The sequence below is a fragment of the Paraconexibacter sp. AEG42_29 genome, from assembly GCF_040581415.1.
GTDB lineage: Bacteria > Actinomycetota > Thermoleophilia > Solirubrobacterales > Solirubrobacteraceae > Paraconexibacter.
Window position 1 is genome coordinate 1 of sequence record NZ_CP114014.1, and the last position, 56,912, is coordinate 56,912.

The following is a 56,912-nucleotide window of genomic DNA, read 5'->3' on the forward strand; positions in this document are numbered from 1 at the left end:
GTGAGCCTGGACCTCTCGCATATCTGGCTCGAGATCCAGGCGGAACTGCAGTCCACCGTCGGCCTCTCCACCTACGAGATCTGGCTCGCGCCGATCCAGCCCGTCGACCTGCTCGGCGAGGTGCTGCACGTCCGCGTCCCGGCGGAGCTCAGCGCCTGGGTCGCCGACCGGTTCAGCGGCGTGCTGGACAGCGCCGCGACGACCGTCCTCGCGCGCCCGGTCCGGGTCCAGCTCGACGCCGACGCGGAACCCATCGCGGCGGCCCGCGACGCGCGGCGCACACCCTCGCGCCGCCCGGCGGAGCCCTCCCAGGAACCCGCGGGCGACGAGCGCGAGGTCCCGCTCAACCCCAAGTTCTGCTTCGACCAGTTCGTCATCGGCGACACGAACCGCTTCGCCCATGCGTCGGCCCTCGCGGTCGCCGAGCTCCCCGGCCAGGCGTACAACCCGCTCTTCATCTACGGCCCCCCCGGCGTCGGTAAGACCCACCTGCTCCACGCCATCGGCAACTACGTCGAGCGCTACGGTGGCGGGCTCACCGTCCGCTACACGACCGTCGAGCGGTTCACGAACGAGTTCGTCTTCTCCCTCAAGAAGGGCGGCTCGGCGATGGATCGCTTCAAGGGCCGCTACCGCCACGCCGACGTCCTCCTCATCGACGACATCCAGTTCCTGCAGTCCAAGGTCAGGACGGAGGAGGAGTTCTTCCACACCTTCAACGCGCTCCACGAGGCCGGCAGCCAGCTCGTGATGACCTCCGACCGCCTCCCCGGCGACCTCGACGACCTCGAGGACCGGATGCGCGCGCGCTTCGCCTCCGGCCTCGTGGCGGACATCGGCGCGCCCGACCTCGCCACCCGGCTGACCGTCCTGCGCAAGCGCGTCCACCACGACGGCATCCGCATCGACGACCCGGGCGTCCTCCCCCTCGTCGCCGACACCGTCACCGAGTCGATCCGCGCGCTCGAGGGCGCGCTCATCCGCGTGGTCGCCTTCGCCTCGCTGACCGGCCGCGCGCTCGACTGCGACCTCGCCGACGAGGTCCTGCGCGGGCTCTACCGCCGCGAGGCCACCGGCAGCGACACCCCCGGGGCGTCCCGGCGGGGCCGCCCGCCGAGCCCTGCCGTGACCGTCGGCGCGATCCAGGACCTCGTCTGCCAGACGTTCTCCCTCACCCGCACCGAGCTCCTGTCGCCCGGCCGCAGCGCCCGTCTGGCGTGGCCCCGGCAGGTCGCCATGTACCTCGCGCGGGAGCACACGGCCGAGACCCTGCCGGCCATCGGCAAGCAGTTCGGCGGCCGTGGGCACACCACCGTGATGCACGCGGTGAAGGCCACGACGAAGCGCATCGCGACCGACCGCGAGGCCTACGACGCTGTGCACACCCTCAGTGCACAACTCCGGGCCGCCCATCCCGACCGGCAGGACTGACAGACTCATGCACCGCTCCCATGCTGGCGGTGTGCGCCCTTTTCCCGGTCGCAGCAGCGGTTTGACGGATCTGTGCACATCTACACACCACCTATGACGTCTAATCCTGATCAGAGGTTCTTTTCGTGAAGCTCTCCACCACGAGCCAGCAGCTGCTCGGACAGCTGCAGACCGCCTCTCGTGTCGCCTCGACCCGCAGCGCCGTCCAGGCCCTCTCCGGCGTCCAGCTCGACGCCGCCGGCACCACCGTCGAGCTCCGTGCCACCGACATGGAGCTCGCGCTCCGCGTGCCGCTCGAGGCGACCGTCGAACGTGAGGGCACCGTCGTCCTTCCCGCGCGGCTGCTGCTCGACGTCGCCCGCCAGCTCCCGACCGGCCCCGTCTCCCTGGAGCTCCGCGCTGCCGAGCAGGACGTCGAGATCATCGCCGGGCCCGCGCGGTTCCACCTGCGGACGCTCCGCGCCGAGGACTTCCCGCCGCTGCCGACGCCCGGCGGCGACAGCGTCGTCCAGGTCCCCGCTTTGCCGCTGGACGCCACCATCGACCGGGTCGAGCGTTCTGCCTCGAAGGACGAGACGCGCCCGATCCTCACCGGTGTCCTGGTCTCCGCCTCCGGGACACAGCTGCGGATGGTCGCGACCGACTCCTACCGCCTGAGCGTCAAGGAGACGGTGCTCGAGGCGCCGCTGGTCGGCGAGCTCGAGGCCAACGTCCCCGTCCGTGCGCTCCAGGAGCTCCGCCGGCTGATCGCCGGCTCGGACGATCCGGACGTCCGCATCACGGTCCGCGAGAACCAGATCATCTTCGAGCACGGCGCCGCCACGCTCTCCTCACGGCTGATCGACGGCCAGTTCCCCAACTACCGCCAGCTGCTCCCCGACACCTACGAGCACGAGCTGCACGTGCCGGGCGACGAGCTCGCGGGCGTCGTGAAGCGCATCAGCCTGATGGCGCAGAAGAACGCGCCGCTGCGGCTGTCGTTCACCGAGGGGCAGCTCACCGTCTCGGCCCGGACACCGGACGTCGGCGAGGCCAGCGAGCCGCTGCCGATCCCGTTCACCGGCGAGGCGTTCGAGATCGGGTTCAACCCGGAGTACCTCAAGGACGGCCTGGACAGCGTCGGCTCGGACGACGTCGTCCTGAAGCTCATCAGCCCCCTGCGCCCGGGCCTGATCGAGTCCGGGGACGGCAGCGGGTTCCTCTACCTGATCATGCCGATCCGGCTGAACGTCTAACCGATTTTCCCCACCCACCCCCAACGTCCCGCGTGATCGTCACCCGCCTCAGCCTGCGGGACTTCCGGACGTACGACCGGGTCCAGGTCCCGCTCGGTCCGGGGCTGACGGTCGTGCACGGGCGCAACGGCGCGGGGAAGACCAACCTGCTGGAGGGCCTGTACTTCGGCTGCACCGCCCGCTCGTGCCGGACGTCGAACGAGCGCGAGGTGCTGCGCTTCGATCAGACCGCGGCGCGGGTCGAGGTGGACGGCGAGGACCGCGACGGCCGGCACACCCTGGCCGTCGGGTTCCAGCCCGGCGAGGACAAGCGGATCAAGGTCGACGGCGTTCCGGTGGCCCGGTTGCTCGACGCGCCCGTCCGGCCCCTCGTCAGCGTCTTCCTCCCCGACCGCCTGGAGCTGGTCAAGGGCCCACCGGCGCTGCGCCGGTCGCACCTGGACGCGGTCATCACCGCCCTGTGGCCCGGCCGGACGTCGCATCGGACGGCGTACCGGCAGGCGCTCGCCCAGCGCAACGCGCTGCTCGGTCGGCTGCGGCACGGGCGCGGTGGCCGCGATCAGCTCGGCGCCTGGGACCTGGAGCTGGGCCGGCACGCGATCACGCTGCGCGAGGACCGGGCCAAGGCGATCGACCTGCTGCAGCAGCCGTTCGCCGAGGTGGCTGCGGAGCTGGGCCTCGCCGGCGTCCCCGAGCTGCGCTACCGGCCGCGCTCGAAGGCCGCGACGGCGGTGGAGTTCGCCGCCGAGCTCGCCGAGCGGATCGACAGCGACCTGGACCGCGGCTTCACGGGCCACGGCCCGCATCGCGACGACCTGGCGCTGCTGCGGGACGGCCGGGAGCTGCGGACCTACGGCTCCCAGGGCGAGCAACGGCTCGGCCTGCTGGCCCTGCTGCTCGCCGAGCGCGACGTCCTCACCGCCGAGCGCGGCGCGCCGCCCCTGCTGCTGCTGGACGACGTGATGAGCGAGCTCGACGCCGACCGCCGCGGCCTGCTGGTCGAGCGCATCACACGCGCGGGGCAGTCGCTGATCACGACCACGGACCTGGCCCACGTCCCGGGCGCGGACGCGGCCGGCGTGGTCCGGCTCGCCGTGACGCCGGGATCCGTCGAGGTCGACGCGCTCGCCGGCGTCCCGCGGGAGGAAGCGGCATGAGACAGCGGAGGCCGAGTCGTGCGTCATAGGCCCGGGCCCCGGTCGATGACGTCGGCGCTGGACGGCGTCCTCGCCCGCGTGGAGCCCAAGACGCCGCTGGCCCGCCTGCAGCGGGTGTGGCCCGGGGTGGTCGGGCCCGTCCTGACCCCCCACGCCACACCGACCGCGATGAGCGGGGACGGCGTGGTGACGGTGACCTGTGACGCAGCGGTCTGGGCCCAGGAGATGGACCTCCTGGCCTACGAGCTCATCGACCGCCTGAACGCGGAACTGGGCCCGGGGACGGTCCGTGAACTGCGCTGCCGGGCCACCGACTCGGCCGCTTGGGCGCGCCAGCGCCGCCCGCGGCGGAAGACGGAACGCAAATAACGCTGATTTGCAGGGCTTTCTGCAGAGTTATGCACACTGGAGAGCGGGTCCTGTGTGCTATAGTTCTGACCGAGTGCAACACCTGCCCCGGCCCAGCGTCATCCGACGCGCCGCCGGGGCTTTTCACGTCTAACGGAGGACTGCGTGGCTCGCGACGCTGACAACGACAAGCCCTCGAGTTCGGGGAGCTACGACGCACAGGACATCACCGTCCTCGAAGGCCTCGAAGCCGTGCGCAAGCGCCCCGGCATGTACATCGGCTCGACCGGTGTACGAGGCCTGCATCACCTGGTCTACGAGATCGTCGACAACTCTGTCGACGAGGCGCTGGCGGGCAACTGCTCGCAGGTCGACGTCACGATCCACCCGGACAACTCGATCACGGTGGCCGACGACGGCCGTGGCATCCCGGTGTCGAACATGGCCAAGGAGGGTCGGCCGGCGGTCGAGGTCATCCTCACCGTGCTGCACGCAGGCGGCAAGTTCGGCGACGGCGGCGGCTACAAGGTGTCTGGCGGCCTGCACGGCGTCGGCGCATCCGTCGTCAACGCGCTCTCCGAGCGGCTGACGATCGACGTGCGCCGCGACGGCTTCCGCTTCTCGCAGGAGTACGCCCGTGGCACGCCGCAGCACGACCTGCGTCAGAACGAAGCGACGAAGGAGACCGGGACGTCGATGACGTTCCTCCCCGACTCGACGATCTTCGAGACCACCGAGTACGACTGGCAGACGCTCGAGACGCGCCTGCGCGAGACGTCGTTCCTGACCCGCGGCCTGCGGATCACGCTGACCGACGAGCGTGGCGAGGGCAAGCGCGTCGAGTTCCACGCCGAGGGCGGCATCCGCGACTTCGTCAGCCACCTGAACGAGGGCAAGGAGCTCGTCGGCAAGAAGGTCATCTACTTCGAAGGCGACTCCGAGAAGGACGGCTACGCCGAGGTCGCCATGCAGTGGAACGGCTCCTACCAAGAGTCGGTCTTCTCGTTCGCGAACAACATCAACACGCACGAGGGCGGCTCGCACATGTCGGGCTTCCGCTCGGCGCTGACCCGCACGATGAACGCGTACGCGCGGGAGAAGAACCTCCTGAAGGAGAAGGAGGTCAACCTCACCGGCGAGGACTACCGCGAGGGCCTGACCGCCGTCATCTCCGTCAAGCTCGCCGACCCGCAGTTCGAGGGCCAGACGAAGACGAAGCTCGGCAACCCCGGCATGGAGGGCTTCGTCGCCTCCGTCGTCAACGCGAAGCTCGCCGAGTTCCTGGAGGAGAACCCGCAGGAGGCGAAGGCCGCGATCATGAAGGCCGTCCAGGCCTCGCAGGCACGGTCCGCCGCCCGCAAGGCCCGCGACCTGACCCGGCGCAAGAGCGCGCTCGAGAACTCGCGCCTGCCCGGCAAGCTCGCCGACTGCTCGGTCAAGGACCCGTCCCTGGCCGAGATCTTCATCGTCGAGGGTGACTCCGCCGGCGGCTCCGCGAAGCAGGGCCGCGACCGTCACACGCAGGCGGTGCTGCCGCTGCGCGGCAAGATCCTCAACGTCGAGCGCGCCCGCATCGACAAGGTCCTCGGCAACAACGAGGTCCAGGCGCTCATCACCGCGATCGGCACCGGCGTCCGCGACGAGTTCGACATCGCCAACGCCCGGTACCACAAGATCATCCTGATGACGGACGCCGACGTCGACGGCGCCCACATCCGCACGCTCATCCTGACGCTGCTGTTCCGCGAGATGCCCGAGCTCTTCGAGGCCGGGTTCATCTACATCGCGAAGCCGCCGCTGTACAAGCTGAAGCTGCGCGGCGGCAAGGAGCGGTACATCGAGAAGGAGTCCGAGCTCGAGGAGGTGCTCCTGGCGGAGCGCTTCGAGCAGTACGAGATCACGGACAGCAAGGGTGGCTCGTTCAAGCTCACCGACGCGCGCTGGCAGCGGTACAACCGCCTGCTCAAGCAGTTCGAGGGCTGGGGATCCACGCTCCGCGCCGCCCACGGACAGGACGTCGTCCGCTTCCTCACCGAGAGCGGGCTGCTCGCCGAGCAGGCGGCCGACCTGGCCGCAGCGCGGGCGATCTTCGTCCGCGAAGCAGCGGCCGGGGCGATCATCGCCACGCAACTGCTCGAGGAGTCCGAGGAGCTGATCCTGGTCAAGGGCGTCGAGGTCAAGACCGGCCTTGCGTCCACCCACCGGATCCGGCGGTCCCTGTTCGACTCCGCCGAGTACCGGCAGTACGTGAAGATCCACGCGCAGCTCGTCGAGCTGGCCGGCACCCCCGCGTTCAGCGTGACCCTGGCCGACCGCACCGAGGACGCCACCACGTTCGAGGAGCTGCGCCGCTCGGTCATGTCCGTCGCGCAGCGCGGCATCACGCTCAACCGCTTCAAGGGCCTCGGCGAGATGAACGCCGAGCAGCTCGCCACGACGACGATGAACCCCGAGAGCCGCACGCTCGCGCAGGTGTCGATCGAGGACGCCGCCGAAGCCGATCAGATCTTCTCCAAGCTGATGGGCGACGTCGTCGAGTTCCGCAAGCAGTTCATCGAGGACAACGCGCTCGCCGCGACGATCGACGTCTGATCGTGACCCCGATCCCCGGCCGCCGGCCGCACCGCAGGACCCGCAAAGCGACGAAGAAGCAGGTGACCCACGATGGCGATTGACACCCTTGACGGCGGCAACATCGAGCCGCGCGCGCTCGAGGACGAGATGCGCAGCGCGTACCTCGACTACGCGATGTCCGTCATCGTCGGCCGCGCGCTGCCGGACGTGCGCGACGGGCTGAAGCCCGTCCACCGCCGGGTCCTCTTCGGGATGAACGACCTCGGTCTGCAGCCGAACCGGCCGTACTCCAAGTGCGCGAAGATCGTCGGGGAGGTCATGGGCAACTACCACCCCCATGGCGACTCGGCGATCTACGACGCCCTGGTCCGCATGGCCCAGGACTTCTCGATGCGCTACCCGCTCGTCGATGGACAGGGCAACTTCGGCTCGGTCGACGACGACCCGGCCGCCGCCATGCGGTACACCGAGGCGCGCCTGACCCGGATGGCCACGGAGATGCTCCGCGACCTGGACATGGACACGGTCGACTTCGGGCCGAACTACGACGGCTCCCGCCGCGAGCCGCTGGTCCTCCCCGCCCGCTTCCCGAACCTGCTCGTCAACGGCTCATCCGGCATCGCCGTCGGCATGGCGACGAACATCCCGCCGCACAACCTGCGCGAGGTCATCGACGCGACGGTCGCCTTCATCGACGACCCCGAGATCTCCCTCGACGGCCTGATGGAGCACATCAAGGGCCCCGACTTCCCCACCGGCGGCGTGATCCTCGGCTACGGCGGGATCCGCGACGCCTACGAGACCGGCCGCGGCCGGGTCCGGGTCCGCGCCCGCGTCGGCGTGGAGGACATCGGCAAGGGCAAGGAGGCGCTGATCGTCACCGAGCTGCCCTACCAGGTGAAGAAGGGCGGCGAGAGCGGGCTGATCGTGAAGATCGCCGACCTCGTCCACGACAAGAAGATCTCCGAGATCTCCGACATCCAGGACGAGTCCGACCGCAACGGCATGCGCCTGGTGATCACGCTCAAGCGCGACGTGATCCCCAAGGTCGCGCTGAACAAGCTCTTCAAGCACACCGCGATGCAGTCGACGTTCGGTGTGAACACGGTCGCCCTGGTCGACGGCGTCCCGAAGACGCTGCCGCTGAAGGACCTGCTGCACGCCTACATCGTGCACCAGCGCGAGGTCGTCGTCCGCCGCGCGAAGTACGAGCTCGCGCAGAAGGAGGCCCGGGCCCACGTGCTCGAGGGCCTGCTCATCGCGCTCGACAACCTCGACGCGATCATCAACCTGATCCGCGCGTCGAAGGACCGCGACACCGCCCGCTCGCAGCTCATCGAGCGGTTCGGCCTCTCGACGATCCAGGCCGAGGCGATCCTCGCCCTGCGCCTGTCGCAGCTGACCGCGCTCGAGAGCGACGCGATCAAGAAGGAGCACGCCGACGTCACCGAGCGCATCGCGGAGCTCCGCGCGCTGCTGGGCGACGAGAGCGCCGTCCTGGCCCTCATCAAGGAGGAGCTCGGCGAGATCCGCGAGGCGTACGGCGACGAGCGCCGCACGCTCATCTCCCCCACCGAGGACGACCTCGACATCGAGGACCTGATCGCCGACCAGCAGATGGTCATCACGATCACGAAGACCGGCTACATCAAGTCGCTCCCGCTGACGACCTACCGTCAGCAGCAGCGCGGCGGCCGCGGCGTGACCGGGATGGACATGAAGGACGGCGACTACATCGAGCACCTCTTCGTGTGCTCGTCGCACGACTTCCTCTTGTTCTTCTCCAACCGCGGCAAGGTCTACCGGTCCAAGGTCTACGAGCTGCCGGAGGCGCAGCGCACGGCGAAGGGCCGCGCGCTCGTCAACATCCTGCCGCTGCGCGAGGGCGAGCGGATCCAGTCGGTGCTCTCCACGCGCAAGTTCGAGGAGACCGCCTACCTGATCTTCGCGACGAAGTCGGGCACCGTGAAGAAGACCGAGCTGCAGGCGTACAACACGCCGATCAAGGCCGACGGCATCATCGCCATCAAGATCCGCGACGACGACGAGCTGGTCGCCGTCCGCAACGTCGACGAGGGCGACGAGGTCATCATGGCGTCCCGCGCCGGCCTCACCGTGCGCTTCGCGGAGGACGACGCCCGCGCCATGGGCCGCGACACCTCCGGCGTGCGCGGGATGGACGTCGGGCCCAAGGGCGAGGTCATCGCCATGGACGTCGCCCGCGACGACCAGGACCTGCTCGTCATCACCGAGAACGGCTACGGCAAGCGCACGAAGATCGAGCAGTACCGCAAGACCTCGCGCGGCGCGAAGGGCGTCAAGACGATCGGGCTCACCGAGGCGAAGGGGCGCGTCGCGGGCGCGCTCGTGGTCAAGGCGCACCACGAGCTCGTGTTCATCTCCGAGGGCGGCATGGTCCAGCGGACCGCCGTGCGCGGCATCTCGCAGCAGGGTCGTTCGGCGACCGGCGTGCGCGTGATGAACGTCAAGGACGATGACCGCGTGTCGGCCGTCGCCCTGGTGGTCGAGTCCGACAGCTCCGCGGTGGAGACCCCGGACGAGCTCGCGCCCGACGGGATCGAGGTCATCGCCGATCCGTCGGTCGAGGGGCTCGAACCGACGGCACCCGCCGTCGACGCGGAGGCTGCGGACGCGCCTGACGAGGAGTAGGCGTTCGAGTTCCGTCCGGACCATTGGTATCTTTTCCGCACCAGAGAAAGGAGGTGGTCCAAATCTGTAGTCACAGTTTTTGCGGGACCCTGGAGGTGACCGGCCGCTAAGCCGGAATGGCTGGAGCCGCTTTGCGGAATCCAACCGGGCCACCCCTTGATCGGCTGCCGGACCTGGTCCTACCGGCGAGTACTCAGCTGATCGAGGTTTTTCCAGTCAGTGCTGAACGCGAAGGGCCCCGTGTCGACGGGGCCCTTCGTCGTTCTACGATGCTGACGATGCCCGCTTCTCTCGCTGCCCCCGCCGTCGCCGCCGTCGTGTCGAACGGGACGGCGCTCGCCATCGTCCTGGCCGTGGGCGTGCTGATCGCGGTCGCGGTCCTCGTCCGTCACCGCCGGCCCCTCACGCCAGCGGACGCGCCCGTCCGCCTGGCCGGTCCAGCGGCTGCGGCACCGTCGGCGCCGACCCGCCCGCCCGCCGCGCCGGCTGCGGCACCGGAGCCTGCGGCGGTGCCCGGCCCGCCACAGCCGGGTCAGGAGACGGCGCAGGCGCTGGTCGGCGCCGAGCGCCGGATCGCCCGGCCGGACGCGGCTGCGACCCCCGACCTCTACGCGGGCGGCGCGCAGCCGGCGCCGGCGGTCCCGTCCCCCGCGTCGCGTCCGCCGGTGTCGTCGTCGCCCGGACTCGTGCGGACCCGGCCCGCCGGGCCGCCGCGGGACCGTCCGTAGGTCAGGCCGCGTCGGCCGTCAGCGGCTGCGGCGCGAGGTCCGGGAGCCACTGCTGCCAGGCCGCCGGGATCCGCGGGCTGGCGACCTGGATGAAGACGTTCGGGCTCGGCGGTCCGGGCACGCAGGCAGGATGCATGTTGGCCTGCGCGGGGAGGCGGTCGCCCTTGCGGCGGTTGCACGGCGCGCAGCAGGCCACGATGTTGTTCCAGTCGGACGAGCCGCCCTTGGACCTGGGGATGACGTGATCGACGGTCAGGCCGCTGCGCGACCCGCAGTACTGGCACGTCCAGTCGTCCCGGGCGAAGACGGCGCGCCGGGTGATCTTGCGACGGTGCCGGTCACGCGGGAGCTTCACGAACGACAGCAACCGGATCACCAGCGGCCTGACGATCGAGGTGCGCTCGGAGTGCAGCTCGCCGGTACCGCCCTCGATGACCTCGGCCTTGTCCTTCAACAGCAGGACGGCGGCGCGACGGACCGTGCAGACGTTGATCGGTTCGTACGTCGCGTTGAGCACCAGCACACGGCCACCATCACGTCCACGTCGCCGGTGCTCATCGGGCGACGTGAACCTCAATGGGTCAGGTGGTGTGGTCGCCCCCATGGCCAGCGCGGATAGTAGCGCCCGCGGCGGCATACGTGCCGAGGATCCGCACCGTTTCACAATGTGTCGACAACGCGCTGAGCGCGGCGGCGACCTGCGGATCGTCCGCGCGACCGTCCAGATCGACGTGGAAGAGGTAGTGCCCGAGCGCCGACCGAAGCGGGCGCGACTGGATCTTCGTCAGGTTCACGCCGCGCGACGCCAGCTCCGACAGGCACCGCACGAGCCAGCCGGACGTCGTGTCCCCGTCGCCATGGAAGACGACCGAGGTCCGGGCGGGCGCCGCCGGATCGTGGGGCGGGACGGCGTCGGCGTCGCCCGCACGGGCGAGCCAGACGAACCGCGTCGCGTTGCCGGGCTCGTCCTCCAGCCCCTCGGCGAGGATGTGCGCGCCGTACACGCGGGCGGCGGCAGCGGTGCCGATCGCCGCGCGCGGGCCGCCCTCGGCCACGACGTCCTGCACTGCCTGCGCTGTCGACGACGCCACCACGGGCGTGGCGCGGGGGGCCAGGGCGCGGAGCGAGGCGGCGCACTGCGCCAGCGGCTGCGGGTGCGACACCACGACCTCGAGCCCATCGATCGGCGTCGGCCCGGCGGCGAGCAGCAGGTGGTGGACGGCGAGGACGAGCTCGCCGGTCAGGACGACGTCGGGCGCGTCGAACGTCAGCGCGTCGAGGGTCGGGTTGACGGCGCCCTCGAGTGCGTTCTCGATCGGGACGATGGCGCGCCGGACCCGCCCGTCCTGCACCGCGACGACGACGTCGTGCACGCTGCTGAGCGCCACCGCGTCGACGTCCTGCAGGCCCGCGGCCAGGAGCGCCTCGTGGGAGAAGGTGCCTTCGGGACCGAGGTAGCCGGTCCTCACGCCTCGTCCTCGTCGAAGTGGACGGTCACGGGCCGGTCGGTCGACAGCGCGAGGCGGATAGCCTCGTCCTCCTCGGGTGAGAGCACCAACTCCCCGCGCCCGTCGATCACCCGCTTGACGTACATCCGCGCCGTGTCGCGGTGGTGGATCGTCGAGATGACGATGCCGCTCTTGCGCGCGTCGAGCAGCGCGAGCGTCGTCGACTGCCGGCCGGACATCTCGTTGTAGGCGTCGTACCGGACCAGGCTCGTGTGGGCGATCGCGCCGTCGAGGCGGTCCTCCACCACGTCCAGCCGCCCCGTGAGGTGCGCGGCCATGTCCTCCACGTAGCCGTGCAGGGCGCGGAACTCGCGGCCCAGCCCGGCGGCGTGGCCGACCAGGTCCTCGGCGCCGCTCTCGCCGAGGACGAGCGACTGGTCCGCGCGCAGGCGCCGCAGCCGGACAAGCGCGACGACGCCCACGATCAGGGCGGCGAGGGCGAGAACCGCCGCCGCGAGGGCGACGGCACCGGTGGTGGAGGTCAGGTCGTCCACGGAGCCGAAGGATAGGGGCGACGGGGCCAGACCCCGGTCCGCGCCGGGCGGCGGGCGCGAGCGACTGCCCGCCGCGCGCTCACCTGCTGAACAGGACGGTGTACGTCTGCTTGTTGTTGTCGGGGTCCAGCGTCTTCTCGCCGGGGACCTTGACGACCTCGGCGGTCAGGATCGCCGGGTTGCCGGTCGGCGGGTTCGCGACCGTGACCGGGACGACGGTCTCCGTCTTGGACTTCGTCGATGCGACCGTCCGCGTGCCGACGACCGCCTTCGCCGCGCCGGCCTTGATCGAGACCCGGACGATGACGTCCGTCTCGTCGTTGTCGCCCTGGTTGGCGATCTTCACGTTGAACGTCGCGGACGCGCCGACGGCCGGCCTATTGGTCGCCGGCGACGGGGCGAGCACGGTGTCGCCGACCGCGACCGAGATCAGGCCGTGCCCGTGCAGACCGGGCTTCGGCTCGGGGTTCGCGCCGGTGCCGCCCTCGGCGCGCTGGGCGTTCAGGACGCCGGCGATGTTGTCCTCGTCGAGCCAGCCGATGTCCGGCAGGAACTGCGCGGCTGGCAGATCGGGCCCGCTGACCCCGGCCGCCTTGAGCGCATCGAGGATGTAGGGCCGCACCCGCTGCGTGTAGATGACGTCCGACGCGTCGAACGCCCGCATCTGGCCGGCGATCTGCTTCAGCGCGGACTCGACGGCGGCAGCGTTGTCGCGGCCCTTCGCCTGGGCATCCGCGATCTTGTCCGCGATCTTCGAGATCGCCGTCGCGCGCAGGTGCAGCACGAGCATCAGCGAGTTCTGGGCGCGGACCATGTCGTCGGGGACATCGAAGCCGTTGGCCTGCTTGACCGCCTCGTTCGCCGCCAGCGCGTACTGGCGGACCGACGCGGTCAGGTCGCTGGGATTGTCGGCCCCCACGTTGAGCAGCTGGAAGAACGGCAGCGCGACGTCGGTCTGACTGGTGGACAGGACGGTCGCGACGTTGCGCGTGTAGTCCTTGAGCGCCCGGTCCTTGCGGCTGTTCAGGCAGCCGTTCACCCCGAGCACCAGCAGGATCAGGACGAGCAGCCCGCCACCGCCCGCCACCAGGCGCCGGACGAGCAGGGTCTGGTCGTCGGCCGCGCTCCCGCCGCTGCGGCCCGGGCTGCGCGGTCCGGACCCGCCACCGGAGCCGCCGCCGCGGACCGGTGCACGGCGTGCGCCAGCGTCGGCCGGTTTGCGCGGTCGCGGGGCAGGGCGCGCCCTGGGGGCGGCACGGGTGGGTTCGTCGTCGAAGAACGACATCAGAGTCAGTATGGGGCGGTCAGGGATCGGACCGAGACCACCGCGGCGCCAGTATGACCGGTGAGGGTCAAGTGGCACCAATGTGCAAGTTTGCCGTCAGCAGGGGTTTTCCTTCCCCCAGACAGCAGGCGCGAACCCCCGCAGGGCGAATCAGAAGCCCGGTGCAGCAGGTCTCCCATACCCGGAGCTCGGATCCGCCCGACCTGGTGCTCGGGCGCTACCGCCGCGTGCGGCGGATCGGCGCGGGCGGGATGGGCGTCGTCTGGCTGGCGCACGACGAGAAGCTCGACCGGCCCGTCGCCATCAAGCGGATCGCCGTGGACGACGAGGCGGTGGCGCGCCGCGCGGCGCGCGAGGCGAAGGCCGCCGCACGGCTCGGACACCCGGCGATCGTGTCGCTCTACGAGACCGGCCGCGACGAGGATGCCGTCTACCTCGTGTCCGAGCTGGTCGTCGGCAGCACGCTCGCGGTGCTGCTGGCCGAGGGCGCGCTGTCGGACCGCGACGTCCTCGCGATCGGCGCTGCGCTGTGCGCGGCCCTGGCGCACGCGCACTCGCGCGGCGTGATCCACCGCGACGTCAAGCCCCAGAACATCATCGTCCCGGACGAGCCGCAGCCCGGCGCCGGGATCGCCAAGCTCACCGACTTCGGCATCGCGATGCTGCTGGACGAGGACGTCCTGACCCGGACGGGGGACGTCGTCGGCACGCTCGCCTACATGGCGCCCGAGCAGGCCGAGGGCCACGAGGTCACGGCCCAGACCGACCTCTACGCGCTCGGGCTCGTGATCTACGAGGCGCTCAGCGGGACGAACCCGGTGCGCGGGCGCACCCCGGCCGCCACCGCTCGGCGGGTCGGCGAGCGGCTGCCGCACCTGGACCGCCTGCGCCGCGACCTGCCGCGGGAGCTGTGCGCCGCGATCGACCGTGCCGTGGATCCGGACCCGGCCGTGCGCGGGAAGCTGACGGCGCTACGGGCGGCGCTGAAGGGAGCGACCACCGCGGTCGACGACGAGCCGGGGACGGTGGAGGCGGGGGCGCTCGAGCCGGTGACGCGGATGACCCGCCGTGCCGCGCGGCGGGCGGCCGCCGTCGTCCCGGTCGCCGACGGCTGGGAGCCAGACGCGCATGAGGACACGGCCGGCGGGGAGGCGTGGGATCCGCTGGCCTGGCGGGCGTGCCCGCCCCGGTCCCGCGCGGTGGCGGCGTTCGGCGCCGGCGGCCTGACGATGCTGGCGCTGGCGACGCTCGGCCCCGAGACGCCGCTCCCGGCGCCGGCGGCCGGGATCGCGGTCGCCGCGGTGGTCGCGGCCGTCCCGCGCCTGGGGACGCTGCTGCTGGTCCTCGCGCTCGCGGTGTGGTTGCTGGCGGCACCGCAGGGGACGTCGCCCGGCGTGGGCCTGGGCGACGGCGTGGTGGCCAACCGGGGTGGGGTGCGCTCGGGGTGGAGCGGCCTCGCCGTCCTGGTCCTCGCGGCCGGCCTGCCCGCGGTCCTCGCGCTCTGGCGGGCCCGGCCCGGCTGGCTCAGCGCCCCGGCCCTGGCGCCCGTGCTGGGCATCCTGAGCCTTGCCGTCGCGTGGCCCGCGGTCGCCGGTCAGGCCCGTCGCCTGACGCATCGGGTGGTGCTCGGCGTCGCGGGCCTGTGGTGGACGCTGATAGCGCAGGCCGTCAGCGGGACCGACCTGCTGATCGGCCCGGTGCCGGGTGTCCACGCGCGCAGCGGCTGGGAGGGCAGCGCGCAGGAGGCGTTCCTGCACGTCCTGGTGCCCCTGGTGAGCAGCGGCGCCGTTGGGCTCGCCCTGGTTTGGGGGCTCGCTGCGGCCGTGCTGCCGTTCGTCGTGCGGGGGCGCTCGGCACCCGTCGACATCGTGCTCGGGGCGGCCTGGGCGGCCGGTCTGGCGGCCGGGACGCAGGCGGTCGCCGGCGCGCTACCGTGGGCCGGCGGACCCCCCGCGGTGCACGGGGTGGTCGTGGCTGCGATCCTCGCGTGGGTCATCGCCGTGATCGCGGCGGCGTCACGACCTCGCTATTAGGACGTTCCCACTGGGACCCTCGCAGGCCCCCGTGGGTGTCTGTCGAAGGTGAAGCAACTACGATGGACCCGGCGCCTGCGAGCGTCCCGACCCGTACATGAGCGTGCTGCGCAACCTCGAGAGCAGGATCGCCGGCCTCGTCGAGGGCACGTTCGGCCGTGTCTTCAAGACGGAGGTCCGTCCCGTCGAGCTCGCCCGCAAGCTCGCGAAGGAGATGGACGAGCACCGCACGGTGTCGGTCTCGCGGACCTACGTGCCGAACGAGTACGTCGTCTGGCTGTCGCCGAAGGACCGTGCCCGCTACGACGGCGTCGAGCACGAGGTCGCCGCCGAGCTGTCGGCGTACCTGCTGGAGCACGCGCGCCGCGAGCGCGTCTCCCTGGTCTCCACGCCGGTCATCGAGTTCCGCACCGACCAGCAGCTGCAGCTCGGCGAGTTCGGCATCCAGGCGCGCCTGGTCCGGCCCGCGGCCGACCCGGCGGAGGCCGGCGGTCGCGCCCGGCCGGCGGGCCGGACGTCGGCGCCGCCGCCGGCCGTCGAGCAGGGCGACCACGGTCACACGATGGTCTACTCGACCGCTGCGCGCGTGCAGGAGCCGCTCGAGCAGGACCGCTCCGACGTGGCTCAGCTGCCCGTCCGGCCCCGCCGCGCCTTCGTGGTCGCGGAGGGCAAGCGCATGCCGGTGCCGTCCGGCGGTGCGGTCATCGGCCGCAGCCGCGACTGCGAGATCGTGCTTGCGGACGCGAACGTCAGCCGCCGACACGCGCAGATCCGCTGGTCGCAGTCGTCGGGGACCTGGACGGTCGCCGACCTGGGGTCGACGAACGGCGTCCGCGTCGCGGGGCGCAAGATCAGCGGCGAGACGCCGATCAGCGGCGGCGACCGCGTCGAGCTCGGCACCGTCCCCATCGGCTTCGAGGTGGACTGACCGTGATCCTCGACCCTATTTCGGTGATGCTGAAGTACGGCTTCCTCGCCGTGCTCTACATCTTCCTGCTGTGGGTCTCGCGCAGCGCGCTGAAGGACCTGCGCCGCGGGAGCCAGACCCCGGCGCTGTACGGCGGCGGAGCGCCAGCGCCGATGATGGACGAGGGCACCTCGATCCACGCCGCCGGCGGCGGGAACGCCGCCGCCCTGGACCGCCTCGATCCGCGGCTGGTCGTGGAGCGCGCGCCCGGGCACACGCCGGGGATGGAGTACGAGGTCGGACCGGGCGCGGTGCTCGGACGCGGGGACCAGGCGGAGATCCGCCTGGAGGACCCGTTCGCCTCCTCGCGGCACGCCCGGCTGACGCGGCAGGGCGGAGTCGTCATCCTGGAGGACCTGGGCTCCACGAACGGCACCTACCTGAACGAAGAGCTGGTCGGCGGCCCGCAGCCGCTGCACCCGGGCGACCGCGTGCGCATCGGCGACAGCGAGTTCACCTACCTGGACGCGGTGGACTGACCATGCTCGGAATCGCGAACGACGTCTACAACGACACCGACCAGGGTCGGCAGCGGCGCGGGAACGAGGACTCGCACTTCGCGCGGCGCCCCCTGTTCGCGGTCGCCGACGGCATGGGCGGCGCCCAGGCGGGCGAGATCGCCAGCGGTATCGCGGTGTCGGTCTTCGAGCACGGGATCCCCGCGGGGGAGGGCTCGATCGAGGAGCGGCTGGCCTCGCTGGTCCAGGCGGCGAACGCGCAGATCCACGAGCTCTCGCGGACCGACGAGGAGCGCGCGGGCATGGGCACGACGCTCACCGCCGCGTACCTGGAGGAGGAGGAGCTGTCGATCGCCCACGTCGGCGACTCCCGGCTCTACCGCATCCGCGACGGGCTCATCACGCGGCTCACCCGCGACCACTCGCTGGTCGAGGAGCTCGTGCAGGAGGGCCGCCTGACGCCGGAGGAGGCGGAGGAGCACCCGCAGCGGTCGATCATCACGCGCGCCCTCGGTCCCGAGCAGCACGTCCTGGTCGACCACTTCACCGAGCGCGTGCAGCTCGACGACATCTACCTCATCTGCTCCGACGGCCTGACGTCGATGGTCCGCGACGACCAGCGCCTGGCCGAGCTGATCGACGGCTCCGCCACCCTGCGCGAGGCGGGCCGGACGCTGATCGACGCGGCGAACGCCGCCGGCGGCCGGGACAACATCACCGTGATCCTGTTCCGGATCGCGGACGTCAGCGGCACGGGGGCCGGGCCCGCGACCGTCGCCGGCGGGGCCGACCCGACCGAGCAGACCATGATCGGCAGCTCCGCGCCGACGGTCGACGAGGTCCGCTCCGCGGTGGCCTCCGCGCCGCCGACGGTGGAGTCCGGCCGTCCGGCGCGCTCGGCGGCGGACGCACCCGACCGCCGCGTCCCGCGCGTGCCCACGGCCACCGGAAAGCCCAAGAAGAAGAAGCGGGGCCGGCGCGCGCGCCGCATCATGCGCGGGCTGATCGTCAGCGGCATCGTCGTCATCCCGATCGCCTTCGGCGCCTGGATCGCCAGCCAGTCGGTCTACTTCGTCGGCGTCGACGACCAGGGCTTCGTCACCCTGTTCCGCGGCATGCCGTACGACCTGCCGGCCGGCGTCGAGGCGTACAGCGTCAACTACAGCTCCGGCGTCCCGGCGGTGACGCTCAGCGACAAGGTCCGCGGCACCGTCACCGCGCACAAGCTGCGCTCGCGGGACGACGCAGCCGATCTGATCCAGCAGATCGAACAGGCGAAGCTCGTCGGCCAGGGCGGTTAGCGAGCGGTGAGCGCCCGCACACGCGAGCTCTTCGCGCTGATCCCCGCCGCGCTCCTGCTGACCGCGGGCTTCGCGGCGATCTTCCTCTCGCGCGGCGATCTGATCGGCGGGCTCAACGGGACCAACGAGGTCTCCGACGTCTCGCTCACGTACGGCGGCATCTTCCTCGGCGTCTGCGTCGCGGCCCACCTGGTGCTCCGGGTCGCGCTCCCGGACGCGGACCCGTACCTGTTCCCGCTGGTGGCGCTGCTGGCCTCGTTCGGCCTCGTCGAGATCTACCGGATCGACGCCGAGCTGGCCCGCCAGCAGGCGCAGTGGTTCGTCATCGGGGTCGGGGTGATGGCGACCACGATCGTCGTCCTGCGCGACCACGGCAAGCTCGAGCGCTACCGGTACACGATCGCCCTGGCCGGCATCGGGCTGCTGATGCTGCCACGGCTGTTCGAGCCGACGAACGGCGCCTACCTCGCGATCAAGGTCGGCTCGATCTCGATCCAGCCCGCCGAGTTCGCGAAGATCGCCATCGTCGTCTTCCTGGCCAGCTACCTGCGGGACACGCGGCAGGTCCTGGTCCTCGGCGCCCGCCGGTTCGCCGGCATCACGTTCCCGCCGTTGAAGCACTTCGGCCCACTGCTGCTGGTCTGGGGCACGGCGATGCTGCTGCTGTTCTTCATCCGGGACATCGGCTCGTCGGTGATGTTCTTCGGCGCGTTCCTGGCGATGGTCTACATCGCGACCGACCGCCTGTCGTTCGTCGTGATCGGCCTGCTGCTGTTCTTCGGCGGGGCCTACCTGGTCGCCGGCCACATCGGCCACATCGCCGACCGCATCGACGCCTGGCAGACGCCGTTCGACCCGGAGATCTTCAACCCCGACCGCGCGGGCGGCAGCTATCAGCTCGCGCAGGGGCTCTACTCGCAGGCGGACGGCGGGCTGCTGGGCAAGGGCTTCGGCGGGGCCGTGCTCGAGCTGCCGAAGGGCCAGTGCGGCGAAGGGGCCAGCCTGTGCACGCTGCTGCCGGCGCCGCACACGGACTTCATCTACGCGGTGATCGTCAACGAGCTCGGCCTGATCGGCGCGTCCGGCCTGCTGTGCGTCTACCTCCTGGTGGTCCAGCGCGGCTTCAAGATCGCGATGCTGGCCCGGGACTCGTTCTCCAAGCTGCTCGCGGCCGGGCTGACGACCGTCTTCGCCCTGCAGGTCTTCGTCATCGTCGGCGGCGTCACGAAGGTCATCCCGCTCACCGGCGTCACGCTGCCGTTCGTCTCCTACGGCGGCTCGTCGATCCTCGCGAACTTCGTCCTGCTGGCGTTGCTGCTGCTCGTCTCCAACCGTGCGCGGAGGGAGGCATGAACAAGCCGATCACCCGCGTCTTCATCGTGTCGATGATGATGTTCGCGCTGCTCGTCGGCGCCACGTCGTGGTGGACGGTCGTCGACGCGGACTCGCTGAACCACGACCGTCCCGAGCAGAACCGGCGCGCGCTGCTGCGCGGGCTGAAGATCAAGCGTGGCGTCATCCGCGACGCGGACGGCAAGGTCATCGCCCGCTCGGTCAAGCGCAGCGACGGCGTCTACACGCGGCGGTATCCCCAGGGCGACCTCTTCGGCCACCCCATCGGGTACTCGTACGCGAGCCTGGGGCAGACCGGCGTGGAGGCGTTCTACGACGAGGACCTGCGTGGCGAGCAGTCCGACAGCGAGTCGCTGCTCGGCGAGCTGACGGGCCGCGAGCAGGGCGGCGACAACCTGCAGACGACGATCGACCCGACGGCGCAGGCCCAGGCCGAGCAGCTGATCGCCGCCGCCTCCCCCGAGCAGGGCGGCTCGGCGGTCGCGCTGGACCCGCAGACCGGCGCGGTCAAGGTGATGGCGTCCGTCCCCGGCTACGACCCGAACGACCTGCGCCAGACCGGGGCGCTCGACCGCTTCAACAAGGACGACACCCGCCGGCCGCTCGTCAACCGGGCGCTGCAGTTCGGCTATGCGCCGGGGTCGACGATGAAGGTCGTGACGCTGGCCGCTGCGCTGGACTCGGGCAAGTTCGACCTCGACACCCCGGTCGACGGCACGAACAACGTCCCGATCTCCGGCGTTCCGCTGAAGAACGACTTCAATGAGTCGCTCGGCTCGGTCGACCTCGTCACCGCGCTCGCCAAGTCGGTGAACACCGCCTTCGCGCAGGTGGCGGTCGACCTCGGCAAGGGGACGATGAAGAAGTACATGGACCGGTTCGGCTTCAACAAGAAGCCGCAGCTGGACTACCCGAAGAACGCGATGTCCGCCTCGGGCGAGTACCGGGCGAAGAAGCAGGGCGGCCCGCTCGGGCTGTTCCCGCCGACCAGCACCTTCGCGGACATCGGCCGCGTCGGGATCGGCCAGGACAAGCTGCTGGTCACCCCGCTGCAGATGGCCCAGGTGGCGGCGACGATCGCGAACAAGGGCGTCCTGATGAAGCCGCACATCGGCGCGCGGCTGGTCGACCGCGACGGCCGGACGACGCGGACGATCGAGCCGGAGGTCCAGTCCGAGGTCATCTCGGAGTCCGCGGCGGCCGACGTCACCGAGGCGATGGTCGCCGTCGTCGAGCGCGGCACCGGCGGCGCCGCGCAGATCCCCGGCGTCCAGGTCGCCGGCAAGACCGGGACGGCGGAGACGACGCTGGGCCCGGGCGCCAAGAACAAGCTGTGGTTCATCGCGTTCGCCCCCGCGAGCGACCCCGAGGTGGCGATCGCCGTCACGGTCGACGACGTGGTCGGCTTCGGCGGCGATGTCGTTGCGCCGATCGCCAAACAGCTCATCCAGACCCTGCTCAACGAGAAGAAGACGCCCTGACATGACCGGCCGCCCCGCAGAAGGCACCATCATCGACGGCCGCTACCGCGTGCTGAACCGCCTCGGATCGGGCGGGATGGCGGACGTGTACTGCGCCGAGGACCTGCAGCTCGGCCGCAAGGTCGCACTCAAGCTCCTGTACCGCCGCTTCGCCGAGGACGCCGAGTTCGTGGAGCGCTTCCGCCGCGAGGCCTCGTCCGCTGCCGGCCTGCAGCACCCGAACGTCGTCGGCGTCTACGACCGCGGGGAGGAGGACGGGACCCAGTACATCGCGATGGAGTACCTCGAGGGCCGCACCCTCAAGCAGGTCGTCATCGACGAGGGCCCGCTCGACCCGGCCCGCGCCGTCGACCTCATCGAGCAGGTCCTGCGCGCCGCTCGCTTCGCCCACAAGCGCGGCATCATCCACCGCGACCTGAAGCCGCACAACGTCATCGTCGACAGCGAGGACCGCGCGAAGGTCACCGACTTCGGCATCGCGCTGGCCGGCGCGAGCGAGATGACCCAGACCGGGTCGATCATGGGGACCGCGCAGTACCTGTCCCCCGAGCAGGCGCAGGGCCAGCCGGTCGACGCCCGCAGCGACCTCTACTCGGTCGGGATCGTCCTCTACGAGCTGCTGACCGGCAAGGTCCCGTTCGAGGGCGACAGCGCCGTGTCGATCGCGCTCAAGCAGGTCAGCGCGCAGCCCGTCCCGCCCTCGCGCCTCAACGGCGCCGTGACGCCCGCGCTCGAGCAGGTCGTCATGCGCGCGCTGGCCAAGGACCCGGCCGACCGCCCGGCCGACGCCGAGGCGTTCATCAACGCGCTCGAGGCCACGCGCAGCGGGCTCGGGGCCGCGGACCCGACCGACGTCACCGCCTACATCCCGGGCGGCGCGGTCCCCGGGCCCGCGACGGGTGGTGGCTGGGGCGAGACGAGCTCCGGCGGCACCTCAAGCTACGAGCTCGCCGCGATGTACGGGCTGCCCTCCGAGCAGACCTATCCGCCGACCCCCCAGCCGGGTCCCGTGCGCGACGACGAGAAGTCCTCCCGCTGGCTGCCCGCGCTGATCGCCGGGCTCGTGGTGGTGGCGCTCGTCGTGGGCGGGCTGCTGCTCCTGGGCGGCGGCAAGGAGGTGACCGTCCCGTCGGTGGTCGGCGCGGAGCAGGCCCAGGCCGAGGTCGCGCTGAAGGACAAGGGCTTCGCCGTGGACATCGTCACCGCGCAGAACGATAAGGCGCGGGGCATCGTGATCGGGCAGTCGCCCGAGGGCGCGACGAAGGCCGACGAAGGCGCGACGGTCCGCCTCACGGTCAGCTCCGGGCCAGGCACCGGGCAGGTGCCGGACGTCACCGACTTCGGCCGCCGCAAGGCGTTCAAGGCGCTGCAGGCGGCGGGCTACAAGGTCGTCGAGCGTGAGCAGAACGACGACGAGATCGCGAAGGACCACGTCATCTCCACCAACCCGCCCGCCCGGACGTCGCTCGAGCGCGGGCAGGAGGTCACCTCGATCGTGTCGCTCGGCCCGGCCGAGGTGGGCGTGCCGCAGGTGGTCGGCCTGACGCGGGAGGCCGCCGAGAGCGCGCTCGACGACGCCGGCCTGAAGGCGACCGTCACCGAGCAGGAGTCCGAGGACAAGGAGCCCGGGATCGTCCTCAGCCAGGGCACGCCGGCGACCACCGAGGTCGAGAAGGGATCGTCCGTGGCGATCGTCGTCGCGAAGGCACCGGAGGCGACCGAGGTCCCGAACGTCATCGGCAAGAGCGGGACCGACGCCGGGGCCGAGCTGGCCGCCGCGGGCTTCAAGGTGGTCCAGAACGTCGAGCCGGTCGACTCCCCCGACGACGACGACAAGGTCCTGAAGCAGAGTCCGGGGTCCCCGAAGAAGCTGAAGGAAGGGCAGACCGTGACCGTCACGATCGGGTCCTTCGACCCGAACCTCGACCCCGAGCCGGGGACCACGAGCACCGGGGGGACCACCCCGACGCCGCCCACGACAGGGACGACGACCACGACGCCGGGCACGACGCCGTGAGGATCGCGGTGCTCGGCGGCGGGCGGTCGTCCGAGCACGACGTCTCCCTGACGAGCGCGGCCGCGGTCCGGGTCGGGCTCGCTGCGGCCGGGCACGACGTCGTGGACGTCCAGCTGCGCCGCGACGGGACGTGGTGGCACGACGGCGCCGAGGTCCAGCTGCGCGCCGCCGGCGGGCTGCTCGGCGCCGATGTCGCGTTCCCGGTCCTGCACGGGCCGTTCGGCGAGGACGGCACGGTGCAAGGGTTGCTCGAGCTGCTCGACGTGCCGTACGTCGGCTCGGGCGTGCTGGCGAGCGCGGCGTGCATGGACAAGCTCGTCTTCAAGGACCTGATGGCGCAGGCGGGGCTGGACCAGGTGGGCTACGCGGCCGCGCTGGCCCACGACCGCGAGCGGCTCGACGTCAGCGGCCTTGGCCTGCCGTGCTGGGTGAAGCCCGCGCGCCTGGGCTCGTCGGTGGGCATCGTGAAGGTCAAGGCGGCCGACGAGCTCGACGCCGCGCTGGATCTCGCGTTCGCCCACGACTCACGGGTGATCGTCGAGGCGACCGCGCCGGACGGGGCCCTCGAGGTCGAGTGCTCGGTGCTGGGCCTGACCGAGGCGCCCGAGGTGTCGGTCGCGGGGGAGATCGTCATCGCGAGCGAGTGGTACGACTACGCCGCGAAGTACACGCCGGGCGGGATGGAGCTGATGGTGCCGGCGCGGATCTCGGAGTCCGCCGCCGCACGGGTCAAGGAGCTGGCGGCGCGGGCCTTCACCGCGGCCGGCTGCAGCGGGCTGGCGCGCGCGGACTTCTTCGTCCACGGCGAGACCGTGCTGCTCAACGAGCTGAACACGATGCCGGGGCAGACCCCGACGAGCGTCTACGGCAAGCTCTGGGCGGCGTCGGGCCTCGAGTACCCGGCGCTGCTGACGCGCCTGTGCGAGGTCGGCATCGCGCGCTTCGCCGGCGAGCGGGCCAGCCGCTTCTAGCCGGCGGCGGCGTCGTCCGTCGCGGGCTCCGAGCGGGTGCCGGCCGCGGGCGTGGCCGGGACGCGGTTCATCACGCGCTGGTAGAGGCGGACCTCCTTGATGCCGAGGCTCTCCTTGCCCGGCGGGAGCTGCTGGATCCAGACGAGGAAGTAGCGGTAGCGGGTGCCGGGGAGGTCGATGGTCGTCGTCTTCGTGGCCCTGCCGATGTCGCCGATCACCACCCAGCCCGGGTCGGTGATCGTCTTCGGCGGGCCGCTCCTGGCCCCGTAGATCGTCCCGCGCCAGCCGGTCTCGATCGAGTCGATCTGCAGCCGGTTGCCGTTCGCGCCCGGGTCGGCGTCGACGTATATGCCGACGCCGGACTTGCCGCCGAGCGTGCCGCCGGTGTAGCGCTCGGTCTTCCACGAGGTGTTCGGGTCCCCGTCGACGACGTTCTTGGCGTCCTCGGGGTGCTCCTCCTGGTCGGGCGCCCCGAAGGGGTCGTAGTCGTGCGCGCTGTCCTGGGCGAGCGAGACGCCGCGCGTGCCCGGCACGCTCTTGGCCGGCGGCGTGACGGCGTTGCGCGTGCCCCGGGTCGTGTTGTCCTCGAGCAGGATCGCCAGCGCCACGGCCACGACCGCGAGGAAGGCCAGGACCGCAAAGAGCCGCATCGGATGCTGGACGAACGTGGGTACCCGCCGGCGGGTCTTCGCCGGGAGGGTCTTGAAGACGACGGTCGCCTCGCCCGTGATCTGGCCCGACCGCGAGACCTCGATCGAGAGCACGTCCTCGAGGTCGCTGATGAACTGCTGGTCGTCGGGATAGCGCTCGTCGAGGTCCTTCGCGGTGGCCCGGTCGACGACCGCCGCCAGCGCGCTCGACACCTCGGGGCGGCGGATCTGGACGTCGGGCAGGTCCTCCCGGACGTGCTTCATGGCGACGGCCACCTGGCCCTCGCCCTTGAACGGCACGTCGCCGGTCAGCATCTCGAACAGCACGATGCCGAGCGAGTAGAGGTCGGACTGGCCGGTGACCGGGTGGCCGAGCGCCTGCTCGGGGGAGACGTAGTCGGTCGTCCCGAGGACGCGGCCGTCCTGGGTCAGCCCGGCCTGGTCGCGGGTGCGCGCGATGCCGAAGTCCGTGACCTTGGCCGTCCCCTCCTCGTCGATCAGGACGTTCTGGGGCTTCACGTCGCGGTGGACGATGCCCTGCTCGTGGGCCGCGCCGAGGGCGCGGGCGATCTCGATCGCATAGGCGACGGCCTCGCTGATCGGCAGCTTTCCGAGGCGGCGGATGCGCTCCTTCAGCGTCTCGCCCTGGACGTACTCGAAGACGATGTACTGCGTGCCGTCGTCCTCCCCGGCGTCGATCACGCCGACGACGTGGGGGTGGCTCAGACGGGCGACGGCCCGTGCCTCGCGGCGGAAGCGCTCGAGCTGGTCGGCGTCGGCGGCGATGTGCAGGTGCATCACCTTGATGGCGACCTGGCGCTCGAGGGTCGTGTCGAACGCGCGGAAGACGGTCGACATCCCGCCCGCGCCGATCTGGGCGTCGAGCCGGTAGCGGCCAGAGAGCGAGGTGCCGACTGCGGTCACTGCCCTCAATGGTAGGCGCTGGCCCCGCATCGAGCGGACGTCGCACGCCGCCGCCCACCCCGGCGTCGATGTGCCGGCACGTGCGCGGGTGGCACGTGGTGGCACATCGAGCGGCGGGCGGTGCCAGGGGTCAGGGCCGCAGCAGCGACAGCACCGAGTTCGGCGCCTGGTTGGCCTGCGACAGCATCGCCGTCCCGGCCTGCGTGAGGATCTGGCTCTTCGTCAGCTTCGTCATCTCGTCCGCCATGTCGACGTCGCGGATCCGCGACTCGGCCGACATCAGGTTCTCCTGCGTGGTGGCCTGGACGGTCAGCGTGTGCTCGAGGCGGTTCTGGACCGCGCCGAAGTTCGATCGCGCGGCGCTCACGCGGTCGATGGCGGCGTCGATGTCCGTCAGGGCGGTGGCCGCCCCGAGGCTCGTGAAGGACGTGCCGACCGTCGTCCCGAGGCTGGGCAGCGCGACGGAGATGGTCTCGCCGTCGTTGGCGCCGACCTGGAAGGTCACGCTGGCCGTCGTCCCGCTGAGCACGTTGATGCCGTTGAACTGCGCGGTGGCGCCGATCCGCTCGATCTCGGACGCGAGGGCGTTGACCTCGGTCTGGACCGCCGCCTGGTTCGTGGTGCTGAGGGATCCGTTCTTGTACTGGACCGCCAGCTCGCGGACGCGCTGGAGCATCGAGTGGACCTCGTCGAGGCCGCCCTCCGCGGTCTGCGTCATCGAGACGCCGTCCTGGATGTTGCGCTGCGCCTGGGCGAGGCCGCGGACCTGGCCGCGCATCTTCTCGGAGATCCCGAGGCCGGCGGCGTCGTCCGATGCGCTGTTGATGCGGTAGCCGGAGGAGAGCTTCTCCATCGACTTGCTGAGCTTGTCGCTCGTCTGCATCAGCTGACGATGCGCGTTGAAGGCTTCCGTGTTGTTGTTGATGCGCAGTGACATGGGGTGTCACGGCTCCTTCCATGGATGTGGGGGAGGGGACGGATCGGGTCCCTGGGGACTAGCTCCCTGGCGGGGAGGACTTCTGGGGGGACTGCGCCGGCAGCTCCTCGGGGAGCTGTCCGGGGTCGGCGGTGGCAGCCGCCGTGTTCTCGGCCTTGACGGCGCTGTAGATCTCCTCCCGGTACACCGGGACGGACTTCGGCGCGGCGATGCCGATGCGGACACTCGATCCGCTCACCTCGATGACCTCGATGACCACGTCGTCACCGATCATCAGCTTCTCTCCGGGACGGCGGGTGATGATGAGCATCGTGCGAGCGTACCGGCGGGGTCGGGTCTAAGCCGCTCGTGCGCCGGCGTCGTGGCCGTGGGCGAGGTCCGCGAAGAGCGGGGCCCGAACCGGTGCGTCGGCCGCCTGGTTGATGATCTGGTGGCCGCGTCCGCCGGCGATCAGGATGGGGGCGGCGAGGTTCGCGCAGAAGTCCTCGAGGCACTCGGCGGCGCGGACGGTGACGTAGACCGAGGTCGCGGCGGCGTCCTGGACGCCGATGCGCTCGGCCTCCTCGTCGGAGAGCTCGACCTCGTAGCTGCCGAAGAAGCGCCACGGATTCGTGACGGGGACGGCGAGCTGCGGGTCGTCGAGCGAGTGCAGCCAGACGAAGGCGGCATCGTCGTCGCGGGCGAGCAGCGCGTACCGCGAGCCGCCGAGGCCGATGAGACCCGTCGGGAAGTCGATGACGGCCTCCTCGGGGATCTCGAGCGGCCCGAAGCGGGTGCTGTGCAGGGTGACGGACATGAGCGGTTGGGGTCCTCCGGGATCGAGGGGGTGGCCTGGGTAGTCGGCCGTCAGCGCAGGAAGTCCAGCAGCGACGGCTGCAGGACGTTCGCGGCCGTCTTCAGGGCGGCCTGGTAGGCGCTGGACTGCGAGTTGAGGTTCAGCAGCGCCTCGGTGAGGTCGATGCCCTCGACGTCCGACAGGACCTTGTTGGTCGTTGCTGCGGTGTCGTCCAGCCGTGACATGGCGGCGTCGAGGCGGTTCTGCGTCGCGCCGATGGTCGCCTGGACGGCGCCGATCGTGTCGAGGTTCGTGTCCAGGCGCTTGAGGTCGGCGCTCAGCGCGGTGGTGTCGTTCGCGGTCAGGTGCGCCTGGATCGTGCGCAGCGTGTCGAGCAGCTGCCCGTCCCCGCCGCCGCTGCCCAGGACGTCGGCACCGGTGACGTTGACCTGCAGCGAGACACCGGGGCCGATGGTGCGGGCGATGGTGCCGGCGTCCCCCGCGTAGGTGTCCACCGGCCCGGACGCGTACGGCTTGGTCGTGGTGGCGGTGCCGCCGAAGATGTACGCGTCCCCGACCTTCAGGTTGGCGGCGTCCTTGACCGTGTTGACGAGCTCGCCGATCTCCTTGTTGATCGCCGCGCGGCCCGTGTCGGTGGTCGCGCCGTTGGCGGCCTGGACGGTGAGCTCGCGCACCCGGTGCATCACCTCGGTGATCTGCGAGAGCGCGCTGCCCGTGGCCGACACGCGTGAGGTGGCGTCGGCGATCGAGTCCTGGTGCTTGGCGACCGTCGCCAGCGTCGTCCGGGCAGCGAGCGCCCTGGTCGTCCCCAGCGCGTCGTCGGACGCCTGGTTGATCCGCCGCTCGGTGGAGACCTGCTGCTGCGTGCGCGCGATCCGCGCCTGCGCGGCCTGCAGGTCGCCGAGCACGCGGGCGGACATCGACTGGCCGGTGATGCGCACGGACATGACGGCGGGCTACAGGCCGACCCGGCCGGTGCGGTTGATGAGCACGTCCAGCATCTCGTCCATCGTCGAGAGCGCCCGGGAGGCGGCCTGGTAGCCGCGCTGGAACTTGAGCATGTCGGTGAGCTCCTCGTCCAGGGAGACGCCGCTGACCGACTGGCGGCGCTGGTCGGCCGAGGCGGACAGGCTCTTTGCCGTGTCGGCGCGGCGCTGGGCGTCCGCGGCGCCGGCGCCCATGTTCTGGATCAGGCCTGCGTAGGTGGTGTCGGTCCCCCCGCCGCGCAGGGCCGCCAGCGACAGCGCGAGGTCGTTTGCCCCGGCGGCCGCGGTCGAGCCGGCGGCGACCGTCGCGCTGGTGGCCACGACGGTCAGGGAGGCGGCCGTGGTGCCGCTGAAGAACGCGGTCGGGTGGATGGCGTTGGTGGTGGTCGCCAGCGAGCTCGCCACCGCGTCGAGGTCGGCGCGGTAGGCGCCGATCGTGCCGGTCGGGCTGCCGAGGTCGATGAGCGCGCCGAGCTTGCCGCCGGTCGCAGCGGTCAGGGTCTGCGGCCAGGTGACCGTCGTGTCGTTGACGAGCGGGGCGGCGGCGTCCCCGAACTGCACGCTGATCGCGCCGCCGCCGAGGTCGGTCGTCGACAGCTGCCCGAGCGCGGAGAGCTGGTCGAGGAGGAGGTCGCGGCGGTCGAGCAGGTCGTTCGGCGACTGGCCGCGGGCGAGGGCGTCCTTGATGCCGCCGTTGAGGGCGGCGATCTCCGTCGCTGCTGTCTGGACGGGGCCCGCGGCGCCGGTCTGCTGCGCGTACGCGCCGGCTGCCGTCGTCTGGATCTGTGCGAGGCCCTTGTCGAGCTGGTTGATCGCGGTGGCGAGCGACTTCGCGTGACCGACGAGAGCGGCCTTGGCGGACGTGGACTCGGGGTGGTCCGCAACGTCCTGCCAGGCGTCGTAGTACTTCGAGAGAAGGTGGTTGATGCCCGTGTCCGACGGCTCGCCCGCGAGGTCCTGGGCCTGGTCGAGGGCCTGGGCCTGCGTCGAGGCCTGCCCGCCGAGCATCTGCTGCGCGCGGTACTGCAGGTCGCCGAAGACCTCGCGGGCGCGCTTGAAGGCAAGGACGTCGACGCCCGCGCCGATCTGCGCGCCGGACCCGGTCTGGGTGATGCCGGCGGGCAGCGTGTAGGGGAGCGCGGCGCTCAGCTCGGTCGTCTGGCGCGTGTAGCCGACCGTGTTGATGTTCGCGATGTTGTGCGCGGTCGTGTCGAGCGCCGCCTGCTGCGCCATCAGCGCGCGCAGGGAGGTCTGCAGGCCGGTGAAGCTGGAGATCGCCACGCGCTAGACCTGCAGATCCAGGCCGCGAAGGGACGGGCCGTAGCCGCCGGCGCCGCCGCCGGGCCGGCCCATCGCCGCCGGGGTGCCGGGTCGCGAGTAGGTGTCCGGGTCGTCGACGCCGGCGCCGCCGGTGAGCATGCGCGTGAGGTGCTCGACGAACGCGAGCTCCTGCTTCATCAGCACGCGGTTGATCTGGTGCTGGCGCTGGAGCTCGTTCAACGTCCCGCGCAGCTGGGCGGACCGCTGGCGCGCCTCGTCGGCGGTCATCGGATCCAGGAGCGTGTTCAGCGCCTCGAGGGTGACGGTGTGCGCGGGGATGCCGAGGCGGCCGGCGGCGTGCTGGAGCAGGACGGTGCGCTCGCGCTCCAGGCGGCCACGGCGCTCGGACTCGGCCTGCATGTCGGCCATGCGGGCGAGGACCTGCTCGACGTCGCGGTCGCGGATCGCGCGGTACTGCGCGATGCAGGCCTGCAGCAGGGCGGACGCCGACTCGAGCTGCACCTGCAGGTGGGCGAGCACGGCGTCGCCGAGGGGGGAGCGGGCCGGGGCGGCAAGGGCGGTGCTCATCGGGAGCCCGTCCGTCCGGCCCGTAGCTGTGCGGATGTCGGGTCACCGAGGCTGGCGCTGGGGCTGCTCGATGTGCCACCACCTGCCACCGGCGCACGTGGTGGCACATCGACGCCCGCGATCGCGTCGGCGAGGACGTCGGTGAACAGGGTGGCGAAGGTCTCGGCGCCGGACGTGATGCCGCCACTGTCGGCATCGGACCCAGAGGCCTGCGGCTTGGCCGTCGCCCACATCGACTTCGCGAGCTCGCCCGCGAGCAGGCGGTTCGTGGCGGCGTCGGTGGTGGACGGCGGGCTCATGTCAGCGCCTGATCCCGTTGGCGATCTCGGCCATCTGGTCCTGGTAGGTGATGGCCTTGCTTGCGAGCTCGAAGCCGCGCTGCGCCTCCATCATGTTCACCATGGCCGCGCCGAGGTCGACGTTCGAGCCCTCGAGTGCGCCCTGCGTGACGGTCGTCGTGCGGGGTGCCGTGCCGGCGGCGCCGGAGGCCGCGGTGGCGAGGAAGGTGTTGTCCGGCCCGCCGGCGAGGGCGCTCGGATTGGGGACGGTGAGCAGCCGCAGCGCGCCGATGACGGTGCCGCCGACGTTGACGGTCCCGTCCTCGGCGACGTGCACGTCCTGGGTGGTGCTCCCGGCGGGGACGGTGATGGGCGGGTCCAGCAGCAGGCCGCCGCCGGTGACGATGCGGCCCTGGTCGTCGGTGCGCAGCGCGCCGTCCCGGGTCAGGGCGGGCTGTCCGTCGGCGCCGCGGACGGCGATGAAGCCGGCGCCCCGCAGCGCCACGTCGAGCGGCTGGCCGGTGACCTTCAGCGCACCCTGGTCGAGGCTGCGGCCGAGCGAGGTCGCCGCGGTGCCGCCGCCGATCAGGACGTCCTGCGTCCCGCCGAAGCCGGCCGGCGCGTAGGCGAGGTCGCGGAACGCCACCCGGACGTGCTTGTAGCCCGTCGTGTTTACGTTGGCGAGGTCGTTCGCCGCCGCGTCCATCCGCTGCTGTTGTGCCGCCATGCCGGCGGCGGCGCTGTACATGCCTGAGAGCACGATGCGATCTCCGGTGGGGTGGAGCGCCGGCCTCCGCCAGAGGGCGGTCCAGTCGGTGGGCTCCTGGTCAGCCGGAGTAGTCGGCCGGTAGCGGCGGGGGTTGAGCGCAGTTCGCCGTCGTACCCGGCGTCGCGCCGCTCACCTTGCTGCATATACTAAATAGTTGAAAATCTAGCGGCCTGCAGACGGGCTTCCTAACCGATTGGGATGGGGTTCGTATGCGGGTCGTGCTGACGGAAGGCCGTGCGCTGCGCACGGCGGGAGCGGCGTTCGCGCTCGTGCTGGCGTTCGCGGGCCTGGGGGCGCAGACGGCCGGTGCGTACTCGCCGGTGTTCTCGAGCTCGGTGCCGCCGGCGACCGGCGTCAACCCGTTCTCGGTGGCGGTGGGTGATCTGAACGGGGACGGGATCCCGGATCTGGTCACCGCCAACCTGAGTTCCAACAACGTGTCGGTGCTTTTGGGGGATGAGGCGGGTAGCACGGGCAAGGGCGATGGGACGTTCACCGCGTCCCCGGAGTCGCCGCAGACGGGCAGCAACCCGTATTCGGTGGCGGTGGGTGATCTGAACGGGGACACGATCCCGGATCTGGTCACCGCCAACCTGAGCTCCAGCAACGTGTCGGTGCTTTTGGGGGATGAGGCGGGCAGCACGGGCCGGGGCGACGGGACGTTCACCGCGTCCCTGGAGTCCCCGTCGACCGGCACCTCCCCCTTTTCGGTGGCGGTGGGTGATCTGAACGGGGACACGATCCCGGATCTGGTCACCGCCAACGCGGGCTCCAGCAACGTGTCGGTGCTTTTGGGGGATGAGGCGGGCAGCACGGGCAAGGGCGACGGGACGTTCACCGCGTCCCTGGAGTCCCCGTCGACCGGCACCGGCCCGTTCTCGGTGGCGGTGGGTGACCTGAACGGCGACACGATCCCGGACCTGGTCACCGCCAACGTGAACTCCAACGACGTGTCGGTGCTTTTGGGGGATGAGGCGGGTAGCACGGGCAAGGGCGACGGGACGTTCACCGCGTCCCCGGAGTCCCCGTCGACCGGCAGCAACCCGTATTCGGTGGCGGTGGGTGATCTGAACGGGGACACGATCCCGGATCTGGTCACCGCCAACCCGGGCTCCGACAGCGTGTCGGTGTTGTTGGGGGATGAGGCGGGCGGCACGGGCCGGGGCGACGGGACGTTCACCGCGTCCCCGGAGTCCCCGGCGACCGGCACCGACCCGTATTCGGTGGCGGTGGGTGACCTGAACGGCGACACGATCCCGGACCTGGTCACCGCCAACCTGAACTCCAACAACGTGTCGGTGCTTTTGGGGGATGAGGCGGGCAGCACGGGCAAGGGCGACGGGACGTTCACCGCGTCCCCGGAGTCCCCGCGGACCGGCCCCTCCCCGCGTTCGGTGGCGGTGGGTGATCTGAACGGGGACACGATCCCGGACCTGGTCACCGCCAACCAGAACTCCAACAACGTGTCGGTGCTTTTGGGGGATGAGGCGGGCAGCACGGGCAATGGCGACGGGACGTTCACCGCGTCCCCGGAGTCGCCGCAGACGGGCAGCAACCCGTATTCGGTGGCGGTGGGTGATCTGAACGGGGACACGATCCCGGATCTGGTCACCGCCAACGCGGACTCCAACGACGTGTCGGTGCTTCTGGGGGATGAGGCGGGTAGCACGGGCAAGGGCGACGGGACGTTCACCGCGTCCCCCGAGTCCCCGGCAACCGGCGCCTCCCCGTTCTCGGTGGCGGTGGGTGATCTGGACGGGGACGGGATCCCCGACCTGGTCACCGCCAACGCAAACTCGAACGACGTGTCGGTGCTTTTGGGGGATGAGGCGGGTAGCACGGGCAAGGGCGACGGGACGTTCACCGCGTCCCCCGAGTCCCCGGCAACCGGCAGCCTCCCGTATTCGGTGGCGGTGGGTGATCTGAACGGGGACACGATCCCGGATCTGGTCACCGCCAATCTGAGCTCCAACGACGTGTCGGTGCTGTTGGGGGATGAGGCGGGTAGCACGGGCAGGGGCGATGGGACGTTCACCGCGTCCCTGGAGTCCCCGGCGACCGGCAGCCTTCCGTATTCGGTGGCGGTGGGTGATCTGAACGGGGACACGATCCCGGATCTGGTCACCGCCAATCTGAGCTCCAACGACGTGTCGGTGCTGTTGGGGAATGAGGCGGGTAGCACGGGCAGGGGCGACGGGACGTTCACCGCGTCCCTGGAGTCCCCGGCGACCGGCACGGACCCGTTTTCTGTGGCGGTGGGTGATCTGAACGGGGACACGATCCCGGACCTGGTCACCGCGAACCTGGGCTCCAGCAGCGTGTCGGTGCTTCTGGGGGATGAGGCGGGTAGCACGGGGAAGGGCGACGGGACGTTCACCGCGTCGCCGGAGTCCCCGGCGACCGGCGCCAACCCGTATTCGGTGGCGGTGGGTGATCTGAACGGGGACACGATCCCGGATCTGGTCACCGCCAACGGGGGCTCCAACAGCGTGTCGGTGCTTCTGGGGGATGAGGCGGGCAGCACCGGCAAGGGCGACGGGACGTTCACCGCGTCCCCGCAGTCCCCGGCGACCGGCAACTCCCCGCGTTCGGTGGCGGTGGGCGATCTGAACGGGGACGGCTTCCGCGACCTCGTCACCGCCAACGCGGGCGCCAACACCGCCACCGTGATGTTGCAGCTGCCCCCGGCGCCCCCCGGGGTGGTGTCGGTGGCTCCGGGGTCGGTGGCGTTCGCGGCGACGCGGGCGGGGGCGTCGTCGGTCGCAGGGGCGGTGACGTTCTCGAACATGACGGGCGCTGCGGTGAGCGTGACGGGCGTGACGATCTCTGGTGCGGATGCGGGCCAGTTCGCGGTCGACGCCGATGGGTGTTCGGGGACGTCGGTGGCGGATGGTGGGTCGTGTGTGGTGCAGGTGGTGTTCGCGCCGGGTGCGGCGGGGTCGTTCTCGGCGTCGCTGGATGTGGCGTCGAGCGATCCGGTGTCGCCGACAGTGTCGGTGGCGTTGTCGGGTACCGGCACGCGCGCCGGCGGTGGCGGCGGCGGGTCGACTCCCACGACGCCGCCGACGCCGGTCACGCCGACGACCCCCGATGCCCCGACCACACCCACGCCCCCGGGCGTCCCGACGACGCCGGCGGGTCCGGGTGGCTCTGGCGGCACCGGCGGCGGCGCCTCGGGTGGCGGCGGTGGCGGTCAGCCCGCGGGTGGCACGCCTAGCACGGGGACCGGTGGCCCAACCGGCATCGGTATCGGGGCGGGCGGCGCGATCGGTGGTGGTGATGGTCCGGTCGGTCTTCCGGGCCAGCTGCCGTCGCAGCTGCAGGTGCTGCGCGCCCGGGTGCTCTCCGCCGGCGGGCTGTTGCGGGCGGTGGGTTTGGGCCGGTCGCTGGACGTGCTCGCGGTGATCGGTCCGCGGGCGAGCGGCGTCCTGTCGGGCTCGTTCCTGTCCGGTGGCCGTACGACGCGGTTCACGGTGCCGGTGCCGAAGAGCGGCGGCCCGGTGAAGATCCGGGTGCGGCTGCCGGCCGGCAGGGCGAAGAGCGGGATCGTGACCCTCAGCTACGCCGGTGACGCGGACACGGCGGCGGAGATCGTGCGCCTCCGCGCGGCGTCGGGCCGGGCGCTGCTGGCGGTCACGCAGGCGTCGGTGAGCGGCGGGGTGCTGAAGGTGTCGGGGACGGTCGATCGCCGGGCGAAGGGCGTGGTGCGGGTGGCGTTCCTGGCCGAGAAGGCCGGCCGTCTGTACGCCGTCACCGCTCGCGGCCTGATCAAGGGCGGGCGCTGGTCGGTCAGCCGCACATTGCCGGCCGGCGTCGCAGCGGTCGGCACGCTGTCGGTGCAGTACACGGGCAACCAGTTGCGCGGGATCCGCGGGGAGCAGCGCGTCAAGCCGCTCGCGGGCGCCCGCCGCCGCCGCTGACCGACGAATCGGCTGCCGCTGGTGACGCCCAGCGTCACTGGCGGCAGCCCGTTCTCCGCCGGACCCGTCCGGAGCGCCGTGCGACCACCCGCCGCGCGCCGCCCGGGATCCGCAGCTTCACGGTGGGCCCCGACCGTGCCGGGAGGCCGACGCGTGGCGGCACGCCAGCGCCGCGGTCCCCGTGCAGCCGCTGCGAGCGCCCGCGCCCGGCAGGTCAGGCGGACCAGGACCGGCCCGGCGGCCAGAATCGTGAGCCGGGACAGGTGGCAGATCACGCCGCGGAGGCTAGGGTCGGCGCCCGGCCCCGGCCATCCGGAGTTTCCCTGGCCCTGAAGCGCCTGCGGCGCCGGTCAGCCCGTCATCGAGCCGACCTGGTTCGACGCCTTCTGCAGCGTCTGGTCGATCGTCGTGATCGCGCGCTGCGAGGCCTCGAAGGCCCGCAGGGACCCGAGCATCTCGATCATCGTGTGGGCGGAGTCCACGCCCGAGCCCTCCAGGTGACCGGCCTTGACGGACCCGGTGGCCGGGCCACCCGCCGTCCCGGTGAAGAGCGCGTCGCCCGCCTTCGTCGCGTTCGCGACGGCGAAGACACCGACCGCGGTCGACGCGACCGTGCCGTCTGCCGCGAGCGTCACGGGTCGGCGGTCAGGCCCGAGGACGGCGTTGCCCAGCTGGTCGACGAGCGTGCCGTTCGCGCCGGACGCGAACGCGCCGTTGCGGGTGAAGCGGACGCCCGCCTCGGTCTGCACCGCGAAGAAGCCCTCGCCGGCGACCGCGAGGTCGAGCGGCTCGTCGGTCTGCTTCAGCGGCTTCGCGCTGAGGTCGGTGGTGAACTTCGTGATCTCGCTGCCCAGGCCGAGGCGGCCGATCGTCTCGCCGGTCTTCGTGTTCGACAGCAGCAGCTCGCCGAACGAGCGCTGGCTGACGCGGTCGGCCTTGTAGCCCGCCGTCGACACATTGGCGAGGTCGTTCGCGAGCTGGTTCTGGCGGGTCAGCTCGGAGAGCATCCCGGAGGCGGCGATGTAGAGACCACGTTCCATGCCCACCGTGGTCGGCGCCCCGCGGGCCTGCTTGAGGTCGGCGGCCCGTGGTCGATCACGGTGGCGTGACCGTGCCGCTGCCGACCATCGCCGTCGACCTCGCGATCCTGCGCAGCGCCATCGGCGACACCGCCCTGCGGCCGGGGCTGATGCTCTTCGGACGGGTGACCGAGCGGTCCGGCGACCACGGGCTGATGCTGCTCAACGGCGCACCGGTCGTCGCCCGCCTCCCCGACGCGATCCACGCCGGCGCACGCCTGCGGCTCCAGGTGGTAGAGACCCGGCCGGAGGGGGTGCTGCTGCAGGTGGTCGAGGACGCCGATGCCCCGGCGCCGCCGTCCGGCCCCCCGTCGGCGGCGACCGCGCCGGTGGTCGCCTTTCCGCTGCCCGGGGGCGCGCAGGTGCAGGTCCACGCCGAGCTGGCCGGGTCGCAGGACGGGGGAGCCGGCGGCGGCGGGCGCTCGGGACGTGGCGGCGCGGGGGCGGTGTGGCTGCGCCTGGACACGCCGCAGCTCGGGCGGCTCGACGTGCGCGTGGACGCGCTGTCCTGCGCGGTCGCCTGCAGCGACGGGGTCCCGGCGCAGGCGGCCCGCGCCGCGCTCCCGGAGCTGCGGGCGGCCTTGGCCGCCGCCACCGGCCGGCCGCTCCTGGTGACCCTCCACCCGCGTAGGCAGGCGCTCGATGTCAGCGCCTGAGCAGCCGCCGCCGCGCCTGCGCGCGACGGCGCTGCGCTACCGGACCGACACCGACAGCGCGCCGCGGGTGGTGGCGACCGGCGCGGGACACGTCGCGCAGCGCATCGTCGACACCGCCCGCCAGGCCGGCGTCCCCGTGCGGGAGGACCCGGCCCTGGTGCAGGCGCTCGAGCAGCTGCGGCTGACCGAGGAGATCCCGGAGGAGCTCTACGCCGCGGTCGCCGAGGCGCTGGTCTGGGCGTACCGCCTCACGCAGCCTCAGTCCGGACCGAGCGCCGCGCGCAGGTAGCGCTCCGGCGCGTCCAGGAAGCCGCGCAGCAGGCGGACCGACTCGAGGTCGTCGAACGCGCACGGAGCCACGCCGTCCTCGTCGAGCTCGTAGATGCGCGCGCCGGGACACGCGAGCAGGACGGGGGAGTGGGTGGCGACCACGAACTGCGCGCCGTCGTCGGCCGCCCGGACCATCACCGCCAGCAGCGCGAGCAGCCCGCTGAAGGACAGCGCCGCCTCCGGCTCGTCGAGCAGGTAGAGGCCGTGCCCGCCGAAGCGGTTCGCCGCCAGCGCGAGGAACGACTGGCCGTGCGACTGGCCGTGGAGCGGAACGTCGCCGTACAGGGACAGGTCGGGCGCGTACTTGTGGCCGCTGTCGACGAAGGCCGCCACGCCGAAGAAGCTCTCGGCGCGCAGGAAGTAGCCGCCGGCGGGCTTCGTGCGCGTGAGGGCCGGGCGCAGAGCGCCGCCCAGGACGGTCCGGGGCCGCGGCGCCTTCTCGTCCTCGCCCGATCGCTCGAGCTCGCCGCCCTCGGGCGCGAAGCCCATCGCCTCGGCGAGCGCCTCGACGTACGTCGACTTGCCGGTGCCGTTGTCGCCGGCCAGCAGGGTGATCGGCGCGTCGAGGTCGATCGTCCCGGCGGCCGCCATCACGGGCAGGTCGTAGGGATGCCCGTCGCCCCATGATCCCGGCTCGCGCCGCAGGCCGCGGACGTAGGGTCCGGGTCCGGGGCGCCGTGTGCTCGTCTCGCGCTCGGCGACGCGGCGGGCCAGGGCCTCGGCACGCGCCCGCGCCGAGAGCTCGTCCTGCAGCCCGTCGCCTGCGTCGTCCCCGCCCGCGTCGTCCCCGTCGTCCATCCGACGGTTCTAGCGGACGGGCGGCGGCTAAGCGACGAGCTGGAAGAGCTGCTCGTCGTCCGCGAGCGCCTTGCGGAGCGTCTTCTTCAGCTGGCCGTGGATCTGGCAGACCCGCGACTCGGACACCCCGAGGACCGTGCCGATCTCCGCGAGCGTGAGGTTCTTGACGTAGAGCATCACCGCGACCTCGCGCTCGCGCTGGGGCAAGCGGGCGAACGCGGCGCGGAACTTGTCCTTCGCCTCGTCCTTGGCCGTCGCGTGCATCGGGTCGACGGACAGGTCCTGCGACGCGATGGTGTCGATGCGCTCGATGTTCGTCTCGTCGTCCGACAGCACGAGCGTGTTGAGCGACGTCATGTCGCTGCGGGTCACCTCGTCGCGGTGCCGGCGCAGCTCCTCGACCGTGATGCCCATCGATGCCGCCAGCTCGGGGTTCGTCGGGCGGCGGCCGTGCAGGACGGTGAAGGCGTCGGCCGCGCGGTCGATGTCGCGCTCCCAGCGGCGGACGGAGCGGGGCGCCCAGTCCTGCCGGCGCAGCTCGTCCAGGACCGCGCCGTGGATCCGCGTCCAGGCGTACTGCTCGAGCGTCGCGCCCTTCTCGGGGTCGTAGCGGTCGATCGACTGGATCAGCGCCTCGAGGCCGCAGGAGATGAAGTCCTCCACCTCGCAGCGGGCCGGCATCTCGCGGACCTTCTTGTAGACGATGTACTTCACCAGCGGGGCGAAGGTCAGCACCAGACGGTCGCGGAGGGCGCGGTCGTTCGTGCGCTGGTACTCGGTCCACAGCGCGAGGACGTCCTCAGAGGACATGCGGCGACGGGTTCCGGTGGGGCGGGTGGTGGCGGTGGCGAGCGACATCTCGCAGCTCCTTCTCGTGCGGCAGGGGGGACACGCTCTGTATCGGGGCTTGTCGGATTTCTTGCTATCCCCCCTTTGCGGTATTCGTCCGTGGACATCCGTGGATGGACGCACTACCCAGAAGTGGGGAGGGGCGTCCGCGCCACGTATGAGCCGCGGCGGCGTGGTTGCCACCGGCCTCGTAGTCCCGTACGCGAGGGCCTGCAGGCGCGCGCGGACGCTCGCTCAAGGTCCGCCAGCCGTGGCCGACCATCGGTGGGACACGATCCGTCCCCTGCCGGAGGTCCTAGAACCCGATGGCCCTGCGCCTTGCCGCGATCGCCGATGCCGACGGCGCCGCGGACACCGATAGCCCGCCGTCCACCGCGCCCGTCGCGGCCGCCGCGGATCCCGCCGACGCCGTCCGCGCGCTCATCGCCCGCGGCAGTGCGACGACGTCCGCCGGCGACGCCGCCGGCTGGCGCGGCGTCTTCGCCCGGACCGCCGAGCTGGACGACGTCCACCTGCGCCACTACGCCCGCCGCCTGCTCGCACAGCAGGCGCTGGCGGCCCGCGGGACGTCGGTGGTGCAGCTCGGCCCGCGGTACGCCGCGGTCGCCGACGCGCTGCTGAACGTGCTCGAGGCGGAGCCGCGCGAGCCCCTGCTCCTGAACCTCGCCGGCATCGCCTGCTACGAGCTCGGGGCGATCGCCGCCGCCGAGCCGCTGTTCGCCGCGGCGCTCCGGCTCGATCCGCAGCTGTCGACCGCCGCGGGGAACCTGGACGAGTGCCGCCGCCGGCGCCGCGCGGGGCTCACGTCCCCGGCGCCGCTGCCGCCCGCGGTGCTGGCCCGGCTGCGCCCGCTCACGACGCGGGCCAAGCGGGTCGCGCTGGCCGCCCGCCCGGCGACCGGGCTGACGCTCAGCCTCTGCATGATCGTCCGCGACGAGGAGGCGATGCTCGGGCGCTGCCTGGCCGCCGTCGCCGGCGCGGTGGACGAGATCGTCATCGTCGACACCGGCTCGGTCGACGGCACCGTCGCGATCGCCGAGTCGTTCGGCGCCCAGGTCCTGCACCACGAGTGGACCGGCGACTTCGGCGCCGCGCGCAACGTCAGCTTCGACGCGGCGACCGGCGACTGGCTGCTGTACCTCGATGCGGACGAGGTCCTGGTGGCGGAGGACGCCGGCCGGCTGCGCGCGCTGACCGGCCGCGTCTGGCACGAGGCGATGTACCTCGTCGAGACGAACCACACGGGCGACCTCGACGACGGGACGGCCGTGACGCACGACGCGCTGCGCCTCTTCCGCAACCGGCCCGAGTACCGCTTCGAGGGCCGCATCCACGAGCAGATCGCGCAGCACCTGCCGGGGTTCCTGCCAGAGCGGCTGGCCCGCACCGACGTGCGCATCGAGCACTTCGGCTACCTCGGCGTCGTCCGCGACGACAAGGGGAAGTCGCGCCGCAACATCGAGCTGCTCGAGCAGCAGGTCGCGGAGGGCGACGACTCGCCGTTCCTGCACTTCAACCTCGCCTCGGAGCTGTCCGCCGCCGGGGACGCCGTCTCCGCGCTGCCGCACTTCACGCGGGCGTGGGCCGCGCTGCGCGACGATCCGCGCCTGGCGACCTACGGCTTCGCCCCGGCGCTGGCCACGCGGCTCGTGCGCACGCAGCGCGTCGCCGGCGCCCACGCGGAGCTCGACCGGACCGTCGCCGACGTGCTGGAGCGCTTCCCCGGGCTGACCGACGTCGTCTTCGAGCAGGCGCACGCGGCCCGGCTGCGCGGCGACCTCGAGACCGCGTCGGTCCTGCTCGAGACCTGCCTGGAGATGGGTGACGCGCCCTCGCGCTACTCGCCCACCGTCGGCTGCGGCAGCCACCTGGCCCGCGTCACGCTCGGCGAGGTCGCCTTCGAGCTCGGCGACCTGCCGCGCGCCGAGCTGCTGCTGCGCGATGCGCTCGCCCTCGCGCCGGCCTACCTGGGGACGGTCGAGGTCCTCGCGCGGGTGCTGCGCGCCCGGGGCGCGGACGGGCCGGCGGTCGCCGCGGTCATCCACGACGGGGTCGCCGCGTCCACGCCGAGCGTCCGCTTCCTGCTGGCGGTCGCGCTGTACGAGACGGGCGCCTGGCGCGACGCCGAGCTCGAGCTGCGCGCCGTGCTCGACGCGCAGCCGTCCGCCGCCTGGGCCCGCGTCGCGCTCGCCGAGGCGCTGCTGTCCCAGGGCCGGACCGCGGAAGCGGCGGCGGCTGCTGCGGTCGTCCCGGACGACGCGCCCGCAAAGGGCGCCGCGCTGCGCACCGAGGCGTTCGCGCTGCTGGCGGACGCCGAGCACGACACCGCGATCGCGGGGCTCGGGACGCCGGCGGCCATCGCCGCGCTGCCCGCCGCCGAGCGCGCCGCCCTGCTGGCGTGGGCCGGCGACCCGTCCGTCGGGACCGTGCCCGCCGCCGCCGCGCCCATCGTCGGCGTGATGCTCGACGCGCTCGCGCGCCTGGAGCGGTTCGACGCCTTCGAGGCCCTGGTCGCCGTTCTGCACCGGATCCCGATCGGCGTGCGCGAGCGCCACGAGCAGCTGGCGACGATCTACCTGCGCCGCGGGTTCCTCGACAGCGCGACCGACGAGTGGATCGCCGTCGTCGAGGAGCTCGGCGCCGACGCTGCCGCGCTGCGCGGCCTCTCCCGGGTCGCCGCGGCGCGCGGTCTGGATGCCGACGCCGCCCTGCTCGCCGCCGACGCTGCGGCGCTCGATCTAGAACAGACGGCCATCACGCCGCTCAAGAGCGCGGACCCTGGACCGACCATACGGACCGTAGCGACAGCACCCGGTCCACGGATGGGCCGGCCACCAGTCCAGGAGGACCCACCATGAGCTTTCCGATCGGCACGCCGCCGCCGGGCGCAAGTCCCGGGGCATACGGCATCGACAGTCCGTCCGGCCGCTTCCAGCGGACGGGGGACGCTGGATCCACGGCGCCCGCCGCGCCGTCGTTCGCGCGGGTCTATGAGCTCGAGGAAGCGCGGCGCCGGCGCGACCTCCCGCTGCCCCCGATCGCCGGCGACCGCATCCCGACCGAGGTCTGGGACGAGGTCGAGGCCGCCTCGCGCCTGTTCGACCAGCTCAAGTCCGAGGGCCGCCAGGTCATGTTCGACAACGACCGCCTGACCGGCCGCGTCGTCGCGTCCCTGCTCGACTCCGACGGGGCCGTCAGCCGCCTGCCGCTGGCCACCGCCGTCGACCCGCAGCCCACCACGTCGACCGCGCCGACGAACTCGGCGGCCGGTGCCGCGGCCGCCTACGGCCACTCGGACGGGGTGGCGTAGCCATGGCCGGAGTGCAGCTCACCGGGCTCGCCTCCGGCATGGACACGGACGCGATCGTCAAGCAGCTGCTGGCGGCCGAGTCCACGTCCCGGACGAACCTCGTCCTCAAGCAGGCCGCGACGCAGGCGCGCTCGGACGCGCTGAAGGACGTCGCCGCGAAGCTGTCCTCGCTGAAGACCGCGGCGACGGCGCTGCGGTCGGCAGGGACCTGGGCCGACGTGCAGACCATCGAGAGCGCCGACAGCACCAAGGTCGCGGCACGGACGATCGCCGGTGCCGCATCCGGCGGGCACACCGTCACGGTGTCCGGGCTCGCCCGCGCGGCGCAGTCGACGTTCGACTACGCGGTCCCGGGGGCGGCGGGGTCGATCACCGTCAACGGCCACGACGTCGCGCTCGCGTCGGGCGCGTCCCTGGACGACGCGGTGTCGGCCATCAACTCCGATGAGGACGCCGGCGTCTACGCGGTCAACGTCGGCGGGCGCCTGGCGATCTCCTCGAAGACCACCGGCGCCGCATCCGCCGCGACGGCGACCGGCAGCATGGTGTCCAACGGGACGACGCTGGCGGGCGCCGACTCGGCGTTCACCGTCGACGGGGTCGCGTACACGCGCTCGACGAACGTCGTCACCGACGCGCTCGCGGGCGTGGAGCTCACGCTCAAGGGCGCGAGCACCGGGACCGCCGTCACCGTCTCCACGCCGGGAGCATCGCCCGAGTCGATCGTGAACGCCGCCAAGGGGTTCGTCACCGCGTACAACGCGGTCGTCGACGCGATCCGGCAGCAGACCACCGAGAAGCGCATCCCGACTGCGGCGACCACCGGCGACGCGCGCAAGGGCTCGCTGTTCAACGACGGTGGCCTGAACAGCGTCCTCAGCTCCCTGCGCCTCGCGATCTCCTCGGCCGTGCCCGGCGTCTCGTCGTCGCTCGACCAGCTCTCGGAGCTGGGCATCACGACGGGGACGAGCACCGGCGGCGGCACGCTGAACCAGGACTCGATCGCCGGCAAGCTGACGCTCGACACGGCCGTGCTGCGGACGAAGCTCGACAGCGACCCCAGCGGCGTCAAGAAGCTGCTCGGCGGCGCCGCCGGCACGAGCGGGTTCGCGCAGAAGCTCGAAGGAGTGCTCGAGCCGCTCACGCAGGCGGGTGGTGTCTTCGCCGAGCGCACCTCCAGCGTGGCGAGCTCGCTGACGTCGATCGCAGGAAGCCTCACGCGGTTCGACGAGCGCCTCGCGAGCCGCGAGACGCAGCTGCGCCGGCAGTTCGCCGCGCTCGAGGTCGCCCTGCAGCGCAACCAGGACACGCTGGCGAAGGTGACCGCGCAGTTCGCGTGAACGCCCGCCTCGCGCTAAAGCGCGGGTCCGCGCATCCGACCAAAGAGGGTGGCCATGAACCCGTACGCGCAGCAGTCCCAGGCATACAAGGAGTCGGCGATCCTCACCGCGTCGCCCGAGCAGCTCGTCGTGATGTTGTACGACGGTGCGGCCCGGTTCCTGCGGCAGGCGGAGGCCGCGCTGCAAGAGCAGGCGTGGCTCCACGCCGGCGAGCGGATCACCCGCGGTGAGGCGATCATCGACGAGCTCATCGCGACGCTCAACATGGACGCGGGCGAGATCTCCGAACGGCTCCAGGGCATCTACGTCTTCTGCAAGCGCTGCCTGATCGAGGCCCGGATCCAGCGCGACCCGGCGCAGGTGGGACACGTCATCCGGCTGCTCGGCGAGCTGCGCGAGGCGTGGGCGCAGGTCGCGTCCGGCCCCGCCGGCGTCCCAGCGCCGGGGACCGCGCCCCGCGCCGCCGCGCCGCGCCCGGTGTCGCCGGGCATCCGGGCGTGAGCACGGGCCGCGGCGCACCGCCCGGCATCCCCGTGGACCCGGCGGGGGTCTGCGCTGCCCTCGGCGCTCTCGCGCAGCACGAGCTGTCGCTCGTCGAGTCCGGCGCGTACGACGAGCTCGACGCGGTGGGTGCCGTCCGCCTGGACCTGCTGACGGCGCTCGGCGCGCCCGGGAGCGCCCGCCTCACCGACGCCGACAAGGACGTCCTGCGCAGCGCCGCGCGGACGCAGCTGCTCGCCCGCGAGGCCATGCGCCAGGCGCGCGACACCCTCGCCGGCCAGCTGGGCCGCACGGACCACGCTCGCCGCGCGGCCGCGGGCTACCGCGCCAGCACGGCGATCTGATCCGCCCCGGCAGTGCCGGCTGACACGTTCTGCACCGTAGCGGGGCAGTTCCTGTCAGCGAGGGCGCTGTTGCGATCGCAGCGGGCGTCGCGGCGCCCCGTCCAACGACCGTCCACGCCGCCGCTCAAGCGCGGGCCGCGCCCGCCGACCACCCAGGCTGGCCACCACGGAACGGTGACCGCCGGCAGGACGTGACTGCCACCCCGCCCACGGAAGGGCACCTCTACCGGCACCGACCGGACGGACCCTTCCATGGACCTCTTCGACTCCACCACCCTCGGCCTCGCCGCCGCCCTCCGCGCCACCGGCGCGCGCCAGACGGCGACCGCCCAGAACCTCGCGAACGTCAACACCCCCGGCTACCGGCGGGTCAAGGTCGACTTCGAGGAACAGCTGCAGGCGACGATCGCGGGCGGGGACCGCAAGGCCCTCGACGCCTTCAGCCCGGCGCTCACCGTCGACGCCGCCGCGCCGATCCGCGCCGACGGGTCGAGCGTGAACGTCGAGACCGAGGCCGCCAACCAGGCGACGAACGGCCTCACCTACCAGGCGCTCGCGACCGTCATGCGGGCCCGCATCGACATCGTCGAGTCCGCGATCGGGGCGCGCTGACCATGGGACTGCTCCACGCACTTGAGGTGTCCGGCTCGGCCCTCGCCGCCGAGCGCCTGCGGATGGACGTCACCGCCGGGAACCTCGCGAACGCCCAGACGCCCAACTACCGCCGCAAGGAGGTCGTCGTGCAGGAGGCGTTCGACGCCCAGCTCGGCAAGGCGATGGGCGTGAAGGCCACGGGCATCGTCGAGGACACCGCCCCGAACAAGCTGGTCTACGACCCGTCCAGCCCGGACGCCAACGCCGACGGCTACGTCTCGATGCCGGACATCACCTCGGTCACCGAGATGGTCGACCTGATCTCCGCGTCGCGCGCCTACGAGGCGAACGTCACCGCGATGCAGACGACCAAGCAGATGTTCAACAAGACCCTGGAGCTGCTGCGCTGATGCCGCTCGTCCCCGGAATCGGCGCCGCGGCGCCCAGCGCCGGCCTCGGCGGCATCAGCGGCCTCGGTGGCAGCGAGTGGCAGATCGACGGGATCGGCGGCGTCGCCGGTGCCGAGGCGCCCGCCAAGTCGTTCGGCTCGATGCTGGGCGACCAGCTCGGCGCGCTCGACAAGCTGCAGAACACCGCCGCGGAGGCCTCGCAGGCGCTCGCGGACGGCACCGCCACCGACGCGACGACCGCCGTGATGGCGGTCGAGCGGGCCAAGCTCTCGATGCAGATGGCCGCGCAGCTGCGGACCAAGGGCGTCGAGGCCCTCAACGACATCTTCCACACCACCGTCTAGGACTCGACCCGGTTCCCCATGTCGCTCCAGCTCCTCACCTCCCTGTCCACCAAGGGCAAGGCCATCCTCGCGGCCTGCGCCGTCGCCTTCCTCGTCACCTGCGTCCTGCTGCTGAAGCTGGCGGGGGCGCCGTCGTACGTGGAGGTCATGGCCGGCGTCGACCCCGCCGAGACCGGCAAGATCACGTCGGCCCTCGACAAGCGTGGCATCGGCTACGAGCTGCGGGCGAACGGGACGGCGATCGCGGTCGACGCGTCCCGCACCGCCGACGCGCGGATCGCCCTGGCCGAGGGCGGCCTGACCGGCGTCGCCAAGCAGCCCGGCTTCGAGACGCTCGACAAGCTGAAGCTGGGCTCCTCGAACTTCCAGCAGCAGGTCGCCTACCAGCGCGCGCTCGAGGGCCAGATCGCCAACACGATCGGGCAGATCGACGGCGTCGGGTCCGCCCAGGTGAGCCTGACGCTCCCGAAGGACCAGCTCTTCGCCGACGAGGCGCAGCCGGCCACCGCCGCCGTCCTGCTCGGTGCGGGCGCGGACGGGATGGACGCCGGCGCGGTGCGCGGGATCGCGAACCTGGTGTCGTCCTCGGTCCAGGGTCTGAAGACGGCGAACGTCACGATCACCGACTCGAGCGGGCAGATGCTGTGGCCCGCCGGGGACGGCGGCGTCGGCGGCGCGACGAGCAAGCCGGCGGCGCAGGCACGATACGACGCGCAGCTGGAGGCGTCGCTGAACGCGATGCTGACCAGCACGCTCGGTGTAAACAAGGCGCACGTCCAGGTCCACTCCGACCTCAACGTCGACCGCGCGACGCAGGAGAAGCTCGAGTACGCCAAGAAGGGCACGCCGCTGAAGTCCGTCGGCGAGACCGAGACGCTGCGCGGGACGGGCGGCGCCACCGGCGGTGCCGCCGGGACCGCGACCAACATCCCGAGCTACGCGCAGACGTCGGGGTCGGGCGCGGGCACGTCGAACTACCGGCACACGACGACGAACACCGACTACGGCGTCAACAAGACCGTGACGCGGACGCAGGTCGCGCCCGGAGCGGTCAACCGCCTCGACGTCGCCCTCGTGCTCGACAAGTCCGCGGCGACGGCGCTCGGCGCGGCCGGGGTCAAGTCGCTCCAGGCCGCCGTCTCCAGCGCCGCCGGCCTGCAGCGGGCGCGCGGCGACACCTTCGCCCTCAGCGAGGTGGCCTTCGCGAAGGCGCCGGTCGCCGCCGCGCCGGCCGCCAGCCCGATCCCGCCGGCGATGCTGTCCTACGTCAAGCCGGCGCTGCTGGGCTTCGCCGCGCTGATCTTCCTGTTCTTCGTCAGCCGCCACCTTCGCAAGCGGACGAGCGGCGCGTTCGCGGAGGAGCCCTCGTGGCTGCGCCAGCTGTCGGACCCCGCGCCGGCGCTGCTGCCGGCCGCGAGCCTCGAGGAGGAGGTGTCCGGCCACGCGCTGGAGGACTTCGACGCCCAGGCCGCCGCACGCCGCGTCTTCGCCAACGACCCGCGGGCGATCGCGCTCGAGGAGCTGGTCGAGCGTGAGCCGGAGAAGATCGCGCAGCACCTGCGCACCTGGATCACGGAAGACGCAGCCTGATGGGCACCGCCGTCGAACTTGCCGCCCCCGCCCCCGCCGTCGCCGTGGTCGCCCCCGAGCTGCCGCCGATCGACCGCACGTTGCTGCGCGGGCTGAGCGGGCGCCAGAAGGCCGCGGTCTTCCTGATCTCGCTCGGGTCAGAGCGGGCGGCGTCGATCCTCAAGCACCTCTCCGAGCGCGAGGTGGAGGCACTCAGCGCCGAGATGGCGAACATGTGGCGGGTCAAGGCCGAGACGACGCAGGCCGTGATCGCCGACCTCGCCGAGCAGTTCAAGTCCAAGGAGGCGTTCGCGCTCGGCGGGCCCGAGTTCGCCCGCGAGGTGCTCGAGCAGCTGTTCGGCGCCGAGCGCGCGGACGAGATCGTCGGCGCGCTGATCGCCCAGGCCGAGCTGCGCCCGTTCGACTTCCTGCGCCGCACCCCGCCGGAGCAGATCGTCACGTTCCTCTCCGACGAGGCACCGCAGACCGTCGCGCTCGTCGTCGCGTGCCTGCAGACGAACCTCGGCGCGAGCGTCCTCTCGGGGCTGCCGATGGAGATGCAGGCCGAGGTCGCCCTGCGGATCGCGCGGATGACCGAGACGAACCCCGGGGTCATCGAGGACGTGGAGCGCGGCCTGCGCCAGAAGCTCGCGAACGTCATGACGCAGGAGTTCTCCAGCGCCGGCGGGATCGACTCCCTCGCGGAGATCCTGAACCGGGCCGGCCGGTCGACCGAGCGCCATGTGCTGGCGGCCATCCAGGAGCACTCGACCGAGCTCGCCGACGAGGTCCGCCTGCGCCTCTTCACCTTCGACGACGTCGCGATGCTGTCCGACCGCGACATCCAGCTCGTGATGCGCGAGGTCGATCAGAAGGACCTCGGGCTCGCCCTGCGCGGCGTCGAGGGCGGCATGCGCGACCGCGTCTTCGCCAACATGTCCCAGCGCGGCGCCGAGATGCTCAAGGAGGACCTCGAGACCGGGACGCCGCAGCGGCGCGCGGTGGTCGAGGAGGCCCAGGGCCGGATCGTCGGAGCGGTCCGGCGGCTGGAGGACGCGGGGATCATCACGATCGGCCGCGGCGGGGACGACCCCGAGGAAGAGGTGATCTGACGCGATGCCGACCGACTTCGCCCTGCCGGCGCTGACGCCGACCGCGCACCAGCTGGCGGGCACCGGGGTCGCCGACGCGGTGCTCGCCGCCGCCCACGGCGAGGCCGACGCGCTGCGGGAGGCGGCCCGTGCCGAGGGCTATGCCGCGGGGCTGGCCGCCGCCGCCGCTGAGATCCAGGCGGCGGTCGCCGCCCTGCACGGGGGCGGGGCACAGCTCGCCGCGGTCGCCGCCGACCTGCCCGACCTGCTGGAGGCCGAAGCCGTCGAGCTGGCCTTCGCGATCGCCGGACAGGTCCTGGGCGGGGCGCTCGACGCCCGGCCCGAGCTGGTCGTCGGCGTGGTCCGCGGCGGCCTGCGGCGGCTCGTGGAGCGCGACCGCGTGACGCTGCTCGTCCACCCCGACGACCTGGAGTGCGTGCGCGCCGCCACCCCCGGCCTGATCGCCGAGCTCGGCGGGATGGAGCACTGCGAGGTCCAGGCCGAGCGGCGCGTGGCCCGTGGCGGCGCGATGGTCCGGACCGCCGAGGGCGAGGTCGACGCGACGCTGGCGACGAAGCTGAGCCAGGCCCGGTCCGTCGTGACGCAGGCGCTGGCCGAGCCCGCGGCCGGGCAGGCGGAGCTTGACGCTGCCGCGCTCGAAGAGGCATCCGCGTGAGCGCCCTGCTCGCCGCCGCCGGTGCCGTCCGCCACGCCGACCTGCACCTGCGTCGCGGCCGCGTGACCGACCTGATCGGCCTGATCGTCGAGGCGACGGGGCTCGAGGCCGAGGTCGGCGAGGTCTGCCTCGTCCGCACCGGCCGGCAGGCCACGGGCTGGAACGAGCTGCCCGCCGAGGTCGTCGGCTTCCGGTCCGGCCGCACGCTGCTGATGCCGCTCGGCGAGCTGCACGGCATCGGGCCCGGCGACGTCGTCACCGCGACCGGCCGTCAGGTCTCGGGCCCGACCGGACCGGCGCTGCTGGGTCGCGTCCTGGACGGGCTGGGCAACCCGATCGACGGCGGGCCGCCGCTGGACGGCGTCCCGCAGGCGCCGATCACCGCGTCCCCGCCGCCGCCCATGCAGCGTCCGCGCATCACCGAGCGGGTCTCGCTCGGGGTCCGCGCGCTGGATGGCCTGGTCCCCTGCGGCCGCGGGCAGCGCCTCGGGATCTTCGCCGGGTCGGGCGTCGGCAAGTCATCGCTGCTCGGCATGATCGCCGGTGCGACATCAGCCGACGTGAACGTCATCTGCCTCGTCGGCGAGCGCGGCCGGGAGGTGCGGGAGTTCATCGACCGCGACCTCGCCGGCGCCCTGTCGCGGTCGGTCGTCGTGGTCGCCACGAGCGACCAGCCGGCGCTCGTCCGCATCAAGGCCGCGCTGACCGCGACGACGATCGCCGAGTCCTTCCGCGACGCCGGGCACGACGTGCTGCTGATGATGGACTCGGTGACCCGCTTCGCGATGGCCCAGCGCGAGGTCGGCCTGGCGATCGGCGAGCCGCCGGCCACCCGCGGCTACACTCCGTCGGTCTTCGCGCTGCTGCCGAAGCTGCTCGAGCGCTCTGGGACGAGCGTGGACGGATCGATCACGGCGCTCTACACCGTCCTCGTCGACGGCGACGACATGAACGAGCCGATCGCGGACGCGGTCCGCTCGATCCTCGACGGCCACATCGTCCTCACGCGCGAGCTCGCGCACGCCGGGCACTACCCGGCGGTCGACGTGCTGCAGTCGGTCAGCCGCCTGGTCGGCGAGGTCACCGAGCCGCACGTCCGCCGTGCCGCACAGGAGCTGCGGGCGTTGCTGGCGGCGCACAAGGACAAGAAGGACCTCATCGCGATCGGCGCTTACGAGCGTGGCTCGGACCCGCTCGCCGATCGCGCCATCGACCTCGAGCAGGCCATCCACGCGTTCCTGCGTCAGACGACCGACGACCCGACCGCCGCGCACGAGGCGGACGCCCGGCTGCGCGGGCTGGTGGGGGACGTGGACCCGGTCCCGCCGATGCCGGCGGCCGGTGCCCCGGCCGACCCGGCGGACGCCGAGCTCGCCGCGCTGCTGCAGGCGGCCGCGGCCGAGGAGCCCCCGTCGTTCGCGGCCGGCCCGGTCGCGCTCCCCCCGCTCGGCCTCGCCGGCTGAAGCGGACTTGCGGGGACGGTCGTCCGCCGCCCTCAACCGCGGCGCCGGCTGTCCGATCACCGGTGAGTCGTGCCCCAGAGTCAAGCCACCGCGCACCGTGACGCGGCCCACCGCGCGATCGCCGCGAGCCTGCCGGACATGGTGCTCGTCGTCTTCGACGCCGACCTCAACGTGCGGATGCTCGAGGGCGCAGGCCTGCTGAACGCCCTGCTTCCGGGCGCGGTCTACGAGGGCGGGCCGGTCGGCGACCTGCTGGACCCGACCTCGCGCGAGGACATCCTGGAGCGGTACCGCGCCGCCCTGACCGGCCGCCGCAGCGGGTTCGTCTACGTCGCGCACCGCGACGCGCGGGAGTACCAGGTCACGGTCGGCCCGCTCGACGGCGGCACCCCGGACGAGCCGCTGGGCCTCGCGGTCTGGCACGACGTCACCGACCGCAACGCCGTCCACCGGCGCCTGCAGCACCTGGCCGACCACGACCCGCTGACCGGGCTGGTCAACCGGCGGCGGTTCGAGCAGGAGGTCGAGCACCACCTCGCGCTGTGCCGGAGGTACGGCGATCGGGGGGCCGTGCTGCTCATCGACATCGACCACTTCAAGTACGTCAACGACACGCTCGGCCACGGCGCCGGCGACGAGCTCATCACCCAGATCGCCGACGCCCTGCGACGGCGCCTGCGCGAGAGCGACATCCTCGCGCGGCTCGGCGGGGACGAGTTCGCGGTCCTGCTGCCGCAGGTCGACGAGGCCGGCGCGCGCACCGTCGCCCGGTCCCTCGTCGAGGACCTGCGCGGGCACGCGCGCGGGAAGCGCGACGGCCGGCTGCGGCGCGTGACGGCGTCGATCGGGATCGCCCTCGTCGGCCCGGGCGACCTGTCCGCCGACGAGGTCCTGACCCAGGCCGACCTCGCGATGTACGACGCGAAGGAGGCCGGCCGTGACCAGGCCGCCGTCTACCGTGACGAGGCGAGCGAGGTCCGCGCCGGCACCGGCGCCGAAGCCGCGGGCATCCGCACCCGCGTGCGCTGGCTGGACCGCGTCCAGCAGGCCCTCGAGGAGGACCGCTTCGTGCTCCACGGGCAGCCGATCGTCGAGCTCGCGACCGGCGCGACCGTCGCCCACGAGCTGCTGCTGCGGATGGAGGGCGACGACGGACAGCTGATCCCGCCGAACGTCTTCCTGCCGGTGGCCGAGCGGTTCGGCCTGATCCCGGCGGTCGACGCCTGGGTCGTCGACCAGGCGATCACCCACGCGGCGGCGAACGCGGCGCGGCTGTCGATCAACCTCTCGGCGAAGTCACTCGGCGACGACGCGCTCATCGGGCACATCGCGTCGCGGATCGCGGCGTCCGGGGTCGACCCCACCCTGCTGACCTTCGAGATCACGGAGACCGCCGCGGTCACGAACATCGCGTCCGCGCGGATCTTCGCCCAGGGTCTGCACGACCTGGGCTGCCGTCTGTCGCTCGACGACTTCGGCGCGGGCTTCGGGTCGTTCTCCTATCTCAAGCACTTCCCGTTCGACGAGGTGAAGATCGACGGCGAGTTCGTGTCGGGCTGCACGTCGTCCGCGTTCGACCAGATGGTCATCGACGCGGTGGTCCGGATGGCGACGACGCTGGGCAAGACGACCGTGGCCGAGTTCACGGGGGACAGGGAGACGGCCGAGCTGCTGCGCGCCGCGGGCGTGACGTACGCCCAGGGCTTCTACCTCGGACGCCCGGCCCCGCTTCCGGGGGCACAGCGCCAACAGGTGTCCAGCGTCGCTGCAAGCCCGTCGGCCTGAGCCGACCACCGGGACGTGAGCAGCGAATCCCCATTCCGGTTCGGGCTGGAGCGCGTGCGTGAGGTCCGCGTGCACGACGAGCAGGCCGCGCAGGAGATCCTCGCGGCGAGCCTGACGCGCCGCGGCACCGAGCAGGCGGCGCTGGCCGCCGCCGAGCGGTCGCTCGCCGCCGCCCGCCTGATCGCCGCGCCCGCCGTCGAGCCCGCCGCCGCGGTCCCGGTCACGGGCGCCGCGCTCCTGGCCGGCCAGGCCTGGGTGCAGCGCCTCGAGCGCCGGCGCGAGCAGGCCGTTCACGCGAGCGACCGGGCGGAGGCGCAGGTCGGGGAGGACCGCGTCAAGGTGCTTGCGGCCGCCCGCCGCCGCGAGGCCCTGGACCGCCTGCGGGATCGCCGCCGCGCCGAGCACTCCCTCGCCGCCGGCCGCGCCGAGTGCGCCCGCCTCGACGAGATCGCCCTCCGCGGCACCCGCTACGCGAGCCCCGCGGCATGACCGCGATGGCCGTCCAGCGGGTCGCCGAGCTGCACGCGATGTTCGCCGCCCTGCAGGCGCCGCCGGCGCCCGTCGCGGCACCCACCACGAGCTTCGCCGGCGTCCTGGACGAGGCGACCGCGGCCACTGCCAGCGCCGCGCCGGCCGTGGTGCCCGCGCCGACCGTCGCGGCCGGCAGCACGCCCTACGCCGCCGAGATCGACGCGGCTGCCGCCAAATACGGCCTGGACCCCGCCCTCCTGCGTGGCCTCGTCAAGCAGGAGTCCGGCTTCGACCCGAACGCGCGCAGCAGCGCCGGAGCGACCGGCCTGACCCAGCTCATGCCGGCGACCGCGCGGTCGCTCGGGGTGACGGACGCCACCGATCCGGCGCAGGCGCTGGACGGCGGCGCGAACTACCTCAAGCAGCAGCTCGACCGCTTCGGCGGGGACGCGAGCAAGGCCCTGGCCGCGTACAACGCCGGGCCGGGCGCCGTGCAGAAGTACGGCGGCATCCCGCCGTACGCCGAGACCCAGGCCTACGTGCAGAAGGTCCTGGCCTTCGCCGAGCAGTTCCGCGCGCAGGGCGTCGCCGCCGCTGCGCCGGCGCCGGCCGCGCTCGCCGTCCCGGCGGCCGCCACGGCAGCCGCTGCCGGCAGCTCCGCCTGGGCGACCTCGCCCGGGGTGACCACATGAAGGCCGTGCGTCCCGCCCGGCCGGCTCGCCCTTCGAGCGGGGTTGCCCAGGGGACCCGCTCGCCCGGGCCGGAGGTCCTTCCGTGAGCACGATGCGCACACCGCCGGCGCCCGCACCCGGGCCCGCTCCGGCCGCGGCCGCCGCCGCGCGGGGTCACTCCCGGCCCGACCCGCACCGGCGGGCCGGCGCCGAGCCCCCGGACGACCCGGCGGGCTTCGCCGCCCGCCTCGGCACGGCGCTCTCCGCCAGGCGCGGCGAAGCCCACGCCGCGCGACCCGGCGAAGCACCCAGCGCCACCTGCGACCAGGCCCGGACCGCCACTGCGGAAGGCCAGGACCAGGCAGCACCCCGGACCGCCACGGCGGAGGGGAACACCGAGAAGACAGCCCCGGCTCAGGCCGGCACGTCCCAGGCCGCCGCCGCCGCCGAAGTCGACGGCGCGGGCCCGGCGATGAGCCTGCCCGGCGCCGTGACCCTCCCAGGGCCCGTGCCCGTGCCCGTACCTGCCGGCGGGACGGCGCCGACCCCGGGCGCGCCCGCGGGCGCCGCGTCCGCCACGGCCGGCGAGGGCAGCGATCCCGCCGATGATGCTGCTGCACCCGGTCGCCCGTCCGCGATGGTGGAGGCCGGACCGTCGAGTGGCTCGGTCACCGCCGCAGCCGCGTCCGGCGCACCGGTCACCGGAGCGGGCACCACGGCCGCCACCGGCGCCGCGGTGTCCACGGCCGCGGCCGACGTCCCGGGTGGCGGCGGGGCCCCCGACGCCGACGCGACCACCCCGGCGACAGGCGCCGCGGCGACCACGACCGCCGCCGGCACCACCCCCGATCCCGCCACGGCAGCCACGGCGGCCGCGTCCGCGGGGCAGCCCGCCACCACCGATGCCCGTGGCGCTCGCCGGACCGGCGGGGCCGAGTCGGCCGGACCGTCGGCCCCCACGGACCTCAGCCAGCTCGCCGGCCTGCCCGTCCTCCCGGCGTCCGTCGCGGCTGCCGCTGCGGCGACCGAGCCCGGTGCTGCCGCCGACGCCCCGGCCACCGCGCCGGGCACGACCGCCGCGCCCACCCCGGCCGTTGCCACCGGCGCGGGCGCCCAGACCGCACCGAGCGCGCAAAGCGCCGCCGGCCCCGTCCCGGCCGCGGCCGCTCCGGCGGCCCCGACGACCGCCGAGACCACGGCGACGTCACTGCCGGCCCAGCTCGCGCAGCACGTCGAGCGCGTCGCCGACATCGTCCGGATGAGCGCGGCCCACGGCGTCGCCCGCGCGCGGCTGTCCCTGAACCCGGACGACCTCGGCAGCGTGGACGTCCGGCTCCGCGCCACGGCCCAGGGCCTCGTCGCCGCGATCACCGTCGACCAGCCCGAAGCCCTGCAGGCGATCACGCGGGCCGGGGCCGACCTGCAGCAGCAGCTCGTCGACCGCGGGCTCAACGTCCTGCGGCTCGACATCACGCTCAGCGGCGATCCGCAGACCACCGGCGCCCGCGACTTCACCGGCCAGGCCGGCGCCCGCGAGGACCGTCACGGCGCCGAGCAGTCCGGTGCCGCGGCCGTGCGCCGGGCGACCGCCCGCGCCACCGAGCCCGACCTGACCCCCGACCCGACCACCCCCGCGCAGACCGCCGTCCGGCCCGGAGCCGGCGCCACGGTCGACGTCCGCGCCTGACCGCCACCCCACTCACACCATGCCCATCAGCGCCATCACCGCCACCACCGCCGGGACCGCCGCCACCTCCGCGACGACCGGCCTGGCGGCCACCTCCGACACGTTCCTGAAGCTGCTCGTGACGAACCTGCAGCACCAGGACCCGACCAAGCCGCAGGACTCCAACGAGTACGTCCAGCAGATCTCGCAGATGACGATGGTCGAGCAGCTGACGAAGCTCGCGAAGACCTCCGAGGTCGCGACGAAGGACCAGAACGTTGCGAGCGTCATCGCGCTGCTCGGGCACTCCGTCACCTACGTCGGGGCCGACGAGCAGCCGGTCACCGGGAACGTCACGAAGGTCGACGTGACCGGCGACAGCCCGACCATCACGGTCGGCGGCGTCGCGGGCCTGGATCCCAACACCGTCACCAGCGTGACCTGACATGAGCCTCCCGGTGCACAACGTCGCGCTGCTGACGCCGATCGGGGCGCCCGCCCCGACCACGTCGGCTCGCCCCGCGGCCGCGAACCCCGCCGTCCCGTTCGCCGACGTCCTGGCGAAGACCGACGGCGTCACGTTCTCGGGCCACGCCGCGCAGCGCCTGGAGCGCCGCGGCATCGCCGTCGACGGCCCGACCCTGCAGCGCCTGGACGACGGCGTCCGCCGCGCCGCCGGCAAGGGCGCCCGCGACGCGGTCGTCCTCGTCGACCAGACGGCGTTCGTCGTCTCCGTCACGAACCGGACGGTCATCACCGCCGTCGACCAGCAGCACATGAAGGACCACGTCTTCACCAACATCGACTCCGCGGTCATCGCGTAGTCGTCCGCCACGGACCACCCCAGGAGAACACTCATGATCGGCGCCATGTACTCGGCCATCTCGGGCCTCAAGGAGCATCAGGTGATGCTCGACGTGACCGCGAACAACCTCGCGAACGTCAACACCATCGGCTACAAGTCCAGCCGCGCGACGTTCAAGGACCAGCTCGCCCAGAACTTCTCCGGCGGTGCCGCGTCGGGGGCGACAAGCGGCGGACAGAACCCGCAGCAGGTCGGCCTCGGCGTCTCGCTGTCGAGCGTCGACAACCAGATGACGAACGGCAACCTGCAGAACACGGGCAACCCGCTCGACGTCGCGATCAGCGGCGAGGGCTGGTTCCGCGTCGCGACCGGCACGCCGCCCGCACTGCCGGCGGCCGGCGCCACGCAGTACACGCGTTCGGGCAACTTCACCCGCAACGACCAGGGCTTCCTCGTCACGAGCGAGGGCTACTACGTGATGGGCCGCGCGCCGGGGACGACCGTCGACCAGTACATCCAGATCCCGGCGGGCGCCACCAGCACCGCCGTCGGGACCGACGGCACCGTGTCGTTCATCCCGAACGGCGGCGGCACGCGCGTCACGGCGGGCACGATCTCGCTCGCGAAGTTCCCGAACGAGAACGGCCTCGTCCGGTCGTCGGGCAACCGCTGGTCGGAGGACCCGTCGTCGGGTGCCGAGATCGTCGGCAACCCGGGCGGCACGTACGGCAACACGATCGGGGGGACGATCGAGGCGTCGAACGTCGACCTCGCCGTCGAGTTCACGAACATGATCGTCGCCCAGCGCGGCTTCCAGGCGAACTCGCGCGTCATCTCCACGAGCGACGAGATCCTGCAGGACCTCGTGAACCTCAAGCGGTAGGCCGTCGTGATCACCCTGCACCGGCTCGGGCACACGCCCGAGCCGTTCGCGCTGAACCCCGACCTGATCGTCACGGTCGAGGCCGCGCACGACACCTACGTCACGCTCAGCACCGGCGTGCGGCTGTCCGTCACCGAGACGATGGACGAGGTCGTCGC

At 72.6% G+C, this 56,912-nt stretch carries 53 protein-coding genes and 1 pseudogene (1 of these 54 running past the window's edge); 38 read left to right on the plus strand and 16 right to left on the minus strand.

The genetic code is table 11. The annotated features are described in order from the left end of the window. The 7 genes from dnaA to DSM112329_RS00035 all read left to right on the plus strand — a co-directional run bounded on the left by dnaA (position 1) and on the right by DSM112329_RS00035 (position 10,143). Positions 1–1,431: a chromosomal replication initiator protein DnaA gene (gene dnaA / locus DSM112329_RS00005; RefSeq protein ID WP_354699746.1), complete on the plus strand. Its 1,431-nt coding sequence runs from the start codon at positions 1–3 to the stop codon at positions 1,429–1,431. A 125-nt stretch (positions 1,432–1,556) separates the two neighbouring features. Next, positions 1,557–2,666: a DNA polymerase III subunit beta gene (gene dnaN, locus DSM112329_RS00010; RefSeq protein WP_354699747.1), complete on the plus strand. Its 1,110-nt coding sequence runs from the start codon at positions 1,557–1,559 to the stop codon at positions 2,664–2,666. Positions 2,667–2,698: 32 nt separating this feature from the next. Then, on the plus strand, positions 2,699–3,823 hold the full coding sequence (gene recF, locus DSM112329_RS00015) for a DNA replication and repair protein RecF (protein WP_354699748.1): 1,125 nt from the start codon (positions 2,699–2,701) through the stop codon (positions 3,821–3,823). Between the two features lie 18 nt (positions 3,824–3,841). Then, complete coding sequence (locus DSM112329_RS00020) at positions 3,842–4,192, plus strand: DUF721 domain-containing protein (RefSeq protein WP_354699749.1); 351 nt, start codon at positions 3,842–3,844, stop codon at positions 4,190–4,192. A gap of 144 nt (positions 4,193–4,336) precedes the next feature. Beyond that, positions 4,337–6,763: a DNA topoisomerase (ATP-hydrolyzing) subunit B gene (gyrB, locus tag DSM112329_RS00025; RefSeq protein ID WP_354699750.1), complete on the plus strand. Its 2,427-nt coding sequence runs from the start codon at positions 4,337–4,339 to the stop codon at positions 6,761–6,763. A 72-nt stretch (positions 6,764–6,835) separates the two neighbouring features. Next, positions 6,836–9,415, plus strand: a complete 2,580-nt coding sequence (gene gyrA / locus DSM112329_RS00030; protein ID WP_354699751.1) for a DNA gyrase subunit A — start codon at positions 6,836–6,838, stop codon at positions 9,413–9,415. A 278-nt stretch (positions 9,416–9,693) separates the two neighbouring features. Continuing rightward, on the plus strand, positions 9,694–10,143 hold the full coding sequence (locus DSM112329_RS00035; RefSeq protein WP_354699752.1) for a hypothetical protein: 450 nt from the start codon (positions 9,694–9,696) through the stop codon (positions 10,141–10,143). Between the two features lies 1 nt (position 10,144). Here the strand turns inward: DSM112329_RS00035 and DSM112329_RS00040 are convergent, their stop codons facing one another. The 4 genes from DSM112329_RS00040 to DSM112329_RS00055 form a co-directional block, all read right to left on the minus strand. Then, positions 10,145–10,666, minus strand: a complete 522-nt coding sequence (locus DSM112329_RS00040; protein WP_354699753.1) for an HNH endonuclease — start codon at positions 10,664–10,666, stop codon at positions 10,145–10,147. Between the two features lie 58 nt (positions 10,667–10,724). Continuing rightward, the gene (gene pheA / locus DSM112329_RS00045) at positions 10,725–11,612 is read right to left on the minus strand and encodes a prephenate dehydratase (protein ID WP_354699754.1); all 888 of its coding nucleotides are present in this window, start codon (positions 11,610–11,612) and stop codon (positions 10,725–10,727) included. Next, complete coding sequence (locus tag DSM112329_RS00050) at positions 11,609–12,145, minus strand: DUF4446 family protein (RefSeq protein WP_354699755.1); 537 nt, start codon at positions 12,143–12,145, stop codon at positions 11,609–11,611. Before DSM112329_RS00050 ends, pheA begins: the two co-directional genes overlap by 4 nt. 79 nt (positions 12,146–12,224) lie before the next feature. After that, positions 12,225–13,430 (minus strand): hypothetical protein, encoded by a 1,206-nt coding sequence (locus DSM112329_RS00055; RefSeq protein WP_354699756.1) that lies wholly within the window; start codon positions 13,428–13,430, stop codon positions 12,225–12,227. A 161-nt stretch (positions 13,431–13,591) separates the two neighbouring features. Between DSM112329_RS00055 and DSM112329_RS00060 the strand changes: the two genes are divergently transcribed. From DSM112329_RS00060 to DSM112329_RS00095, 8 genes are all read left to right on the plus strand, one after another. After that, a complete protein-coding gene (locus tag DSM112329_RS00060; RefSeq protein ID WP_354699757.1) occupies positions 13,592–15,463 on the plus strand; it encodes a serine/threonine-protein kinase in 1,872 nt (623 codons plus the stop codon). 97 nt (positions 15,464–15,560) lie between these two features. Continuing rightward, positions 15,561–16,391: a DUF3662 and FHA domain-containing protein gene (locus tag DSM112329_RS00065; protein WP_354699758.1), complete on the plus strand. Its 831-nt coding sequence runs from the start codon at positions 15,561–15,563 to the stop codon at positions 16,389–16,391. A gap of 2 nt (positions 16,392–16,393) precedes the next feature. After that, positions 16,394–16,909, plus strand: a complete 516-nt coding sequence (locus DSM112329_RS00070; RefSeq protein ID WP_354699759.1) for an FHA domain-containing protein — start codon at positions 16,394–16,396, stop codon at positions 16,907–16,909. A gap of 2 nt (positions 16,910–16,911) precedes the next feature. Then, positions 16,912–18,189, plus strand: coding sequence for a Stp1/IreP family PP2C-type Ser/Thr phosphatase (locus tag DSM112329_RS00075; protein WP_354699760.1), 1,278 nt, complete (start codon positions 16,912–16,914; stop codon positions 18,187–18,189). Positions 18,190–18,195: 6 nt separating this feature from the next. Then, positions 18,196–19,542, plus strand: a complete 1,347-nt coding sequence (locus DSM112329_RS00080; protein ID WP_354699761.1) for an FtsW/RodA/SpoVE family cell cycle protein — start codon at positions 18,196–18,198, stop codon at positions 19,540–19,542. Continuing rightward, entirely contained in the window at positions 19,539–21,023 is a 1,485-nt protein-coding gene (locus DSM112329_RS00085) for a penicillin-binding protein 2 (RefSeq protein ID WP_354699762.1), read from the plus strand. Before DSM112329_RS00080 ends, DSM112329_RS00085 begins: the two co-directional genes overlap by 4 nt. Before the next feature lies 1 nt (position 21,024). Next, complete coding sequence (gene pknB, locus DSM112329_RS00090) at positions 21,025–23,040, plus strand: Stk1 family PASTA domain-containing Ser/Thr kinase (RefSeq protein ID WP_354699763.1); 2,016 nt, start codon at positions 21,025–21,027, stop codon at positions 23,038–23,040. Continuing rightward, the gene (locus DSM112329_RS00095; RefSeq protein WP_354699764.1) at positions 23,037–24,011 is read left to right on the plus strand and encodes a D-alanine--D-alanine ligase family protein; all 975 of its coding nucleotides are present in this window, start codon (positions 23,037–23,039) and stop codon (positions 24,009–24,011) included. The genes pknB and DSM112329_RS00095 overlap by 4 nt, the downstream gene beginning before the upstream one ends. On the opposite strand, the gene DSM112329_RS00100 is transcribed toward DSM112329_RS00095, so the two are convergent. The 9 genes from DSM112329_RS00100 to DSM112329_RS00140 all read right to left on the minus strand — a co-directional run bounded on the left by DSM112329_RS00100 (position 24,008) and on the right by DSM112329_RS00140 (position 31,190). Further along, positions 24,008–25,585, minus strand: a complete 1,578-nt coding sequence (locus DSM112329_RS00100; protein WP_354699765.1) for a protein kinase — start codon at positions 25,583–25,585, stop codon at positions 24,008–24,010. The genes DSM112329_RS00095 and DSM112329_RS00100 overlap by 4 nt on opposite strands. A gap of 130 nt (positions 25,586–25,715) precedes the next feature. Further along, the gene (locus tag DSM112329_RS00105; RefSeq protein WP_354699766.1) at positions 25,716–26,522 is read right to left on the minus strand and encodes a flagellin; all 807 of its coding nucleotides are present in this window, start codon (positions 26,520–26,522) and stop codon (positions 25,716–25,718) included. Between the two features lie 58 nt (positions 26,523–26,580). After that, positions 26,581–26,832 carry a carbon storage regulator CsrA gene (gene csrA / locus DSM112329_RS00110; RefSeq protein ID WP_354699767.1) on the minus strand — a complete coding sequence of 84 codons (252 nt, stop codon included), beginning with the start codon at positions 26,830–26,832 and terminating at the stop codon, positions 26,581–26,583. Between the two features lie 27 nt (positions 26,833–26,859). After that, complete coding sequence (fliW, locus tag DSM112329_RS00115; RefSeq protein ID WP_354699768.1) at positions 26,860–27,318, minus strand: flagellar assembly protein FliW; 459 nt, start codon at positions 27,316–27,318, stop codon at positions 26,860–26,862. 50 nt (positions 27,319–27,368) lie between these two features. Continuing rightward, the gene (flgL, locus tag DSM112329_RS00120; protein ID WP_354699769.1) at positions 27,369–28,265 is read right to left on the minus strand and encodes a flagellar hook-associated protein FlgL; all 897 of its coding nucleotides are present in this window, start codon (positions 28,263–28,265) and stop codon (positions 27,369–27,371) included. Between the two features lie 9 nt (positions 28,266–28,274). Further along, positions 28,275–29,585 (minus strand): flagellar basal body rod C-terminal domain-containing protein, encoded by a 1,311-nt coding sequence (locus DSM112329_RS00125; protein WP_354699770.1) that lies wholly within the window; start codon positions 29,583–29,585, stop codon positions 28,275–28,277. Positions 29,586–29,588: 3 nt separating this feature from the next. Beyond that, positions 29,589–30,152, minus strand: a complete 564-nt coding sequence (flgN, locus tag DSM112329_RS00130) for a flagellar export chaperone FlgN (protein WP_354699771.1) — start codon at positions 30,150–30,152, stop codon at positions 29,589–29,591. Then, positions 30,149–30,451 (minus strand): hypothetical protein, encoded by a 303-nt coding sequence (locus tag DSM112329_RS00135; protein WP_354699772.1) that lies wholly within the window; start codon positions 30,449–30,451, stop codon positions 30,149–30,151. Before DSM112329_RS00135 ends, flgN begins: the two co-directional genes overlap by 4 nt. A gap of 1 nt (position 30,452) precedes the next feature. Continuing rightward, complete coding sequence (locus tag DSM112329_RS00140) at positions 30,453–31,190, minus strand: flagellar hook-basal body protein (RefSeq protein ID WP_354699773.1); 738 nt, start codon at positions 31,188–31,190, stop codon at positions 30,453–30,455. 218 nt (positions 31,191–31,408) lie between these two features. On the opposite strand from DSM112329_RS00140, the gene DSM112329_RS00145 reads away from it, so the two are divergent. After that, on the plus strand, positions 31,409–35,119 hold the full coding sequence (locus DSM112329_RS00145; RefSeq protein WP_354699774.1) for an FG-GAP-like repeat-containing protein: 3,711 nt from the start codon (positions 31,409–31,411) through the stop codon (positions 35,117–35,119). 350 nt (positions 35,120–35,469) lie between these two features. Here the strand turns inward: DSM112329_RS00145 and DSM112329_RS00150 are convergent, their stop codons facing one another. Further along, the gene (locus tag DSM112329_RS00150; protein ID WP_354699775.1) at positions 35,470–36,159 is read right to left on the minus strand and encodes a flagellar hook-basal body protein; all 690 of its coding nucleotides are present in this window, start codon (positions 36,157–36,159) and stop codon (positions 35,470–35,472) included. 47 nt (positions 36,160–36,206) lie between these two features. On the opposite strand from DSM112329_RS00150, the gene DSM112329_RS00155 reads away from it, so the two are divergent. Further along, positions 36,207–36,854 (plus strand): hypothetical protein, encoded by a 648-nt coding sequence (locus DSM112329_RS00155; protein ID WP_354699776.1) that lies wholly within the window; start codon positions 36,207–36,209, stop codon positions 36,852–36,854. Then, the gene (locus tag DSM112329_RS00160) at positions 36,841–37,143 is read left to right on the plus strand and encodes an EscU/YscU/HrcU family type III secretion system export apparatus switch protein (protein ID WP_354699777.1); all 303 of its coding nucleotides are present in this window, start codon (positions 36,841–36,843) and stop codon (positions 37,141–37,143) included. The genes DSM112329_RS00155 and DSM112329_RS00160 overlap by 14 nt, the downstream gene beginning before the upstream one ends. Here the strand turns inward: DSM112329_RS00160 and DSM112329_RS00165 are convergent. Together DSM112329_RS00165 and DSM112329_RS00170 are read right to left on the minus strand one after the other, a co-directional pair. Beyond that, positions 37,113–37,982: an AAA family ATPase gene (locus DSM112329_RS00165; protein WP_354699778.1), complete on the minus strand. Its 870-nt coding sequence runs from the start codon at positions 37,980–37,982 to the stop codon at positions 37,113–37,115. The two genes, DSM112329_RS00160 and DSM112329_RS00165, sit on opposite strands and share 31 nt — an antisense overlap. Before the next feature lie 27 nt (positions 37,983–38,009). Further along, on the minus strand, positions 38,010–38,840 hold the full coding sequence (locus DSM112329_RS00170) for a FliA/WhiG family RNA polymerase sigma factor (protein WP_354699779.1): 831 nt from the start codon (positions 38,838–38,840) through the stop codon (positions 38,010–38,012). A gap of 296 nt (positions 38,841–39,136) precedes the next feature. Here DSM112329_RS00170 and DSM112329_RS00175 point away from each other — a divergent pair, with 296 nt between their 5' ends. The 20 genes and pseudogenes from DSM112329_RS00175 to DSM112329_RS00270 form a co-directional block, all read left to right on the plus strand. Further along, positions 39,137–41,689: a glycosyltransferase family 2 protein gene (locus DSM112329_RS00175; RefSeq protein ID WP_354699780.1), complete on the plus strand. Its 2,553-nt coding sequence runs from the start codon at positions 39,137–39,139 to the stop codon at positions 41,687–41,689. Beyond that, positions 41,686–42,141, plus strand: coding sequence for a hypothetical protein (locus DSM112329_RS00180; RefSeq protein WP_354699781.1), 456 nt, complete (start codon positions 41,686–41,688; stop codon positions 42,139–42,141). The genes DSM112329_RS00175 and DSM112329_RS00180 overlap by 4 nt, the downstream gene beginning before the upstream one ends. A 2-nt stretch (positions 42,142–42,143) precedes the next feature. After that, entirely contained in the window at positions 42,144–43,481 is a 1,338-nt protein-coding gene (fliD, locus tag DSM112329_RS00185) for a flagellar filament capping protein FliD (RefSeq protein ID WP_354699782.1), read from the plus strand. Between the two features lie 54 nt (positions 43,482–43,535). Continuing rightward, a complete protein-coding gene (gene fliS / locus DSM112329_RS00190; RefSeq protein WP_354699783.1) occupies positions 43,536–43,982 on the plus strand; it encodes a flagellar export chaperone FliS in 447 nt (148 codons plus the stop codon). After that, complete coding sequence (locus DSM112329_RS00195; protein ID WP_354699784.1) at positions 43,979–44,326, plus strand: hypothetical protein; 348 nt, start codon at positions 43,979–43,981, stop codon at positions 44,324–44,326. Before fliS ends, DSM112329_RS00195 begins: the two co-directional genes overlap by 4 nt. Positions 44,327–44,578: 252 nt before the next feature. Further along, a complete protein-coding gene (gene flgB / locus DSM112329_RS00200; protein WP_354699785.1) occupies positions 44,579–44,938 on the plus strand; it encodes a flagellar basal body rod protein FlgB in 360 nt (119 codons plus the stop codon). A 2-nt stretch (positions 44,939–44,940) separates the two neighbouring features. Then, the gene (flgC, locus tag DSM112329_RS00205; protein ID WP_354699786.1) at positions 44,941–45,330 is read left to right on the plus strand and encodes a flagellar basal body rod protein FlgC; all 390 of its coding nucleotides are present in this window, start codon (positions 44,941–44,943) and stop codon (positions 45,328–45,330) included. After that, a complete protein-coding gene (locus DSM112329_RS00210; protein ID WP_354699787.1) occupies positions 45,330–45,674 on the plus strand; it encodes a flagellar hook-basal body complex protein FliE in 345 nt (114 codons plus the stop codon). Before flgC ends, DSM112329_RS00210 begins: the two co-directional genes overlap by 1 nt. A gap of 18 nt (positions 45,675–45,692) precedes the next feature. After that, positions 45,693–47,264 (plus strand): flagellar basal-body MS-ring/collar protein FliF, encoded by a 1,572-nt coding sequence (gene fliF / locus DSM112329_RS00215; protein ID WP_354699788.1) that lies wholly within the window; start codon positions 45,693–45,695, stop codon positions 47,262–47,264. After that, positions 47,264–48,355 (plus strand): flagellar motor switch protein FliG, encoded by a 1,092-nt coding sequence (gene fliG, locus DSM112329_RS00220; protein ID WP_354699789.1) that lies wholly within the window; start codon positions 47,264–47,266, stop codon positions 48,353–48,355. The genes fliF and fliG overlap by 1 nt, the downstream gene beginning before the upstream one ends. A 4-nt stretch (positions 48,356–48,359) precedes the next feature. Next, positions 48,360–49,010: a FliH/SctL family protein gene (locus DSM112329_RS00225; protein WP_354699790.1), complete on the plus strand. Its 651-nt coding sequence runs from the start codon at positions 48,360–48,362 to the stop codon at positions 49,008–49,010. Further along, positions 49,007–50,473, plus strand: a complete 1,467-nt coding sequence (locus DSM112329_RS00230; RefSeq protein ID WP_354699791.1) for a FliI/YscN family ATPase — start codon at positions 49,007–49,009, stop codon at positions 50,471–50,473. Before DSM112329_RS00225 ends, DSM112329_RS00230 begins: the two co-directional genes overlap by 4 nt. 69 nt (positions 50,474–50,542) lie before the next feature. After that, the gene (locus tag DSM112329_RS00235; RefSeq protein ID WP_354699792.1) at positions 50,543–52,258 is read left to right on the plus strand and encodes an EAL domain-containing protein; all 1,716 of its coding nucleotides are present in this window, start codon (positions 50,543–50,545) and stop codon (positions 52,256–52,258) included. 15 nt (positions 52,259–52,273) lie between these two features. Then, complete coding sequence (gene fliJ, locus DSM112329_RS00240) at positions 52,274–52,747, plus strand: flagellar export protein FliJ (RefSeq protein ID WP_354699793.1); 474 nt, start codon at positions 52,274–52,276, stop codon at positions 52,745–52,747. 185 nt (positions 52,748–52,932) lie between these two features. Continuing rightward, positions 52,933–53,286, plus strand: a pseudogene (locus tag DSM112329_RS00245) (lytic transglycosylase domain-containing protein); the annotation flags it as partial. A 226-nt stretch (positions 53,287–53,512) separates the two neighbouring features. Further along, complete coding sequence (locus DSM112329_RS00250) at positions 53,513–55,087, plus strand: flagellar hook-length control protein FliK (protein ID WP_354702534.1); 1,575 nt, start codon at positions 53,513–53,515, stop codon at positions 55,085–55,087. 19 nt (positions 55,088–55,106) lie between these two features. After that, positions 55,107–55,511, plus strand: coding sequence for a flagellar hook capping FlgD N-terminal domain-containing protein (locus DSM112329_RS00255; RefSeq protein WP_354699794.1), 405 nt, complete (start codon positions 55,107–55,109; stop codon positions 55,509–55,511). 1 nt (position 55,512) lies between these two features. Then, positions 55,513–55,890, plus strand: coding sequence for a TIGR02530 family flagellar biosynthesis protein (locus DSM112329_RS00260; protein ID WP_354699795.1), 378 nt, complete (start codon positions 55,513–55,515; stop codon positions 55,888–55,890). Between the two features lie 33 nt (positions 55,891–55,923). After that, complete coding sequence (locus DSM112329_RS00265) at positions 55,924–56,754, plus strand: flagellar hook-basal body complex protein (protein ID WP_354699796.1); 831 nt, start codon at positions 55,924–55,926, stop codon at positions 56,752–56,754. A 6-nt stretch (positions 56,755–56,760) separates the two neighbouring features. Next, positions 56,761–56,912: the 5' portion of a flagellar FlbD family protein gene (locus DSM112329_RS00270; protein ID WP_354699797.1), read on the plus strand. 76 nt of this gene lie beyond the right edge of the window; the window shows 152 of its 228 coding nt (coding positions 1–152); it begins with the start codon at positions 56,761–56,763; the stop codon falls past the right edge of the window.

Excerpts from the sequence above, each read along its gene's own strand:
- gyrA (WP_354699751.1), top strand. The coding sequence starts at position 6,836 with ATGGCGATTGACACCCTTGACGGCGGCAACATCGAGCCGCGCGCGCTC.
- DSM112329_RS00035 (WP_354699752.1), top strand. The coding sequence starts at position 9,694 with ATGCCCGCTTCTCTCGCTGCCCCCGCCGTCGCCGCCGTCGTGTCGAAC.
- DSM112329_RS00055 (WP_354699756.1), bottom strand. The coding sequence starts at position 13,430 with ATGTCGTTCTTCGACGACGAACCCACCCGTGCCGCCCCCAGGGCGCGC.
- DSM112329_RS00065 (WP_354699758.1), top strand. The coding sequence starts at position 15,561 with ATGAGCGTGCTGCGCAACCTCGAGAGCAGGATCGCCGGCCTCGTCGAG.
- DSM112329_RS00075 (WP_354699760.1), top strand. The coding sequence starts at position 16,912 with ATGCTCGGAATCGCGAACGACGTCTACAACGACACCGACCAGGGTCGG.
- DSM112329_RS00085 (WP_354699762.1), top strand. The coding sequence starts at position 19,539 with ATGAACAAGCCGATCACCCGCGTCTTCATCGTGTCGATGATGATGTTC.
- pknB (WP_354699763.1), top strand. The coding sequence starts at position 21,025 with ATGACCGGCCGCCCCGCAGAAGGCACCATCATCGACGGCCGCTACCGC.
- DSM112329_RS00105 (WP_354699766.1), bottom strand. The coding sequence starts at position 26,522 with ATGTCACTGCGCATCAACAACAACACGGAAGCCTTCAACGCGCATCGT.
- csrA (WP_354699767.1), bottom strand. The coding sequence starts at position 26,832 with ATGCTCATCATCACCCGCCGTCCCGGAGAGAAGCTGATGATCGGTGAC.
- fliW (WP_354699768.1), bottom strand. The coding sequence starts at position 27,318 with ATGTCCGTCACCCTGCACAGCACCCGCTTCGGGCCGCTCGAGATCCCC.
- flgL (WP_354699769.1), bottom strand. The coding sequence starts at position 28,265 with ATGTCCGTGCGCATCACCGGCCAGTCGATGTCCGCCCGCGTGCTCGGC.
- flgN (WP_354699771.1), bottom strand. The coding sequence starts at position 30,152 with ATGAGCACCGCCCTTGCCGCCCCGGCCCGCTCCCCCCTCGGCGACGCC.
- DSM112329_RS00135 (WP_354699772.1), bottom strand. The coding sequence starts at position 30,451 with ATGAGCCCGCCGTCCACCACCGACGCCGCCACGAACCGCCTGCTCGCG.
- DSM112329_RS00145 (WP_354699774.1), top strand. The coding sequence starts at position 31,409 with ATGCGGGTCGTGCTGACGGAAGGCCGTGCGCTGCGCACGGCGGGAGCG.
- DSM112329_RS00150 (WP_354699775.1), bottom strand. The coding sequence starts at position 36,159 with ATGGAACGTGGTCTCTACATCGCCGCCTCCGGGATGCTCTCCGAGCTG.
- DSM112329_RS00160 (WP_354699777.1), top strand. The coding sequence starts at position 36,841 with ATGTCAGCGCCTGAGCAGCCGCCGCCGCGCCTGCGCGCGACGGCGCTG.
- DSM112329_RS00165 (WP_354699778.1), bottom strand. The coding sequence starts at position 37,982 with ATGGACGACGGGGACGACGCGGGCGGGGACGACGCAGGCGACGGGCTG.
- DSM112329_RS00170 (WP_354699779.1), bottom strand. The coding sequence starts at position 38,840 with ATGTCGCTCGCCACCGCCACCACCCGCCCCACCGGAACCCGTCGCCGC.
- DSM112329_RS00175 (WP_354699780.1), top strand. The coding sequence starts at position 39,137 with ATGGCCCTGCGCCTTGCCGCGATCGCCGATGCCGACGGCGCCGCGGAC.
- DSM112329_RS00180 (WP_354699781.1), top strand. The coding sequence starts at position 41,686 with ATGAGCTTTCCGATCGGCACGCCGCCGCCGGGCGCAAGTCCCGGGGCA.
- fliD (WP_354699782.1), top strand. The coding sequence starts at position 42,144 with ATGGCCGGAGTGCAGCTCACCGGGCTCGCCTCCGGCATGGACACGGAC.
- fliS (WP_354699783.1), top strand. The coding sequence starts at position 43,536 with ATGAACCCGTACGCGCAGCAGTCCCAGGCATACAAGGAGTCGGCGATC.
- flgB (WP_354699785.1), top strand. The coding sequence starts at position 44,579 with ATGGACCTCTTCGACTCCACCACCCTCGGCCTCGCCGCCGCCCTCCGC.
- flgC (WP_354699786.1), top strand. The coding sequence starts at position 44,941 with ATGGGACTGCTCCACGCACTTGAGGTGTCCGGCTCGGCCCTCGCCGCC.
- DSM112329_RS00210 (WP_354699787.1), top strand. The coding sequence starts at position 45,330 with ATGCCGCTCGTCCCCGGAATCGGCGCCGCGGCGCCCAGCGCCGGCCTC.
- fliF (WP_354699788.1), top strand. The coding sequence starts at position 45,693 with ATGTCGCTCCAGCTCCTCACCTCCCTGTCCACCAAGGGCAAGGCCATC.
- fliG (WP_354699789.1), top strand. The coding sequence starts at position 47,264 with ATGGGCACCGCCGTCGAACTTGCCGCCCCCGCCCCCGCCGTCGCCGTG.
- DSM112329_RS00225 (WP_354699790.1), top strand. The coding sequence starts at position 48,360 with ATGCCGACCGACTTCGCCCTGCCGGCGCTGACGCCGACCGCGCACCAG.
- DSM112329_RS00250 (WP_354702534.1), top strand. The coding sequence starts at position 53,513 with ATGCGCACACCGCCGGCGCCCGCACCCGGGCCCGCTCCGGCCGCGGCC.
- DSM112329_RS00255 (WP_354699794.1), top strand. The coding sequence starts at position 55,107 with ATGCCCATCAGCGCCATCACCGCCACCACCGCCGGGACCGCCGCCACC.
- DSM112329_RS00260 (WP_354699795.1), top strand. The coding sequence starts at position 55,513 with ATGAGCCTCCCGGTGCACAACGTCGCGCTGCTGACGCCGATCGGGGCG.
- DSM112329_RS00265 (WP_354699796.1), top strand. The coding sequence starts at position 55,924 with ATGATCGGCGCCATGTACTCGGCCATCTCGGGCCTCAAGGAGCATCAG.